The 57671-nt window shown below is 28.8% G+C and carries 50 protein-coding genes, 2 tRNA genes and 2 other RNA genes (2 of these 54 only partly in view); 39 read left to right on the top strand and 15 right to left on the bottom strand.

Annotated elements, in window-relative coordinates:
- Positions 1-699 carry the 3' portion of a branched-chain amino acid aminotransferase gene (locus tag AC5SL3_RS05285; RefSeq protein WP_006997822.1) on the top strand. 183 nt of this gene lie to the left of the window's left edge, so only the last 699 of its 882 coding nucleotides appear in the window; its start codon lies beyond the left edge, outside the window; its stop codon occupies positions 697-699.
- On the opposite strand, the gene pgsA is transcribed toward AC5SL3_RS05285, so the two are convergent.
- Genes pgsA through uvrB form a run of 5 tightly spaced genes read right to left on the bottom strand, consistent with a single transcriptional unit; the run spans position 696 to position 6432 of the window.
- Entirely contained in the window at positions 696-1280 is a 585-nt protein-coding gene (gene pgsA, locus AC5SL3_RS05280; protein ID WP_494577789.1) for a CDP-diacylglycerol--glycerol-3-phosphate 3-phosphatidyltransferase, read from the bottom strand. The genes AC5SL3_RS05285 and pgsA overlap by 4 nt on opposite strands.
- Positions 1281-1282: 2 nt before the next feature.
- Positions 1283-3118 carry an excinuclease ABC subunit UvrC gene (gene uvrC, locus AC5SL3_RS05275; RefSeq protein WP_494577787.1) on the bottom strand — a complete coding sequence of 612 codons (1836 nt, stop codon included), beginning with the start codon at positions 3116-3118 and terminating at the stop codon, positions 1283-1285.
- Entirely contained in the window at positions 3105-3530 is a 426-nt protein-coding gene (locus AC5SL3_RS05270) for a dihydroneopterin aldolase (RefSeq protein WP_271616596.1), read from the bottom strand. The genes uvrC and AC5SL3_RS05270 overlap by 14 nt, the downstream gene beginning before the upstream one ends.
- Positions 3527-4279 carry an SDR family oxidoreductase gene (locus tag AC5SL3_RS05265; RefSeq protein WP_494577785.1) on the bottom strand — a complete coding sequence of 251 codons (753 nt, stop codon included), beginning with the start codon at positions 4277-4279 and terminating at the stop codon, positions 3527-3529. Before AC5SL3_RS05265 ends, AC5SL3_RS05270 begins: the two co-directional genes overlap by 4 nt.
- The gene (uvrB, locus tag AC5SL3_RS05260) at positions 4261-6432 is read right to left on the bottom strand and encodes an excinuclease ABC subunit UvrB (RefSeq protein ID WP_494577784.1); all 2172 of its coding nucleotides are present in this window, start codon (positions 6430-6432) and stop codon (positions 4261-4263) included. The genes AC5SL3_RS05265 and uvrB overlap by 19 nt, the downstream gene beginning before the upstream one ends.
- Positions 6433-6467: 35 nt before the next feature.
- On the opposite strand from uvrB, the gene AC5SL3_RS05255 reads away from it, so the two are divergent.
- Both AC5SL3_RS05255 and AC5SL3_RS05250 read left to right on the top strand, forming a co-directional pair.
- Complete coding sequence (locus AC5SL3_RS05255; RefSeq protein WP_494577782.1) at positions 6468-7667, top strand: pyridoxal phosphate-dependent aminotransferase; 1200 nt, start codon at positions 6468-6470, stop codon at positions 7665-7667.
- Complete coding sequence (locus AC5SL3_RS05250) at positions 7667-8116, top strand: YtoQ family protein (RefSeq protein ID WP_494577780.1); 450 nt, start codon at positions 7667-7669, stop codon at positions 8114-8116. Before AC5SL3_RS05255 ends, AC5SL3_RS05250 begins: the two co-directional genes overlap by 1 nt.
- 10 nt (positions 8117-8126) lie before the next feature.
- Here AC5SL3_RS05250 and trxB read toward each other — a convergent pair whose 3' ends face one another.
- Positions 8127-9071, bottom strand: a complete 945-nt coding sequence (gene trxB / locus AC5SL3_RS05245) for a thioredoxin-disulfide reductase (RefSeq protein WP_494577778.1) — start codon at positions 9069-9071, stop codon at positions 8127-8129.
- 21 nt (positions 9072-9092) lie between these two features.
- Here trxB and AC5SL3_RS05240 point away from each other — a divergent pair, with 21 nt between their 5' ends.
- Both AC5SL3_RS05240 and AC5SL3_RS05235 read left to right on the top strand, forming a co-directional pair.
- Positions 9093-10037 (top strand): mitochondrial fission ELM1 family protein, encoded by a 945-nt coding sequence (locus AC5SL3_RS05240; RefSeq protein WP_494577776.1) that lies wholly within the window; start codon positions 9093-9095, stop codon positions 10035-10037.
- Complete coding sequence (locus AC5SL3_RS05235) at positions 10037-10699, top strand: hypothetical protein (RefSeq protein WP_494577775.1); 663 nt, start codon at positions 10037-10039, stop codon at positions 10697-10699. Before AC5SL3_RS05240 ends, AC5SL3_RS05235 begins: the two co-directional genes overlap by 1 nt.
- Here the strand turns inward: AC5SL3_RS05235 and carB are convergent, their stop codons facing one another.
- The gene (gene carB / locus AC5SL3_RS05230; RefSeq protein WP_494577773.1) at positions 10700-13924 is read right to left on the bottom strand and encodes a carbamoyl-phosphate synthase large subunit; all 3225 of its coding nucleotides are present in this window, start codon (positions 13922-13924) and stop codon (positions 10700-10702) included.
- Entirely contained in the window at positions 13902-15098 is a 1197-nt protein-coding gene (gene carA, locus AC5SL3_RS05225; RefSeq protein ID WP_494577771.1) for a glutamine-hydrolyzing carbamoyl-phosphate synthase small subunit, read from the bottom strand. The genes carB and carA overlap by 23 nt, the downstream gene beginning before the upstream one ends.
- A 128-nt stretch (positions 15099-15226) precedes the next feature.
- Between carA and AC5SL3_RS05220 the strand changes: the two genes are divergently transcribed.
- The 5 genes from AC5SL3_RS05220 (at position 15227) to AC5SL3_RS05200 (ending at position 19579) form a co-directional block, all read left to right on the top strand.
- On the top strand, positions 15227-15688 hold the full coding sequence (locus AC5SL3_RS05220) for a GatB/YqeY domain-containing protein (RefSeq protein WP_271479995.1): 462 nt from the start codon (positions 15227-15229) through the stop codon (positions 15686-15688).
- On the top strand, positions 15688-17463 hold the full coding sequence (gene dnaG / locus AC5SL3_RS05215; protein ID WP_494577769.1) for a DNA primase: 1776 nt from the start codon (positions 15688-15690) through the stop codon (positions 17461-17463). The genes AC5SL3_RS05220 and dnaG overlap by 1 nt, the downstream gene beginning before the upstream one ends.
- Positions 17464-17529: 66 nt before the next feature.
- Positions 17530-19353 (top strand): RNA polymerase sigma factor RpoD, encoded by a 1824-nt coding sequence (gene rpoD, locus AC5SL3_RS05210; RefSeq protein ID WP_006997871.1) that lies wholly within the window; start codon positions 17530-17532, stop codon positions 19351-19353.
- Positions 19354-19361: 8 nt separating this feature from the next.
- Positions 19362-19436, top strand: a tRNA-Val gene (locus AC5SL3_RS05205).
- Positions 19437-19502: 66 nt separating this feature from the next.
- Positions 19503-19579, top strand: a tRNA-Ile gene (locus AC5SL3_RS05200).
- Positions 19580-19599: 20 nt separating this feature from the next.
- Here AC5SL3_RS05200 and AC5SL3_RS05195 read toward each other — a convergent pair.
- Both AC5SL3_RS05195 and AC5SL3_RS05190 read right to left on the bottom strand, forming a co-directional pair.
- Complete coding sequence (locus AC5SL3_RS05195) at positions 19600-20193, bottom strand: Tgt2/MlaC family protein (RefSeq protein ID WP_494577768.1); 594 nt, start codon at positions 20191-20193, stop codon at positions 19600-19602.
- A gap of 13 nt (positions 20194-20206) precedes the next feature.
- A complete protein-coding gene (locus AC5SL3_RS05190) occupies positions 20207-20992 on the bottom strand; it encodes an MlaA family lipoprotein (protein ID WP_494577766.1) in 786 nt (261 codons plus the stop codon).
- A gap of 69 nt (positions 20993-21061) precedes the next feature.
- On the opposite strand from AC5SL3_RS05190, the gene AC5SL3_RS05185 reads away from it, so the two are divergent.
- From AC5SL3_RS05185 to ligA, 20 genes are all read left to right on the top strand, one after another.
- Positions 21062-21805: an N-acetylmuramoyl-L-alanine amidase gene (locus AC5SL3_RS05185; protein ID WP_020169680.1), complete on the top strand. Its 744-nt coding sequence runs from the start codon at positions 21062-21064 to the stop codon at positions 21803-21805.
- A 42-nt stretch (positions 21806-21847) separates the two neighbouring features.
- An RNA gene (gene rnpB / locus AC5SL3_RS05180) (RNase P RNA component class A) lies at positions 21848-22202 on the top strand.
- A 255-nt stretch (positions 22203-22457) separates the two neighbouring features.
- Positions 22458-22925, top strand: coding sequence for a division/cell wall cluster transcriptional repressor MraZ (gene mraZ / locus AC5SL3_RS05175; RefSeq protein ID WP_006997875.1), 468 nt, complete (start codon positions 22458-22460; stop codon positions 22923-22925).
- 2 nt (positions 22926-22927) lie between these two features.
- Positions 22928-24415 carry a cell division protein FtsZ gene (gene ftsZ / locus AC5SL3_RS05170; RefSeq protein WP_011281425.1) on the top strand — a complete coding sequence of 496 codons (1488 nt, stop codon included), beginning with the start codon at positions 22928-22930 and terminating at the stop codon, positions 24413-24415.
- A gap of 18 nt (positions 24416-24433) precedes the next feature.
- On the top strand, positions 24434-25444 hold the full coding sequence (gene rsmH / locus AC5SL3_RS05165) for a 16S rRNA (cytosine(1402)-N(4))-methyltransferase RsmH (protein WP_006997877.1): 1011 nt from the start codon (positions 24434-24436) through the stop codon (positions 25442-25444).
- Positions 25441-25749 carry a hypothetical protein gene (locus AC5SL3_RS05160; protein WP_011281424.1) on the top strand — a complete coding sequence of 103 codons (309 nt, stop codon included), beginning with the start codon at positions 25441-25443 and terminating at the stop codon, positions 25747-25749. Before rsmH ends, AC5SL3_RS05160 begins: the two co-directional genes overlap by 4 nt.
- On the top strand, positions 25736-27418 hold the full coding sequence (locus AC5SL3_RS05155) for a peptidoglycan D,D-transpeptidase FtsI family protein (RefSeq protein ID WP_020169676.1): 1683 nt from the start codon (positions 25736-25738) through the stop codon (positions 27416-27418). Before AC5SL3_RS05160 ends, AC5SL3_RS05155 begins: the two co-directional genes overlap by 14 nt.
- A 7-nt stretch (positions 27419-27425) precedes the next feature.
- A complete protein-coding gene (gene murF, locus AC5SL3_RS05150) occupies positions 27426-30272 on the top strand; it encodes a bifunctional UDP-N-acetylmuramoyl-L-alanyl-D-glutamate--2,6-diaminopimelate ligase MurE/UDP-N-acetylmuramoyl-tripeptide--D-alanyl-D-alanine ligase MurF (RefSeq protein ID WP_494577764.1) in 2847 nt (948 codons plus the stop codon).
- Entirely contained in the window at positions 30262-31347 is a 1086-nt protein-coding gene (gene mraY, locus AC5SL3_RS05145) for a phospho-N-acetylmuramoyl-pentapeptide-transferase (protein ID WP_494577763.1), read from the top strand. The genes murF and mraY overlap by 11 nt, the downstream gene beginning before the upstream one ends.
- A 34-nt stretch (positions 31348-31381) precedes the next feature.
- Entirely contained in the window at positions 31382-32641 is a 1260-nt protein-coding gene (murD, locus tag AC5SL3_RS05140) for a UDP-N-acetylmuramoyl-L-alanine--D-glutamate ligase (RefSeq protein ID WP_494578789.1), read from the top strand.
- Positions 32638-33762 carry an FtsW/RodA/SpoVE family cell cycle protein gene (locus tag AC5SL3_RS05135; protein ID WP_494577761.1) on the top strand — a complete coding sequence of 375 codons (1125 nt, stop codon included), beginning with the start codon at positions 32638-32640 and terminating at the stop codon, positions 33760-33762. Before murD ends, AC5SL3_RS05135 begins: the two co-directional genes overlap by 4 nt.
- The gene (locus AC5SL3_RS05130; RefSeq protein ID WP_494577759.1) at positions 33763-34833 is read left to right on the top strand and encodes a UDP-N-acetylglucosamine--N-acetylmuramyl-(pentapeptide) pyrophosphoryl-undecaprenol N-acetylglucosamine transferase; all 1071 of its coding nucleotides are present in this window, start codon (positions 33763-33765) and stop codon (positions 34831-34833) included.
- The gene (murC, locus tag AC5SL3_RS05125) at positions 34823-36217 is read left to right on the top strand and encodes a UDP-N-acetylmuramate--L-alanine ligase (protein ID WP_494577758.1); all 1395 of its coding nucleotides are present in this window, start codon (positions 34823-34825) and stop codon (positions 36215-36217) included. Before AC5SL3_RS05130 ends, murC begins: the two co-directional genes overlap by 11 nt.
- Complete coding sequence (gene murB, locus AC5SL3_RS05120) at positions 36187-37125, top strand: UDP-N-acetylmuramate dehydrogenase (protein ID WP_018414342.1); 939 nt, start codon at positions 36187-36189, stop codon at positions 37123-37125. The genes murC and murB overlap by 31 nt, the downstream gene beginning before the upstream one ends.
- Before the next feature lies 1 nt (position 37126).
- Positions 37127-38041, top strand: a complete 915-nt coding sequence (locus tag AC5SL3_RS05115) for a D-alanine--D-alanine ligase (RefSeq protein ID WP_494577757.1) — start codon at positions 37127-37129, stop codon at positions 38039-38041.
- Positions 38022-38699: a cell division protein FtsQ/DivIB gene (locus AC5SL3_RS05110; protein WP_494577755.1), complete on the top strand. Its 678-nt coding sequence runs from the start codon at positions 38022-38024 to the stop codon at positions 38697-38699. The genes AC5SL3_RS05115 and AC5SL3_RS05110 overlap by 20 nt, the downstream gene beginning before the upstream one ends.
- Positions 38699-39808, top strand: coding sequence for a cell division FtsA domain-containing protein (locus tag AC5SL3_RS05105; RefSeq protein ID WP_494577753.1), 1110 nt, complete (start codon positions 38699-38701; stop codon positions 39806-39808). Before AC5SL3_RS05110 ends, AC5SL3_RS05105 begins: the two co-directional genes overlap by 1 nt.
- Positions 39809-39873: 65 nt before the next feature.
- Positions 39874-40794, top strand: coding sequence for a UDP-3-O-acyl-N-acetylglucosamine deacetylase (gene lpxC / locus AC5SL3_RS05100; protein WP_494577751.1), 921 nt, complete (start codon positions 39874-39876; stop codon positions 40792-40794).
- A gap of 33 nt (positions 40795-40827) precedes the next feature.
- Complete coding sequence (locus AC5SL3_RS05095) at positions 40828-41667, top strand: outer membrane protein assembly factor BamD (protein ID WP_494577750.1); 840 nt, start codon at positions 40828-40830, stop codon at positions 41665-41667.
- Entirely contained in the window at positions 41660-43690 is a 2031-nt protein-coding gene (ligA, locus tag AC5SL3_RS05090; RefSeq protein ID WP_494577749.1) for an NAD-dependent DNA ligase LigA, read from the top strand. Before AC5SL3_RS05095 ends, ligA begins: the two co-directional genes overlap by 8 nt.
- Here the strand turns inward: ligA and AC5SL3_RS05085 are convergent.
- Together AC5SL3_RS05085 and AC5SL3_RS05080 are read right to left on the bottom strand one after the other, a co-directional pair.
- On the bottom strand, positions 43673-45367 hold the full coding sequence (locus tag AC5SL3_RS05085; protein ID WP_494577747.1) for a M24 family metallopeptidase: 1695 nt from the start codon (positions 45365-45367) through the stop codon (positions 43673-43675). The genes ligA and AC5SL3_RS05085 overlap by 18 nt on opposite strands.
- Positions 45364-47400 carry an ATP-dependent helicase gene (locus AC5SL3_RS05080; RefSeq protein ID WP_494577745.1) on the bottom strand — a complete coding sequence of 679 codons (2037 nt, stop codon included), beginning with the start codon at positions 47398-47400 and terminating at the stop codon, positions 45364-45366. The genes AC5SL3_RS05085 and AC5SL3_RS05080 overlap by 4 nt, the downstream gene beginning before the upstream one ends.
- Before the next feature lie 43 nt (positions 47401-47443).
- On the opposite strand from AC5SL3_RS05080, the gene AC5SL3_RS05075 reads away from it, so the two are divergent.
- Positions 47444-48895 (top strand): hypothetical protein, encoded by a 1452-nt coding sequence (locus AC5SL3_RS05075; protein WP_494577744.1) that lies wholly within the window; start codon positions 47444-47446, stop codon positions 48893-48895.
- Here AC5SL3_RS05075 and fumC read toward each other — a convergent pair.
- A complete protein-coding gene (gene fumC / locus AC5SL3_RS05070) occupies positions 48883-50271 on the bottom strand; it encodes a class II fumarate hydratase (RefSeq protein WP_494577743.1) in 1389 nt (462 codons plus the stop codon). The two genes, AC5SL3_RS05075 and fumC, sit on opposite strands and share 13 nt — an antisense overlap.
- A gap of 66 nt (positions 50272-50337) precedes the next feature.
- Here fumC and AC5SL3_RS05065 point away from each other — a divergent pair, with 66 nt between their 5' ends.
- The 4 genes from AC5SL3_RS05065 to AC5SL3_RS05050 all read left to right on the top strand — a co-directional run bounded on the left by AC5SL3_RS05065 (position 50338) and on the right by AC5SL3_RS05050 (position 53385).
- The gene (locus tag AC5SL3_RS05065) at positions 50338-50709 is read left to right on the top strand and encodes a pyrophosphohydrolase domain-containing protein (protein ID WP_006997897.1); all 372 of its coding nucleotides are present in this window, start codon (positions 50338-50340) and stop codon (positions 50707-50709) included.
- A gap of 142 nt (positions 50710-50851) precedes the next feature.
- The gene (locus AC5SL3_RS05060) at positions 50852-52150 is read left to right on the top strand and encodes a hypothetical protein (RefSeq protein ID WP_494577741.1); all 1299 of its coding nucleotides are present in this window, start codon (positions 50852-50854) and stop codon (positions 52148-52150) included.
- 3 nt (positions 52151-52153) lie between these two features.
- A complete protein-coding gene (locus AC5SL3_RS05055) occupies positions 52154-53143 on the top strand; it encodes a hypothetical protein (RefSeq protein WP_494577740.1) in 990 nt (329 codons plus the stop codon).
- Positions 53140-53385, top strand: coding sequence for a hypothetical protein (locus tag AC5SL3_RS05050; RefSeq protein ID WP_494577738.1), 246 nt, complete (start codon positions 53140-53142; stop codon positions 53383-53385). The genes AC5SL3_RS05055 and AC5SL3_RS05050 overlap by 4 nt, the downstream gene beginning before the upstream one ends.
- Before the next feature lie 175 nt (positions 53386-53560).
- Here AC5SL3_RS05050 and ssrA read toward each other — a convergent pair.
- Positions 53561-53862, bottom strand: a transfer-messenger RNA (tmRNA) gene (gene ssrA, locus AC5SL3_RS05045).
- 4 nt (positions 53863-53866) lie between these two features.
- On the opposite strand from ssrA, the gene thyX reads away from it, so the two are divergent.
- Entirely contained in the window at positions 53867-54814 is a 948-nt protein-coding gene (thyX, locus tag AC5SL3_RS05040; RefSeq protein WP_494577736.1) for an FAD-dependent thymidylate synthase, read from the top strand.
- Here thyX and AC5SL3_RS05035 read toward each other — a convergent pair.
- The gene (locus AC5SL3_RS05035; protein ID WP_494576509.1) at positions 54795-55619 is read right to left on the bottom strand and encodes an Mrp/NBP35 family ATP-binding protein; all 825 of its coding nucleotides are present in this window, start codon (positions 55617-55619) and stop codon (positions 54795-54797) included. The genes thyX and AC5SL3_RS05035 overlap by 20 nt on opposite strands.
- Before the next feature lie 51 nt (positions 55620-55670).
- Between AC5SL3_RS05035 and hflK the strand changes: the two genes are divergently transcribed.
- The 3 genes in view from hflK to AC5SL3_RS05020 are tightly spaced (at most 9 nt apart) and all read left to right on the top strand, a layout consistent with a single transcriptional unit that may run on beyond the window.
- The gene (gene hflK, locus AC5SL3_RS05030; protein ID WP_011281404.1) at positions 55671-56771 is read left to right on the top strand and encodes an FtsH protease activity modulator HflK; all 1101 of its coding nucleotides are present in this window, start codon (positions 55671-55673) and stop codon (positions 56769-56771) included.
- Positions 56771-57637: a protease modulator HflC gene (gene hflC / locus AC5SL3_RS05025; protein WP_018414329.1), complete on the top strand. Its 867-nt coding sequence runs from the start codon at positions 56771-56773 to the stop codon at positions 57635-57637. The genes hflK and hflC overlap by 1 nt, the downstream gene beginning before the upstream one ends.
- 9 nt (positions 57638-57646) lie before the next feature.
- Positions 57647-57671, top strand: the 5' portion of a protein-coding gene (locus tag AC5SL3_RS05020; protein WP_006997904.1) for a DUF2065 domain-containing protein. 161 nt of this gene lie beyond the right edge of the window; the window shows 25 of its 186 coding nt (coding positions 1-25); it begins with the start codon at positions 57647-57649; its stop codon lies beyond the right edge, outside the window.

Here is a 57671-nt window from a genome sequence, read left to right as displayed (position 1 = left end):
TCTGCAAAAAGAATGGGTATTAAAATTCCTTATACTGAAGAAGAAATAAATTTAGCATCAAAAAAAATAATTTCAGTTCAGGGTGTCAAAGATGGATATGTTAGACCAACAATATGGAGAGGTAGCGAGATGATGGCTATATCTGCTCAACAAACAAAAATTCATGTTGCTATAGCAACTTGGGAGTGGGGTTCATATTTTGATCCAAAACTAAAAATAGAAGGTATTAAATTGAATATATCAAATTGGAGAAGACCTGCGCCTAATACAATACCTTGGGATACAAAAGCTTCTGGATTATATATGATTTGTACTTTATCAAAACATGAAGCTGAACAACAAGGCTATACAGACTCTCTAATGCTTGATCATGAAGGAAATGTTGCAGAAGCAACAGGTGCTAACATTTTTTTTAAAGATAAAAATGGAGAAATTCACACACCCATTCCAGATTCTTTTTTAGACGGTATTACAAGAAGAACAGTAATTGAAATTGCAAAATCTAAAGGAATAAAAGTCAATGAACGAAAAATTGCACCAGCTGAATTATCAAATTTTGTAGGCTGTTTTTTAACTGGTACGGCAGCAGAGGTTACGCCAGTTTCATGTATTGCTGAAAATAAGTTTAAAGTTTGTGAAACTATAATTGACTTAAATGAAAGTTACCAAGCATTAGTTAGAAAAAGAAAAGCAGCTTAGTTTTTGTTATCTTCAGATATTGCATGGTCAATACCCTTTCTTAAATATTCATAACCAGTATACAGAGTTAAAAATGCAGAAAGCCAAAGCAGGATTATGCCAATAGTTTGAGTATTATAATCTTGAAAATTTAAAATTTTATTACCAGTTTCACCAGTTAGTAAAAGAGCTATAGCAACCATTTGTAAAAAAGTTTTTAATTTTGCTAAATTAGTTACTGGTAATTTAATTTGTCCTCTAGCTAAAAACTCTCTTAAACCTGAAATTAGTATTTCTCGTGTAAGTATTATAATTGCTGCAATAACCTCGTAATGTTTAATTGTTCCACTCATGACAAGCAATATAAGTGCAGTTGCAACAATAATTTTATCTGCTATAGGATCAAGTAATTCACCCAACTTAGACTCTTCACCCATCATTCTAGCCAACATTCCATCCAAAAAATCAGTAAATGAGGCAATTACAAACAATACGCATGCAGTTAAATCACCATAAAAACCTGGCAAATAAAATGCTAGAACAAAAAAAGGTACAATTATTATCCTACCTATTGTTAAAATATTTGGAATTTTTTTAAGCATAATTATTCGTGAAAAAAGTTATATATCTTTTTTGCAACTTTTTCCTCAACACCTTCAACTGATTTAATTTCATCAAAACTTGCAGATTCTACTGCTCTAGCAGAGCCAAAATGGTTCAATAGTGCTCTTTTTCTAATCGATCCAATACCATCAATTTGATCCAGCAAGGATTTTGTAATTCCTTTTGCTCTTTTTGCTCTATGAGAGGTGATGGCAAATCTATGTGCTTCATCACGTAGTCTCTGCATAAAAAATAGAGTGGGGTCATTCTTATCAAATTTAAATGATTTTCCTTTGTAAAAAAAAGTTTCATCTCCACTATTTCTTAGTTTCCCCTTAGCAATGGCTATCATAGGAAGATCATGTAAACCAAATTCATCTAACACTTCTTTAGCAGATGAATATTGACCTTTACCACCATCAATTAAAATTAAATCAGGAAGAGTTAAATAATTTCCTTTTTCTAACATTGCTCTTTTAAATCTTCTTGTAAGAACTTCTTTTAACATTGCAAAATCGTCTTGTTCATTACCTTTTGTCTTAATATCAAATTTTCTATATCTTTTTTTAACAAACCCTTCATTTCCAAAAGTAATCATAGCACCCACACTATTTGTTCCTGAGATGTGACTATTATCATAAACCTCAACTAAGTTTAGGCCATTTTTAAGATCAAATTTTTTAGCAACACCCTCAAATAAATTTTTATTATTATTTGTTTCATAAATTTTTCTATTAAGTGACTCTTTGGCATTTTTTTCTGCCATAGCAATTACTTTAGCTTTAGTGCCTTTTTTTGCTACATTAATAGAAATCGCACTATTTTCTTTTTTGCTTAAAGTTTCTTCAATTAATTTTTTGTCTTCTATTTCTGTATTAATGATTATTAATTTTGGAACATTTTTATTTTCATAAAACTGCATCAAGAACGAAGACATTATTTCAGATAAGCTTTGATCAGGATCATGTTTTGGAAAATAAGCTTGGTTGCCCCAATTTTGTTTAGACCTATAAAAAAATACTTGAATACACGTTTTACCAGATTCTTTGTATGCAGCAATTACATCTGCATCAATTAAATTTGCTTCATTAATTCTTTGTGAAGATTGAATTATATTTAAAGATTTAATTCTATCTCTAAAAATAGAAGCTCTTTCAAAATCTAGCTTTTCACTAGCTTCCTCCATTTGTTTAGATAGGTTTTTTTGTATATCCCTTGATTTTCCCGATACAAACTGAATTGCTTGATCTACTGATTTTTTATAATCTTCTTTATCTATATAATCGACACAAGGACCAGAGCATCTTTTTATCTGATAAAGAATGCAGGGTCTTTTTCTATTCTTGAAGGTACTATCATCACAAACTCGAATTTGAAATATTTTTTGAAGCATCTTAATAGTCCAATTAGCAGTTCCTGCTGAAGCAAACGGCCCAAAGTAAAATCCTTCTTTATCCTTTTTCCCTCTATGTTTTGTAACTTGTGCCCATTGGTCTTTATTACTGATAAAAATAAAGGGAAAAGATTTGTCATCCTTGAGCAATATATTGAATTTAGGTTTATGTTTTTTTATTAAATTAGCCTCTAAAAGTAGAGCTTCACTTTCATTGGCAGTAGTTGTTATCTCTAGCTTAAAAGTTTGAGAGAGCATTCTTGCTGTTCTAATAATATGGTTTTTTTCTGCCACATAGCTCTTTAATCTATTAGGAAGGTTTTTTGCTTTACCTACGTACAAAATCACATCTTTATGATCAAGCATTCGATAAACTCCAGGGCTTTTAGGAATTAATGGGAGCTCTTTTCTAATTACGTCTTTGCCTAATTCAGCACTTTTCATAACTTCTTTTTTTGGTAATTTGGATACCAACAGAGGCACATTCTTTAATAATTTCTAATTTTTCAATTTGAAGCATAATTTTTCCAATTCGTTTATCTTTAAATAATACATCAAAAACATCTTCAGCAAGTGTTTCTAAAAAATTATAATGTTTCTTTTTTGCAAGTTTTGTAATTAATTTTACAACCTGACCATAATTAACAATTGATTTAATATCCTTGTCATTTGTTGGTTTTCTATCTTCATAATCAATCTCTAAACTGAATTTTACTTTTTGAGTTTTTTCTTTTTCAAAATCATAATAACCAAGCTTTAAATCTAGAATTAACTCTTTAATAAGAATTTTTTTTTCGTAATTAAATAAACTTTTATTTTTATCTATTTTAATAATATTTAAATTAGTTTTTTTCATTCTTTTCCAATTACATCTGGTGTTTGCCAGTTTAAACTTTGTCCGCTATCTATCGCTATTACTTGACCTGTAATTGAACTGTTTTTGATAAAAAAGTCAACAGCAGAACATATATCCCGTACATTTACCTGCTGTTTTAAAGGAGTTGCCAAGTACTGCTTTTTAAAATGCATGTCAGTTTGTCTTTTATTTTTAATAGTAGGACCAGGAGCTATTCCATTAACTCTTATATTTGGAGCTAATTCCATGGCACTAGTTTTTGTTAGAGTATAAAGTCCCGTTTTACTTAAAGTATAAGAAAAGAAAAAGGGAGTTAACTTAAAAACTCTTTGATCAATTATATTTATAATATTGCTATTTTTACCCTTAACATTTTTTGAAAATTCTTTTGTAAGATACGCGGGTGCTTTTAAATTTACATCAATATGCTGATTCCAGCTTTTAGAAGAAAAATTTTTAAGACTGTCATTTTCAAATAATGAAGCATTATTGATTAAACAATCAAAATATTTTAATTTTAACTTTGAAAATCTTATAATTTTTTTTAAATCTTGTTCTTTTGCAAGATCACCTTTTACTAAATAAACTTTTGTTTTATTTTTTGACAATTCTTTTTGTAATTTTTCAGCCGCAGATTTGGAGCTATTGTAATGAATAACCATTTCAACTCCTGGACCTGAGAGTTTTTTTGCAATAGCAGCACCTATTCTTGTTGCAGCTCCTGTGATAATTATTTTGTTTGCTTCCATTTTTTCTTACCTTTTTGCGCTCTTGTACCAGGTAAGCCCATCTTTGATCTACCCTTTGGATACACTCTATTTTCTTGATTATAGTGTTTTACTTTTGGATTTAATACAATTTCTAACTCTGATGCTTCAAGGTTTCTTATTTCATCTCTAATTTTTGCAGCTTCTTCAAATTCAAGGTTGGTTGCAGCATCTTTCATTCTTTTATTTAATTGTTTTAAATGTTTCTTTAAATTGCCACCAATATTGTCACCTGTTCCAACTTTTAGGTAGTCTTTTTCATAAACACTTTCCAAGACATCACTTATTTCTTTTTTAATTGAGGTTGCATCAATGTTATGTTTTTTGTTATAGGCGACCTGAATTGTTCTTCTTCTATCAGTTTCTTGAATTGCTTTTTTTATACTTTTAGTTTCTTTGTCAGCATAAAGAATGACTCTACCATCCAAATTTCTTGCTGCTCTTCCTATGGTTTGGATTAGTGAAGTTTCAGATCTTAAAAACCCTTCTTTATCAGCGTCTAGAATTGCAACTAATGCACACTCAGGTATATCAAGCCCCTCTCTTAAAAGATTTATACCAACCAAGACGTCGAAAACTCCTAGTCTTAGATCTCTCATAATTTCTATTCTCTCAAGTGTATCAATGTCAGAATGCAAATATCTAACTCTAATACCATTTTCATGAAAGTATTCGGTTAAGTCTTCAGCCATTTTTTTAGTTAAAGTTGTAATCAATACTCTAAAATTTTTATCGATTGTTTTCTTACACTCATGCATTACGTCATCGACTTGGTTTTTAGCTGGTTTGATTTCAACTGGTGGATCAATTAAGCCAGTAGGTCTTATTATTTGTTCAACGAACTTACCTTTAGTCTGTCCTAACTCCCATGGACCAGGTGTTGCTGATACAAAAACTGTCTGCGTTCTCATTGCGTCCCACTCTTCAAATTTAAGTGGCCTGTTATCCATACAAGAAGGTAGTCTAAAACCATATTCTGCAAGATTACTTTTCCTTGATCTGTCCCCTTTGTACATTCCATTTAATTGTGGAACAGTAACGTGACATTCATCTACAAATATAAGTGTGTTGTCTGGAAAATATTCAAATAGAGTAGGAGGTGGCTCTCCAGGTTTTCGTCCTGATAAAAATCTAGAATAGTTTTCAATACCAGCACAAGAACCAGTAGCCTCAATCATCTCTAAGTCAAATTTTGTTCTCTCTTCCAATCGTTGAGCCTCAAGAAGTTTATTTTGTTCTTTAAATTTCTTAAGAGTAACCTCAAGCTCTCTTTTAATTTTTATTACTGCTTGTTCGATAGTAGGTTTTGGAGTGATGTAGTGGCTATTCGCATAAACTTTTATAACATCTAAATCTTTTAATAGATCTCCTGTTAAAGGATCAAATTCTTCGATTTTTTCTAATTTGTCTCCAAATAAACTTAATCTCCATGCTCTATCTTCAAGGTGTGATGGGAATATTTCAATGTATTCACCTCGTGCTCTAAAGGTACCTCTATAAAAACTTTGATCATTTCTTTTATATTGTAGGTGTACTAAGGTTTTTATTAACTGTTCTCTATTGTAGTCATAATCTTTCTTTAAACTTAAAGTCATTTTACTGTAAGCTTCGACGGATCCCAATCCATAAATACAAGAAACACTGGATACAATAATTACATCATCTCTCTCTAGTAGTGATCTTGTTGCTGAGTGACGCATTCGATCGATTTGTTCATTAATAGATGCTTCTTTTTCAATATAAGTATCTGATCTTGGAACATATGCTTCTGGTGTGTAATAATCATAGTAAGAGACAAAATATTCAACGGCATTTTCTGGAAAAAAAGATTTCATCTCTCCATAAAGTTGAGCGGCCAATGTTTTATTGGGAGCAAGTATAAGAGCGGGTCGATTAGTTTGTTCAATAACTTGAGCCATTGTAAAAGTTTTCCCCGAACCTGTTACACCAAGTAAAACTTGGTTTAACTCATCTTTATTTGCACCTTTAACTAATTGTTTAATTGCCTCAGGTTGATCACCTGCTGGTTTAAAATCTGTTACAAGTTTAAACTTTTGTCCACCTTCTAGTTTCTGGTGTATTTCTGGGTTTTTGCTTTGGATTTCAGTAATTAAATCTTGATAAGTATTTTGCATTATCTATAAAACTATTAGAATAAAAATTTATTTCAATGAGCATTATATCAAACAGTCTAAAAAAGATTAAACCATCACCAACTATTGCTGTAACTCAAAAGGCAAGAGAGTTAAAAGCTGCTGGAAAAGACGTGATAGGGCTTGGAGCAGGAGAGCCTGATTTTGATACACCTGATAATATTAAACAAGCGGCCATAAAAGCCATTAATGATGGTGATACCAAATATACAGCCGTTGATGGAACACCAGCTTTAAAAGATGCCATTGTTAAAAAATTTAAAAGAGAAAATAATCTAGATTACACAACTGATCAAGTAACCGTTGGTGCTGGTGGAAAACATGTAATTTATAATGCCATGATGGCAACCCTAAATGAAGGGGATGAGGTTATAGTTCCTGCGCCATATTGGGTTTCTTATCCTGATATGGTTTTATTAGCCGGTGGAACTCCAATTATTTTGGAGTGTAATGAAAAACAAGGATTTAAAATTAATCCAGCTGAATTAGAAAAATCTATAACACCAAAAACAAAGTGGATCATATTAAATTCACCATCAAACCCAACGGGTGCTTGTTATACTGAAAGTGACATTAAAGAAATTGCAGATGTTTTAGTAAAACATCCTCATGTTCATATTTTAAGTGATGATATTTATGAACACGTAACATACGAAGGATTTAAATTTTTTACTATTGCACAAATTGATAGCTTGAAAGAAAGAGTTCTTACAATGAATGGGGTTAGTAAAGCTTACTCAATGACTGGCTGGAGAATAGGGTATGCGGCTGGTCCTAAAGATATTATTAAAGCAATTGCTAAAATACAATCGCAATCAACAACAAATCCATCTTCAATTAGTCAAGCTGCAGCTGTTGAAGCATTAAATGGAACTCAAGATTTTATAAAAGAAAGAGCAACTTCATTTCAAGAAAGAAGAAATTTTGTTGTTAAAGCATTAAATGAAATAGATGGAATTGAATGCTTAAATCCAGATGGAGCATTTTATGTTTTTCCAAGTTGCAAAGGGTTAATTGGAAAAAAAGATGCAAGTGGTAAGGAGCTTAAGACAGATACTGATTTTGTTCAGTCTTTATTAGAAAATAGTGGTGTAGCAGTTGTTCAAGGCTCTGCATTTGGTTTAGAAGGTTTTTTTAGAATTTCATATGCAACTTCAATGGACAATCTTAAAAAAGCTTTAGAAAAAATATCTACTTTTTGTAAAAGCTTAAACTAATGTTAAACGTATATTTAGCAGGCGAAATTCATAGTAATTGGCGAGAAGAAATTATTCAACTTTGTGAAAAAGAGAAATTAGATGTTAAATTCACCTCTCCTGTCACCGATCATGAAGCCTCTGACAATTGTGGTGTAGAAATTCTAGGAGCTGAAGAAAAAAATTTTTGGAAAGATAGAAAAGGCGCTAATATTAATTCAATTAGAACCAAAAAATCTATTCAAGATTGCGATGTAATTATTGTTAAGTTTGGTGAAAAATTTAAGCAATGGAATGCAGCATTTGATGCGGGATATGCTACAGCACTTAATAAATCTATGATTGTTATTCATAACGATGATCACCAACATGCTCTTAAAGAAGTGGATGGCTCTGCTGCTGCTGTTGCGGCAGATCAAAAACAAGCTTTTCGTATATTAAAATATATTTTAGAAGGATCTTTAAAATAGATCCAGCTATCTAGTGGGATAAGAATTTTTCCGCTTCAAGTGCAGCCATACAACCCATTCCTGCAGCTGTTACAGCTTGTCTAAACGTTTTGTCTTTAACATCCCCTGCAGCATAAACTCCAGGGATATTCGTCTCTGTTGAATCTGGTTTGGTCAATAAATAACCTTCTTTATCCATCTCTAACTGTTCTTTAAATAATGCTGTTGCCGGATCATGACCAATTGCAATAAATAAGCCATCTATTTTCATTTCTTCAATTTTATTATTTTTTAAATTTTTAATCTTAATAGCTTTAACATTTTTAGGTTCGCTATCTCCAATAACCTCTTCAACAGCACTATCCCAAATTATTTCAATTTTTTTATTTTCCATTAATTTTTTCTGAAGTAATTTTTCTGCTCTTAAAGTATCTCGTCTATGAATTAATTTTACTTTTGATGCAAATTTTGTAAGAAACATTGCCTCTTCTACTGCAGCGTTTCCACCACCAACAACTGCTACAACTTTTTCTTTAAAGAAAAAACCATCACATGTTGCGCATGCTGAAACTCCAAAGCCTCTATAAGCTTGTTCTGATTCTAAGTTTAACCATCTTGCTTGAGCACCAGTTGAAATAATTATGCTGTCAGCTGTATATTTTTGTCCGCTATCTCCAACAGCTTCAAAGGGTGTAGATTTTAAATTAACTGAATAAATATGATCTTCAATTAGATCTGTTCCAACTGCTTTTGCTTGATCTCTCATTTGATCCATTAACCATGGACCCTGAATTACATCTGAAAACCCAGGATAATTTTCTACATCGGTTGTTGTCGTTAATTGCCCACCAGGCTGAACTCCATAAACTAGAATAGGATTTAGCATTGCTCGGGCAGCATATACAGCGGCTGTATAGCCAGCTGGACCTGACCCTATTATTAACACTTTTGTGTGTTTAATTGGATTTTCACTCATGCAGAAGTTATATAAGGATAAATGACAAAATTAAAAGGGTTATTATTAACTGAGGGCATGCACGGCATGATCAGTCAAGTTGAAGGACTAGCTAAGGCTTTAGATTTAGATTTTATACACGAGAAGATTGAACTTAATAATTTTTGGAAATTATTTCCCCCAAAGCTAACACCAGTTTCAAGTAATGTTTATAAAAAAGTAGAATCATCTGATTTTGATGTAATCATTTCATGTGGAAGAAAAAGTGTAATTCCATCTATTCATTTAAAAAAGAATTCTAACAAAAGAGTTATTAATATTCATATTCAAAATCCAAAGATTAATTTTAAAAATTTTGATTTCATTGTAGCGCCTGAGCATGACGGAATTACTGGAGAAAATGTAATAAATACAAAAGGAGCAATTCATTATTTAAGTGAACAAGAGATTCAAGCAAACAAAGATTATCTCGACTCTTTTATCAAAAGAGATGAAAGAAAAATAATAACATTGATTATTGGAGGTCCAACTAAATATTATGACTATTCGACTGAAAATGTTAAAAAAATTTTTATTAATTTAAAAAGCTTAGTAGAAAATAATAATTTTCAGTTAGTAGTTATTCCATCGATGAGGACACCAAAAAATATTATTAATTATGCCAAAGAATTTTTTGGAGAAAATCATACTGTTATTGATGATGTGGATAAAAAAGCTTATTTATCAGCATTAGCAATTTCCGAATATATTGTTGTAACATGCGACTCTAGTTCAATGATTTCAGAAGCAGCACTAACAGGAAAGCCAATTTATATTGCAAATATTGAGCCTAAAAAAAATGACAAAAGGTTTCAAAAATTTAGAAACTTGTTTAAAGAATTAAATATAACAAGAAATTTAGGGGAAGAGTTAGAAATTTGGAACTATCAAAAATTAGATGAAACTAATAGAGTGGCAAATATAATAAAACAAAAAATTAAATCTTAATGTCATTTTTAAAATCTATTCAAAATCATTCTAAAAAACATGACACACCTTTTACGCATTGGGAATATACTAATGCATTAACAGATGGAGCAATTCAAGAAATTATAACTGCAGATATACCCGATGTTAGCAAGCATGATTTAAATTATGATGGCACACGAGCAATAGATGGAGGTGCTGCTGAATTTAGAGAAGGTAACGCATCTGGCGGCCAAGCTATAAAATTTAGATGTTTTGTTACAAAAGAAAATGAAAAACAATTTCCAAATTTAGTTAAATTTATCAATGAGCTTCAGTCAAAAGAAACCCATGAAGCTATTTCAAAAATGATTAATAAAGATTTATCTAGTTCATATGTTAGAGTTGAAGTTATTTGCGATAGGGAAGGGTTCTGGTTAAAACCTCATTGTGATATCAAAGAAAAACTATTGTCAGGCTTAATTTTTGTAAACAATGCCAACGAATCTGAGGAGCTTGGCACTGATTTTTATAATGAAAAATTAGAAAAAGTTAAAACAGTTCCTTACAAAAATAACTATGGGTATCTCTTTTCAAGTGGACCTAATACTTGGCATGGCATGGAGAAGAAAAAAATAGTTAAAGAAAGAAGATGTCTTCAGGTTAACTATGTAACTTTTTCAACAGATTGGAAAGTTGAATAATTAAATATCCTGAAGAGATGTAACTGTAATCTCTTTTGTTTTCAGAGATCTAATTCCCATTAAGCAAGCTTGAGCAGTAGACATGTTTGTACAATAAGGAACTTTATTACCTAGGGTTGCTCTTCTTAAAGCCATTGCATCATGAAGACGATGCTCACTATTTCCACCTCCCGTATTAATTACAAGTGCAATTTTTTTAGAATTTAGTACATCAACAATGTGAGGTGAGCCTCCACTTACCTTGTTTATTGTTTTACACTTTATTCCATGTTTACGAATGTAGTCGGCAGTTCCACCAGTAGCGCATAAAGTGAAATTTAATTTTATTAATTGTTTTGCTAGATCTACACCTTCATCTTTATGACCATCTTTTAGAGAGATAAATGCTAGACCTTTAGTGGGCAATGAATTTGATGCAGCAATTTGGCTTTTTGCGTAAGCCATACCAAAGTCTTTATCAAATCCCATAACTTCACCTGTTGATTTCATCTCAGGTCCTAACAATAAGTCGCTATTTGGGAATTTATTAAAAGGAAATACAGCCTCTTTAACTGCAAATAGGTTTTTGTTTTTATTTTTTAAATTGAACTTTGATAGTTTTTCACCAGCCATTACACGTGATGCAATTTTAGCAAGAGGAAGACCTTTTGCTTTAGACACAAAAGGAACCGTTCTACTTGCTCTTGGATTAACTTCAATTACATAAATTTCATCATTTTTAATGGCAAATTGAATATTCATAAAACCTTTAACATTTAATGCTAAGGCTAATTTTTTAGTTTGAATTTCTATTTCAGATATTAGTTTAGGTTTAATAGATACAGGAGGCAGACAACAAGCAGAATCCCCTGAGTGAATACCTGCTTCTTCAATATGCTGCATGATACCTGCAACAAACACTTGCTTACCATCAGATATTGCATCAACATCAACTTCCATCGCATGACTTATAAACTTATCTATTAATATCGGATTTTCTTCTGCAGCTTTAAATGCTTCTTCTACAAAGTTTTTTAATTGGCTTTTCTCATGAACAATTTCCATTGCTCTTCCGCCTAAGACATAAGAAGGTCTAACCATTAAAGGCAGTCCAATTTTTTCAGCAATTTGAATGGCTTGTTTGTAAGTTTTAGCAATACCACTTTCAGCTTGTTTTAATTTTAATCTATCAAGTAACTTTCTAAATCTATCTCTATCTTCAGCAAGATCTATTGAGGTGTACTGCGTACCTAAAATTGGAAGTTTGTTGTCATGTAAAAACTTTGCGAGTCTTATAGGAGTTTGCCCACCAAATTGAGCGATGATCCCCACAAGGTTTCCTTTTTGCTGTTCTTTTTTAATAATATTATAAACATACTCTTCTTTAAGAGGTTCAAAATAAAGTCGGTCACTTGTGTCGTAGTCTGTTGAAACCGTCTCTGGATTACAGTTAATCATTATAGTTTCAAAACCACTATCTTTAAGAGCATAACTCGCTTGGCAACAACAATAATCAAACTCAATACCTTGGCCTATACGGTTTGGTCCACCGCCTAAGATTATAATTTTTTTTCTTGTAGAAGGTTCTGCTTCACACTCTGAGTTTAAAGCATAATTTCTTTGGTACGTTGAATACATATAAGGTGTGAATGATTTAAATTCAGCAGCACAGGTATCTACTTTTTTGTAAACGGGTAATACTTTTAAAGCAGTTCTTTTTTTTCTAACAAGGTCTTCAGGAATTTTAGTGATTTCAGATAATTTTTTATCAGAAAAACCTATTGATTTAATTCTGTTAAACTCATTATAGTCTTTAGGAAGCCCTTTTTTTTGTATCTTATTTTCTTCATCAACAATTTCCTTTATTTGCTGTAAAAACCAAGGGTCTATTTTGCAAAGTTGGTGAATTCTTTTAAGATTTATTTTTTTTCTAAACGCTTCAGCAGCTAATAATATTCTGTTTGGAATATTTTTTTTTAATTCTTTTTCAATTTGTTTTTTGTTTAATGGAAAAATACGATCTAAACCTGAAAAGCCAATTTCAAGAGAAACCAATGCTTTTTGAAGAGATTCTTTAAAGTTTCTCCCAATTGCCATTGCTTCACCAACTGACTTCATTGATGTTCCAAGAACCGCCTCAGATGTTGAGAATTTTTCAAAGGTAAATCTTGGTATTTTAGTTACGACGTAATCAATACTAGGTTCAAAAGAAGCAGGCGTTGTTTTAGTAATTTCATTTTTTAATTCATCAAGGGTGTAACCAACTGCTAGTTTTGCTGCAACTTTTGCAATTGGAAATCCAGTTGCTTTAGATGCAAGGGCAGATGAACGTGACACTCTCGGGTTCATTTCAATGATAACCATTCTGCCATCTTTAGGATTGATTGCAAATTGAACATTTGATCCACCTGTTTCTACTCCAATTTTTCTAAGACAAGCAATTGAGGCATTTCTCATAACTTGATATTCTTTATCCGTAAGTGTTAGAGCGGGTGCAACTGTAATTGAATCTCCTGTGTGAATTCCCATTGGATCGATGTTTTCAATAGAACAAATAATAATACAGTTGTCTTTTTTATCTCTGACAACCTCCATTTCAAATTCTTTCCAACCCTCAAGGCATTCTTCAATTAAAATTTGGTTAACAGGGGATTCGTGTAAACCATCTTTAACTATTTTAAGATATTCTTTTTCAGTTTTAGCAATTCCTCCACCCAAACCACCCAAAGTAAAAGCAGGTCTAATGATTGCAGGCAACCCAATTTGTTTTAAAGCTTTTGCAGCATCTCTAATATGAGATACCACTTTAGATTTTGGTAAGTCCAAACCAATATCTAACATATTTTTTCTGAATTTTTTTCTGTCCTCTGCATTAGAGATCGCTTTAGAATTAGCTCCAATTAACTCAATTTTATATTTTTTAAGAATTCCCTTTTTTTCCGCCTCCATTGCTAAATTCAAAGCAGTTTGGCCACCCATTGTTGGTAAAATTGCATCTGGTTTTTCTTTTTTTAGAATTTTTTCTAATACCTCTAACGTTATTGGTTCAATATAAGTTTTATCTGCAACACCAGGATCTGTCATGATCGTTGCTGGGTTAGAGTTAATTAAAATAACTTTATAACCTTCATCTTTAAGGGCTTTACAGGCTTGTGTCCCTGAGTAGTCAAACTCACATGCTTGACCTATGATAATGGGTCCAGCACCAACGACTAATATAGTTTTAAGATCTTTTCTTTTTGGCATTTTTTTTTATGTTGTTAATAAATTCTTCAAATAAGTAAACACTATCTTGTGGTCCAGGATTTGATTCAGGGTGATATTGAACAGAAAAAACAGGTTTATTTTTTAATCTAATTCCTTCAATACAATTATCAAATAAAGATTTGTGAGTGACATCAATATTTTTTGGCAATGATGCTCTTACAATTTCAAAGCCATGGTTTTGACTGGTGATTTCAACATTGTCTTTAATTAAATTTTTAACTGGATGGTTAGCGCCTCTATGACCTAGTTTCATTTTTTTAGTTTTTGCACCTAGTGTTAGAGCTAGAATTTGATGACCAAGACAAATACCAAAAATAGGTAAATTATTTTTGATTAATTCTTTAATGATTCCAATTGCATATTTACCAGTTGCTGCAGGGTCACCAGGGCCATTAGATAAAAATATCCCATTTGGCTTTAATTTAAGTATGTCTTTTGCACTCGTTTTGCACGAAACTACTGTTACTTTACAATTAAGATCTGAGAAATATCTTAGAATATTTTTCTTTATCCCATAGTCAATAGCAACAACATGTAATGAATTTTTTTTATTTTTTAAATAACCAGTTTCTTTTTTCCAAGTTTTAAAACCTGACCAAATATAATTTTTTTTAGTAGTTACTTGTTCTGCTAAATCTAAATTATTTAATCCACTCCATTTTGTTGTGATATTTGCTAATTTACTAATATTGAAATTTCCTTTACTAGAAAAAGAAATAGTACCTTTAGGGGCTCCTTTATCTCTAATATAATTAGTCAAGCCTCTTGTATCTAAACCAGTGATCCCAACAATTTTATTTTTTTTTAACCACAGGTCTAAATTAGCTAAAGATCTATAGTTAGAAGGACTTGTTATTTCAGAGTTAAAAATTACACCTTTGGTCCAAACTTTATCAGACTCTAAATCTTCTTTATTAGTTCCAACGTTACCAACGTGAGGAAAGGTAAAATTGATAATTTGCCCAGCGTAAGAGGGATCTGAAATAATTTCTTGATAACCAGTTAGAGAAGTATTGAAACATACTTCACCTGTCGCTGTTCCTTGATAGCCAATACCAACTCCTTTAAAGATAGTTTTATTTTCAAGAACTAAAACGCCTGTGTGAATCTGTGAGATTTTGTTAGAGCTAATCTTTTTTGCTTTTTTGATCAATTACAACTCATGAGTTAAAGGTTAATACAATAAAACCCTAATTATCGCAACAGAGATGTATTATAAAATTATAAAAAAACAATTTTTCTTTTGAAGAATTTTCACTTTGCAGTAGATTAAAAAATATTATGACATTGAAAGAAAAAATAGAAACTAACTATAAAAATTCTCTAAAATCAAAAAATAAGGTTGAAATCTCAACCTACAGGTTAATTTTATCTGGAATAAAAGATCTTGATATTGTCAATCGATCTGGAGCCAACATAAAAGAAACAGACGATGATGATATAAAAAAACTTTTAAAGAAAATGATTAAGCAAAGAGCCGAATCAATAGAGATCTATAAAAAGAATGAAAGAATGGATTTGTTAGAAGTTGAGCAAAATGAATTTGATCTTTTATCTAGTTTTTTACCACAACAGTTAAGTGATGAAGAAACTAAAAAAATATGTGCAGATACAATAAGTAAATTGGGTGCCGCATCAATTAAAGACATGGGTAAAGTAATGGGTGAATTAAAAAAGTCATACCCTGACAATCTAGATTTTGCTAAAGCTGGACCTTTGCTAAAAGAACTATTAAATAAATAATGAAATACCCAAAAGAGTATTTGGATGAAATTAAAACTCGTTTAAAGGTTTCGACAGTTGTATCAAAGTCTGTCAGTCTAAAAAAAAGAGGCAAAGAATTTGTAGGTTTATCACCCTTTAAAACTGAAAAAACGCCTTCATTTACAGTTAATGATGAAAAAGAATTTTATCATTGTTTTGCAACATCGGAACATGGAAATATTTTTGATTTTGTAATGAAAACTCAAAATTTGAAATTTGGAGAAGCGGTAAAATCATTAGCAAATCTTGCAGGTATGAGACCTTACACATTTTCAAAGCAAGATGAAGAACGTGAAAAAAATTGGCAAGAATATTGCTCAATCTACAATCAATATGTTCAATTTTATCATGATGAAATTTTAAAAAATGAAAGTTTAACTATTGCAAGAGATTATTTAAAAAAAAGAAACCTTAGTAAAGAAGAGGTTAAAAATTTTAAAATAGGTTTTATTGAAAGAAACTCAAATTTTTATGAAAAATTAAAAGATGAATTTAGTGAAAAAGTTTTGGTTGAAAGTGGTCTTTTTTATTTAGATGAAAAAAAGAATACATACGTTGAAAGATTTCGAGATAGAATAATATTTCCAATTAATAATATTTCAGGCCAACCTATTGGATTAGGAGGAAGAACCATCCAGGAAAATAGTTATTCAGCAAAATATATTAATTCTCCCGAAACACCTTTTTTTAAAAAGGGTTCTAATTTATATAATTTAGACTTAGCTAGAAGATTATCTAATAAAATAGATCATGTATATTTAGTTGAGGGATATATGGATGTAGTTGGTTTAAGTAAAAATGGAATTGAAAATGTTGTGGCAAATCTTGGAACTTCTTTAACGGATCGTCAAATTTTAATGCTTAACCAATTCTTTGAAGATATTATTATTTGTTTTGATGGTGATGAAAGTGGATACAAAGCAGCTCTTAGAGCAGCAGAAAATTCAATTAAAGAGTTACAACCAGAAAAACAAATCTCGTTTCTTTTTTTACCAGATGGAGAAGACCCTGATAGTTATGCAAATAAAAATGGTAAAGCAAATTTTATTGATTTTACAAAACAGGCAAAAATTTCAATTCATCAGTTTATATTTAACCATTATAAACAACAAACTGATAACAATCCTTCATCAATGGCTATTTTTGAAAAAAAATTAAGAACTATTGCTGCAACTATTAAAGATGATTTCATAAAAAAATACGTACTAGAGTTTTTCTTGGAGAAAATTTCATCTTTAACCCCACATAGTAATATTGGAAAAAAACAATTTTATACAAAAAAAGTTAAATCATTACAGTCTACTCAAAAACACTTTAACGAAAGTAAATTATTGAGTGGCGTTGAGCTTAAAGAATTTTCATTGCTTTATTTAATAATGAATAACTTGGATTTATTTCAAGAAAATATTCACATGATTGAAAATATAAATCTATTTAGCGAAGAAAATAAATTAATCCTTGAAACTTTGATAAACAAACTAAAGAGTGGAGAAAAACTTACCTTAGATCAAATTCCAATTGACCCTCAATTAACGGAAAAAATCTTTAAATTTGCCTCAATAAAACATATTCTAAATAATCACCAAAATGATCAGAATAAAATGTTTGAATTATTAGACGAAGTATCTAGAGACCTCAAAAACTACGATTTAGAGTTTAGGATTGAAGAGCTCGAGTCGAAGTTCTCTAAAGATTTAAGTGAAAGCACTTTCAACGAAATAAGAGAGCTAAAAAAACAAAAAAACATCAATTAAATCCTTCAAAAAATACGTGGATTTTTCTCAAATTGGGCTTATATAAGTCTTCTCAAATATACTATTGTGGAAAGAATAATTACAAAATCATTTGCTAGACTTATGGGTCGTGGAACCCATAGAGGATTTATAACTTTTGATGAGCTAAATAAATCATTAGGTAAAAGAAATCTTTCAGACGAAAATTTAGAACAAGCCTTCATGCACATTCTTGATGAGAGTGTAGCATTGGTTGAAAAAAAATCTGACTTTAAAGTTTTAAGAAAAAAAGAAAATTCATCTAAAGAAGAAGGTAAGACAATTGAGAAAAGTGATGACCCTATAAGAATGTATTTAAGAGAGATGGGTGGAGTAGAACTCTTGTCTCGTGAAGGTGAAATTGCAATTGCAAAAAGAATAGAAGCTGGAAAAGATGTAATGCTTATCGCATTAGCACAAAGTCCAATTACTGCACAACAATTTGTAGAGTGGGATGAAAAACTTCAAAGTGATGAAATATTAGTTAGAGAAATTATTGATATTGATACTAACTACATGGAAGATGAAAATACAGGGCCAAGTGCTAAACAAAGAAATTCTGGGGAAACTGATAAAAATGAAGAGAATAATGGAGACGATGATGAGTTTAATCCAACGCTTGCAGCAATGGAAACTGAAATCAAACCAAAAGTTTTAAAAACTGTTAATACTTTAACAAAAGAATATGCAAAATTAATCAAGTATCAAAAAGAAAAACTTGATTGTATTTTAAACGCAGTAAGTTTCTCAGCTGCTAAAGAAAAAGGACATGATAAAATTGTAAGTGATATTTTAGAAAATATTAAATCATTACAATTGTCACCCTCTGTATTAGAGGAATTGGTTCAAAAACACTATGTGGAAAATAAAAAAATTGTTTCACTAGAAGGAAATCTTCTAAGGTTGGCAATGGATCAAAAAATTCCAAGAAATGAATTTATTAAGTTTTATATTGGCAATGAAATTAACCCAAATCTTAAAAAGTTCTTGGATACTAACCCCATGTGGAAACAGTTTTTTTCAAAAAATAAAGATGAATTTAAAAACATAAGAGAGAGATTAATTGAGATTAGTCATAAACTTGGAATTTCAGTAACTGATTATAAAAAAATAGTTAGCAGAGTTCAAAAAGGTGAAAAAGAATCTAGAATTGCAAAAAAAGAAATGGTTGAAGCAAACTTAAGATTGGTAATTTCAATTGCAAAAAAATATACAAATAGAGGACTTCAGTTTCTAGATCTTATTCAAGAAGGAAATATCGGTCTTATGAAAGCTGTAGATAAATTTGAATACAGAAGGGGCTATAAATTTTCAACATATGCCACTTGGTGGATTAGACAAGCAATCACTAGATCTATTGCTGACCAAGCTCGAACGATTAGAATTCCAGTTCATATGATTGAAACTATAAATAAAATTGTAAGAACCCAAAGATTAATTTTAAGTGAGTTTGGTAGAGAGGCTACGCCTGAAGAACTAGCACAAAAATTAAGAATGCCTTTAGATAAAGTTAGAAAAGTTTTAAAAATATCAAAAGAACCAGTATCTCTTGAAAAACCAGTTGGAGATGAAGAGGATAGTAGTTTAGGTGATTTTATTGAAGATACAAAAGCATTAGCACCTTTAGAACAAGCTATTAAATCTAATCTAAGTGAAGCTACGACTAAAATTTTATCAACTTTAACACCAAGAGAAGAAAGAGTTCTTAGAATGAGATTTGGTGTTGGAATGAATACAGACCATACTCTTGAAGAAGTGGGTCTTCAGTTTTCTGTAACAAGAGAGCGTATTAGACAGATAGAAGCTAAAGCTTTAAGAAAATTAAAACACCCAAGCAGATCCAAACAGTTAAAAAGCTTTTTAGAAAGTTAAAATTCAAAGGGACTGTAGCTCAATAGTAGAGTACTGCATTGACATTGCAGGGGTAGTTGGAGCGTAACCAACCAGTCCCACCATTTTCATTATCTTTTACCTATGCTAGACATCGGTTACATTATAATATAATTAAAGCTTAATTTTTAGGGCCTGTAGCTCAGTTGGTTAGAGCAGTACACTCATAATGTATTGGTCCCAGGTTCGAGTCCTGGCGGGCCCACCAAAAATTATTTTTATAGATGATTATTTAATAAACTCTTTTAAAATAGAAAAAAGAGCGTTGATATCCCCATCATTACTTTGAATGATAGAAGAAAATTCTTCCTTTTGAGTTCTTGCTAGACTTAAGCCCTCAATAATTAAATCTCTGATTAAAGGATTTTCTGGATTTTTTGTATAAATTCTCCAATCAATTTTAACCTCAGGCCTTTGTTCTGTTCCAACTAAAATACTAGATACCATTGTATAATTTTCATTTAATTTCTCTTTAGACACGACCTCAATCTCTGGATTTGAGTATTCAGCCAGTCGACTAGAAAAACTTTTTAGAAAATATTGTTCAAAAAGCATTTCATATTGATTTATTTCATTGTCACTTATATTTTTTCTATAAGCTCCTAAAGTGTAATAACCAATACCATTGATATCAACTGTTTCACCTGCAATTTGTTTTAGCTTTTCTATTTTTTCTTCTTTTGAATATTTGTTATTTAAGGCCTCAGAGGCTCTATTCACAGTTGATTGAACAAATACATCTGGTTCAATTGAATATGATTGATTAATACCAACAAAGTTAATTATGATGAAGGTAAATATTAAAAACTTTTTTAATCTCATTAAGTTTTATAATTTATTGAGCTTCTATTTCTTCCCAATCACTATCGTTTTGGGTTTCAGTTATTGCATTAGAGTTAGCTATTTTTTGTTGTCTATCTTGCAAATATAAACTTCTAACTGAAGCATAAAAGTCTATTGAATTTTTTTCTAAGTTTTCAAACGAGTCTATATTTTTTGCTCTAAAATCTATCCCAGAACTTGCTCTTGATGCGTAATAATCAAAGTCAGAAAAATGCTGTGTATCATTAGCTACAGTAACGTTATACCAAGCATCTCCACCTAATATACTTGCAAATGATCCAGCTGTGTCTCTAACAGTGGATGGTCCTAAAACAGGTAGAACAAGATAACATCCTGGACCAACACCCATTACACCAAGTGTTTGGCCATAATCTTCTTTTTCATACTCTGGAAAACCAATTTTTTCAGCCACATCAAATATTCCAACAACTCCAACTGTTGTATTAACAATAAATCTACCCGTGTTAACACCAGCCTTTTTAAATTCTCCTTGGAGAATATTATTAGGTATTGTTACAAGTGTAGAGAGATTGTCTAGAGCATTACCTGTCCCAGCCCTAACTGGAGAGGGTAAAATTCTATAAGCTTTTGCAACAGGTTCAAAAATAACACCATCTAACACTTGGTTAAATTTAAATGTTGCTCTATTTACACTTTCAAAACAGTCTTTAACTTCACCAGAATTTTTTTTAGATAAGTTGTTTTCACCGTCTGTATCAGCACTCACATTTGTTGCTAACATTAAACTTATTAGTGAAGTTATTAAAATTTTTTTCATTATCCTATGATTATATAATGTATATAATATCAATGTAAATCTAGATTTAGCTCTAAATATGACGCAAAAATGGCTTTAAAAACAATATTAAACTATTCCCCAAATTTTAATCCTAAAAAAAGAACTTCTAAGCAAATCAAATTTATTATCTTTCATTATACGGGTATGAAAAGCGAGTCTGATGCTTTGAAAAGATTAACAGAAATACAATCTGAGGTTAGCTGTCATTATTTAATCAAAAATAATGGAGAAATTGTAAAAATAGTACCTGATTTATATATTGCATGGCATGCAGGAAAATCTTCTTGGAAAAATTATAAGTCTTTAAATCAAAATTCTATTGGTATTGAAATTACAAACCCAGGACATGAGTACGGTTATAAAAATTTTACACAAAAACAAATTACTACTCTTGTAAAGTTAAGTAAGTTTTTAATAAAAAAATATAAAATTAATCCTAAGAATATTTTGGGACACTCAGACATAGCAGTACTTAGAAAAAAAGATCCAGGTGAAAAGTTCCCATGGGAATATTTGGCTAAAAATAAAATAGGGATATGGCACACATTAAATAAGCAAGATTTACTAAAGAATAGAAAGCTAAAAATAAGCAAGGTAGAAGAGAATATTTTTTTTAGAAACCTGTTTAAGATTGGATATTCAAAAACATTTGCAAAAAATATTGGTAGGAATAAATATTTAAGAGAATTAATAAAATCTTTTCAAAGAAGATTTAGACAAGAGTTGGTTGATGGAAAAATTGATCAAGAATCCTTATTAATCAATAAAAGCCTCATCAAAGCATACAATTAAATTTTTCTTGAAGTTCTATAATTAAGTAATAAATTACATTTGCTAGATGAACGACTTATCGCTTTAATTTATTAAAGAGGAAAGTCCGGGCTCCGCAAAGACACAGTGCCAGATAATACCTGGCGGGGGAAACCCTAGGGATAGTGCCACAGAAAATATACCGCCATAACATGGCAAGGGTGAAAAGGTGTGGTAAGAGCGCACCGGTTCTATTGGTAACAATGAACGCTGGAAAACCCCACTGGGAGCAAGACTAAGTAGAGATGACATTGTTGCAAAACTAAAAGCCGTCTTTGGCTAGTCATCAGGGTTAGTTGCATGAGCTTAAGAGTGATCTTAAGCCTAGAGAAATGATAGGTTTAAATGACAGAACCCGGCTTATAGTTTGTCTAGCAAACTTATCCACAGTTCAATTTTAATTAACTTTAGATGTTCACCTTTTGATTCATAATTGAATCATTTCTGTTCTTATTTTTAGTCTTAGAATTGTATTGAGTTAAAACTAAAAATTGATTTTTGACTTTATGTAGATACATAAAAGTTATCTACAATCATTGCCAAATAAGCCTAAAATGAACATATTGACTCTATCTTTAAAAACCCATATTGTCCCATATATTCCCAAATATGGAATTTATGAAATATAAAAAATATGTTTTTATCTACTTACGAGAACAAAATAGACAAAAAGGGAAGGGTATCTGTGCCTGCTAGTTTTAGATCTCACCTTTCTAACTTAGGATACAATGGTGTTATCTGTTATCCCTCATTTAATAATCAGTCTATAGAAGCTTGCTCACAAGATAGAATTGAAAAACTTTCTGCAAGTATAGATTCATTAAGTCCATTTGAAGAAAAAAGAGATTATTTTGCAACATCAATTTTATCTGAGAGTATGAATTTACAATTTGATAGTGAAGGTAGAATTTCATTATCAACAAAATTATTAAAACATGCAAAAATAAAAAATAGCATGTTGTTTGTTGGTCAAGGTCAAACATTCCAAATATGGGAACCAGCAGCATTTGAAAAATTTAAGATCAACGCAAGAAAAAAAGCAAATCTAAATCGTGCAAGTCTTAAATGGGAAAAACATTTTAATAACAATGAGGGGAAATAAAAATGACAATTAACTTTAAATCACCAGAAATAAAAGAATTACAACCAAGATTATTAGTAGTGGGAGTTGGCGGAGCAGGTGGAAATGCACTTAATGAAATGATTGATAATGGACTTCAAGGAGTAGAGTTCATAGCAGTAAATACTGATGCTCAAGATTTAAAGTTAAGTAAAGCTAAAGCAAGAATTCAAATTGGCCTAAGTTTAACAAAAGGTTTAGGTGCTGGAGCAAAACATGACATTGGTCAAGCAGCTGCAGATGAATCTTTAAATGAAATTGTAAATACTCTTCAGGGTGCAAACATGGTTTTTATAACTGCTGGTATGGGTGGTGGAACTGGCACAGGTGCTGCACACGTTATTGCAAGAGCTGCTAAAGAATTAAATATTTTAACAGTAGGTGTTGTAACACTTCCTTTTTTATATGAAGGGCCATCAAGAATGAGAAGAGCTCAGGTAGGCCTAGAAGAATTAAGAAAACATGTGGATACAATTATTGTAATTCCAAATCAAAACCTATTTAAGGTTGCAAATGAACAAACTACATTTGAAGAATCTTTTAATCTTTCAAATAATGTTTTAATGCAAGGTGTACAGAGTGTGACCGATCTTATGGTTAGACCAGGTATAGTTAATCTAGATTTTGCTGATGTTGAAACTGTAATGGCTTCAATGGGTAAAGCAATGATGGGAACTGGTGAAGCTGAAGGAGAAGGTAGAGCAGCTAAAGCAGCAGACATGGCAATTAGCAACCCATTGATTGATGATTATACGTTAAAAGGTGCGAAAGGATTACTAGTAAATATTACCGGTGGTAAGGATCTTAAACTTTTTGAGGTTGATGAAGTGGTTAATAAAATAAGAGCTGAAGTAGATCCTGAAGCAGAGGTGATTATTGGTGCTATTACATCTGGCGACCTTGATGGAAAAATTAGAGTATCAATAGTTGCAACGGCACTAGATGGACAACAACCAGAAAGTAAATCTGTAATCAATATGGTTCACAGAATACAAAATAGAAATCCTGGTTATTCAGATTTTAACAGTGCTAGTTCTGCTCAATCGTTTAATTTTTCACCTACAATGACTAGCCCTATTTCTCATGGAGCAAATGCATTAAAGTTAGAAAATGAAATAATTGCAGAACCAGTTACAAATACTACATCATCAGAAATGATGAATGAGCAAACTGTTAGCAATCAAGAAGTTGAAAGTATTGTTGAAAACAATCAATCAAATGATTATGAGCAATCTTTTTCAGAGGAGGCACTTACAACTGCAAAGCCTGAAGAAAATAGCCCAATGGAGGAGGAGCATGTTTCTAATGGACTTGAAAACTTTGGTGTAGAAGGTGAAGACGCGCCAGATCTATTTAGTTCGGATAGTGCAACTTCAGAGACAGAAGGATTTTTATCAACTGAAACTTCGGAAAACACCTCAGAAGATGATGATCTAGAAATTCCAGCATTTTTAAGAAGACAAAAGAATTAATGGTCTTCAAAAAAATAAATGATAGCCACCATAATACCAGATGTGAGAAATCATTATCCGGTATTGCTAAGTGAAATAATTAGCATTATTACCCCTCAATATGGTGGCACATTTATTGACTGTACGTTTGGTCAAGGCGGATACACAAAAAGAATATTAAACTTTCCTGAAACAAAAGTAATTGCATTAGATAGAGATTCTGAGAGCTCTATAAAAGCTCAAGAACTTCAAAATAGTTTTGAGGATAGGCTATTATTTAAAAATATAAAATTCAGTCAATTAAACAATCTAAAGTTAAAACATGAAAATATAAAAGCTGTAATTTTTGATTTAGGGTATTCCTTGAACCAGATTAAAGACCCAAAAAAAGGTCTTTCATTCGATAGCATTGGTGAACTTAATATGAAAATGGGTATAAATGAATTTTCAGCAAAAGAAGCAATTAATCAATTAGATGAAAAAGAACTTACCAAAATATTTAAATATTTTGGGGATGAAGCAGACAGTAAAAGAATAGCACACAATATTGTTGAAGACAGATCTAAAAGAGAGATCACAACAGAAGAGCTAGTTAGGATTATAGAATCTTCGAAAAGAAAAAGAAATTATAAGACACATAGTGCAACTAAAATTTTCCAAGCATTAAGAATATTTGTAAATAAAGAAATTAGTGAACTAATTTATGGATTAATTAATGCTGCTAAAGTTGTTAAAAAGGATGGAGTTATTGCAGTTGTAACATTTCATTCTTTAGAAGATAAAATTGTTAAATACTTTTTTAAAAGTTTATCTGAAAATAAAAGCATCTCAAGACATATGCCAAAAACAGAAGAAAAATTAAATTTATTTAAATCTGTTATAAAAAAACCAATAGTACCAAGTGATAAAGAAATTAGAGAAAATCCACCTTCTAGATCAGCCAAGTTACGTTATGTAATTAAAAAAGAAGATTTTTTCGATTTTGAAACAGATATCTTGGATAAATTTAAACATTTAATTGACATTGAAAATTTGTCAAAAAAACTATGAAACAATTAGTGGTAGCTGTTATTTTAGTATTAATATTAATTACATCACTTATTAAAAATTCTACAAAAGAAATAGAAGATCAAATTTTTATAGTTAAAGAAAATATAAGACCTTTAAAATCGGAACTTGAAGATGTATTGCTTGAGTTTAACTATTTGAGCTCTCCTGAAAAACTAGTTCAGTATCAAACGCAATATTTTGAAAAAGATTTAATCAAAATTGAAATTATGAATATTAAGGAAATCTTTAAAAATAATGAAACTTTAGAAATAAAAGACTTAATCAGCAAAAATGGAAATGAATAATAAAAAGAATATTATTCTAGAAGAATATGAAAATGAATTTTCATATAAAAAAAGTAAAACTAATTTAGACATACAATTTAATAGAATAGCGTTTATTTTTTTTGTTTTTTTGGTGATTTCAGTAATTTATTCAATACAATTGCTTCATTTAGGCTCGTTAAAAGAAGAAAATAGCAAGGAATTCTCAACTATAAATAAAAACTATAGAGCAGACATACTTGATAGAAATGGAAATTATTTAGTTAAAACAGTTAAGTCGATAGATATTGGTATTAACCCTATTGAAGTAATTGATAAAAAAAAACTATTAATTAATTTACAGTTAATATTCCCAGATAAAAACTATGAAGAGATTACTAAGAAGCTTGAAAAAAATAAATTCTTTTATTTGGAAAAAAAAATATCTTCTGACAATTATGAAAAAATTATGTTACTTGGAGATAAATCAATTAAGTCAGAAGAAAAATTAACTAGAATTTATCCTCAAAAAAATCTCTTTAGTCACATCATTGGTCAAATAGATGATGACAATAAAGGTATATCAGGACTTGAAAAATCCTTTAATGAAAAATTAAAACAAACAAATAAACCACTTAAATTAACAGTAGATACTGACATACAATTTTTAATTAGAGAAGAGTTAGTAAAGTTTCAATCTATATTTAGAAGTAAAGGTAGTACAGCAATTTTGATGAATGTTAATAATGGAGAAATTATATCTATGGTTTCATATCCAGATTTTGATCTAAATAAAAGAGAGAAGATAGTTGATCTCAACTTTATTAATAGAGCAACAAAAGGAGTGTATGAGCTGGGCTCGGTATTTAAAACTTTTACAGTAGCAGCTGGATTAGAGGAAGGCTTAATTGATACTGACACAGAATTTTTAAATTTAGAAAAAAAACTACAATGTGGAAAAAGTAGTATTTCTGAATATGACAATAAAATACCATCAGATCTTACTGTAGAACAAATTTTAATTAGGTCTGGAAATATAGGATCTGTAAGAATTGGACAAAAATTAGAAATTATTAAATTAAAAGCTTTTTTAGAAAAAATTGGAATCTTAAGTAAAATAAATTTTGACATAGAGGAGGTTGGAGAGCCTATTCCATTTAAGTGGGGAAAATGTAAACTTGCGACAGTGTCTTTTGGACATGGAATAACTACCACTCCATTACAATTAGCAAAAGCTTATGCAATAATTTCAAATGGTGGTTTTGCTATTGAGCCCAGCTTAATAAAAAAAGAATTAAAAGATCCTGAAAAAGAAAGAAGAATAATCAAAGCTGGTATTTCAGAGAAGATAAATCCAATACTTAGAAAAATTGTAAATACTAAAGAAGGTACAGCAGGACTTGTAAACATTGAAGGTTATGAAGTTGGTGGAAAAACAGGAACTGCTCAAAAAACAATAGTAGGAGGTTATTCTAAAGCAAAAGTAAATACATTTGCAGGTATTTTCCCCACTTCTAAACCTAAATATGTGCTGATAGTTCTACTTGATGAGCCAAAAACTTCATCAGACTACGTATATGAATATAAAAATAAAAAAGGTTCATATAAAGGAACCCCATTTAATACAGCAGGGTGGACATCTGTTGAAGTAGCTGGAAAAATCATAGAAAAAATTGGGCCTATTTTGGCCACAAAACATATAGAAAATTAATACTTATATGTTGATTGGCAACTTCCTTAAAAATATTAAAAAAGAATTTAAAAATCATCAGTTTGCTGGTCTTAGTTTTAACAGTGAAGATTGTAAAAAGAATTATATTTTTTTTGCAATCCAGGGAACAAAATCAGATGGAACTAAATTCATAGACCATGCAATTAAAAAGGGTGCAACAGTTATTATTTCAGAGCAAAAATTTGAAGGTATTAAAAATAAAGTGTTATTTTTAAGATCAAAAAATGTAAGAAAAGTATTATCAGAATTATCATATAAGACAAAAAAAAATATACCTAAAAATTTAATTGCTGTAACAGGAACAAATGGAAAGTCATCAATTGCAGATTTTTATTTTCAGCTACTCAACTTAGGTAATAAAAAAGTAGCTTCTATTGGAACATTAGGAGTTAAGACAAAAAATAGTTTAAAGAAAGTTTCTAATACAACATTAGATCCAATTAAATTAAGCAAAATATTAAATGATTTAAAAAAACAAAAAATTGACAATGTTATAATGGAAGCTTCTAGTCATGGTCTTAAGCAAAATAGACTTGATGGTTTAAAATTTAATACTACAATTTTTACAAATTTGTCTCATGATCATTTAGATTATCACAAAACATTTAATGATTATCTCAAATCAAAGTTATATCTTTTTGAGAAGCTATTAAAACCTAGAGGAACTATCATCACCGATAGTAAAATTCCCGAATATAAAAATTTAAAAAGAATATCGCTAAATAATAAATTGGATCTTCAGGCTTTATCAAAAAGTAATAATGGAATAGATATTTATTCTCATCAATTTAGGGATGATAAACAAATAGTCGAAATTAAATATAATCAGAAACATTATAAATTAAAAATAAACTTAATTGGTAAAATTCAATTAAAAAACTTATTTATGGCAATGCTTGCTGCTAAAAAAAGTAATTTAAAATTTGATCAAATAGTAAAATTAGCTTCAAGAGTAAAATCAGTAATTGGTAGGTTTGAAAAAATTGGAACTTTAAAAAATAATTCAAAGGTTATTTTAGATTATGCTCATACACCTGATGCATTAAAAACTTGTTTGACTAATTTGAAAGAACAATTTGAAAATAAAAGAATTTTCATTGTATTTGGATGTGGTGGTAATAGAGATAAAGACAAGAGACCCATAATGGGAAAAATAGCCAATCAATATTGTGAAAGAGTTTATTTAACTGACGACAATCCAAGAGACGAAAATCCAAAAAAAATAAGACTAGCTATTAAAAAAACTATTGATAAATCAAAAGTTTTTGAGATTTCAAGCAGGTCTAAAGCTATTCATAAGGCTATATTAGACTTAAAAACTGGTGATATCTTAGTTATTGCAGGCAAAGGTCATGAACAGACACAAGATTATGGAAATTTTGTAAACAAATTTTCTGACAGATTAGAAATACTTAAGAATATTAAATTAAAAAATAAAATTCTTTCAACTAATATTAAAATAAATATTTTAAAAGAAATCAGCAACTCTCCCCAAATTAATTCAAATATAAAAATAAAAAATGCATCAATTAATTCAAAAACAATAAAAAAAAATGACATATTTTTTGCAATAAAAGGAAATAATAAAGATGGAAATCTATATGTTAATGAAGCTTTCCAAAATGGTGCATCATTAGTAATAGCTAACAATCAAAAAAAATCTAAAAAAAAAATTGTAGTAGATGATACATTGCAACTTTTAACAGAGGCTTCATCAAAATTAAGAGAAAATTTATCTAGTAAAATTATATCTATAACAGGCAGTTGTGGAAAAACTTCTCTTAAAGAATTATTAGGAAAAACTTTAAGTAAGATTAGTAATGTAACTTATTCACCAAAATCTTTTAATAATAAATTTGGTGTACCATTAAGTTTATTTAATCTAAAAAAAAATGATGAATTTGGTATTTTTGAGATTGGAATGGATAAAAAAGGTGAGATTGATTATCTATCAAAAATTATCAAGCCTGATGTGGGTGTTATTACAAATATTTCCTACGCACATATTAAAAATTTTAAAAACATTCATCAAGTAGCTTTAGCAAAGTCAGAAATTATTAATAATATAAAAACAAATGGAATTCTTGTTTTAAACCAAGATGACAGATTTTATAATTTACATAAAAAAATTGCCAAGAAAAAAAACATAAATATTTTTACATTTAGTTTAAAAAATAAATCAGCAAATATTTATCTAGAAAAAATAGTTAAAGAAAGATCTAAATACAAAATATTTGTAAATGTTAATAAAAAACAAATTTATTTTTATGTAAGATTAATTTTTGAAAATAATTTAAAAAACTTATTAGCCACAATTGCAATTATATCAATTTTTAAAGATACACAAAAATTAGAAAAAAATATATTTCTTGATTATGAGATGACAAAAGGCCGTGGTGATATTATAAAAGTTAAATTAAAAAAAAAGAATATTTACATTGTAGATGAGAGTTATAACTCTAATCCATTATCATTAAAGTCTGCTATAAAAAATTTTGATGAATTAAAAATTGATAATTCTAAAAAAAAATTAATACTGAGTGACATGTTGGAGTTAGGAAATTATTCAAAGAAACTACACTTAGAGGCTGGCAAAGAAATTAATAAAACCTCTCTTAAAAATATTAATGTAGTGGGTAAACATATTTTACATACTTATAAAAACCTTGATAAGCACCGAAGAGGGGTCATTTTGAAAGATAAGTCTAAAATAATTGATTTGATTAAAAATGATTTAAATAATAATGATTATTTAATGATTAAGGGCTCAAACTCTACTGGACTTAACAATCTAGTTAACAAATTAAAAACTGGAAAGTTTAATGCTTTATAGTCTTATTACTCAATTAATTGACCAATACAGTTTTCTAAATGTATTTAAGTATTTAACTTTTAGAACGGGCCTTTCGATGTTTACATCAATGTTTGTAGTTTTATTAATTGGCACTCCTTTTATTAAATTTTTTTCAGTAAGAAAAATATTAAATCCAATAAGAGATGATGGCCCTACTGAACATATCGTTAAGAAAATTGGAACACCAACAATGGGGGGTGTTTTAATTTTACTTGGACTTTTTTCAGGAATATTACTTTGGGGTGATTTATCAAATTACCATATATGGTTTTTATTATTTATTGTTTCAGGGTTTGGGCTATTAGGTGCTTATGATGATTATAAAAAGATTAAGTTTAAAAATTCATCTGGTGTTTCATTTAAATTTAAGATTATTTCTCAAATTTTAATAGCTATTGTTGGAATTTATGGTTTAACTCAATTATCTCAAAACACTGAACTTACAAATTTATATTTTCCTTTTTTTAAAAATTTAATTATTAATCTTGGATGGTTTTTTATTCCATTTTCAATTTTTATAATTGTTGGATCCTCCAACGCAGTTAATTTAACAGATGGTTTAGACGGCTTAGCAACAGTGCCAGTGATATTAGTTGCAGCATGTTTTGCATTTATTAGTTATGTAACAGGCAATATTGTATTTTCTGAATATTTAAATATTCCCTATCTTGAAGGTATGGGGGAAGTTTCAGTTTTTTGTGGATCAATTATAGGAGCTTGTTTAGGATTTTTATGGTTCAATGCTCCACCTGCTAAAATATTTATGGGTGATACTGGTTCATTAGCATTAGGTGGATCTTTAGGGGCAATTGGTATTATTACTAAACATGAGATTGTTTTAGCAATAACAGGAGGGTTATTTGTACTAGAAGCTGTATCAGTTATAATCCAAGTATTTTCATTCAAACTTACAGGTAAAAGAATTTTTAGAATGGCACCTATACATCATCATTTTGAAAAAAAAGGTTGGGCAGAATCAACAGTTGTAATTAGGTTTTGGATTATATCAATAATCTTAGCAATGATTGGATTAGCGACATTAAAACTTAGATAATGTTAAATCTAGAAAAAAACTTTTTAAAAAAAAAATACTGATTTATGGTCTGGGTAAAAGTGGTCTATCCACTTATAGTTATTTAAAAAAAAATAATATTATTAGTTTATATGATGATCAAATAATTACTAAAAAAAATATAAAAGATACCCACACAACATACAAAGAAATAATTAAAAAAGAATTTGACTGTATTATAATTAGTCCAGGAATAGATATTAATAATTGTAAATTAAGTAGATTTTTAAAAAAAAACCATAAAAAAATTTATACAGATTTAGACATTTTTTATAGTCGATATGCTTTTAATCAAAAAATAACTATTACAGGAACAAACGGAAAATCAACTACCGCTAAGCTTTTGTACGATATATTAAAGGATCAAAAAAAAGATGTTCGTTTAGTTGGCAATATAGGAAATCCAGTTTTACTTGAAAAAAAGATCAAAAAAGACACTTTATTTGTAATAGAAGCTTCATCCTATCAACTAGAATACAGCAAGTTATTTAAAACAAATATATCTTTAATCTTAAACATTTCACCAGATCACCTCGAAAGACACAAGACTATAAATAAATATGTAAGTGCTAAATTTAAATTAATAAAAAATCAATCTAAAAATGATATTGCAATTTTAAATACAAAAAATTTTTATATCAAAAAAAAATTAAAGCAAAAAAAATTTTTACCATCAATTTTGAAAATAGAAAAATATATAAGTGATAGGTTTATTAAAAAAATTGATAATCATTATTTTGATACAGATGGTAATAAAGAAAATTTGACATTTGTGCTGAAGGTTTCAAAGATATTAAAGTTAAAGAATAACTTGCTATTAAAATCATTAAAAAATTTTAAAGGACTAAGTTTTAGACAAGAAATAATTCATAATTCTAAATTTTTAAAAATTATTAATGATTCTAAGGCAACAAGCTTTTCTTCATCAGAAAAATTATTGAAATCATTAAAAAATATTTATTGGATAATAGGTGGTTTACCTAAAAAAGGAGATAAATTTCTACTTAAAAAAAACGATTGTAAAAAGATCAAATTATACATTTTTGGTAAAAATCAAAAATTTTTTATTAATGAATTAAAAAATAAGATGGCGTTTAAATCATTTTTAAATTTAAAGAGTCTAATTGCTAAGGTTTTTTTAGATATTAAAAATGAAAATAATTTTATTAAAAAGACAATTCTTTTTAGTCCAGCCTCTGCATCATTTGATACTTTTAAAAACTTTGAAGAAAGAGGTAGATATTTTAATAAACTTATTAAAAATTATATAAAATGATAAATAATAGTTCGCTCAACTCAATATATTATAACTGGTGGAAAAATATAGATAAAACAATTTTTTTATTGATAATAATTTTGTTTAGTTTGGGTTTATTTTTTTCTTTAGTTTCAACTTCATTAATTGCTTCTGATAAATTAGATACAAATAATTATTTTTTCTTTTTTAAACATTTGGTATATATTTTCATTGGCTTGTTGACCTTAGTGTTTTTCTCTTCTCTAAGTGAAAAGAATCTTTTTAGATTCTCTATTTATCTTTTTTTTATTACTTTATTTTTTTTATTTTTAGTGCCAATTTTTGGTACTGAAGTTAAAGGATCAAAAAGATGGTTAAATCTTTTTTTTCTTCCTCAATTTCAACCAATTGAATTACTAAAACCATTTATAATTATTTTTGTGGCAACAATTTTATGTAGTGAAAAAAATTATAATATTTATATCAAATACTTATTGACTATCATTTCTATTATCCCAACTGGGTTACTATTAATAATGCAGCCTGACATCGGACAAACACTTTTGGTGTTTTTATCCTGGGTAATATTAGTTTTTGTATCTGGCATAAACTTATTATTCATTTTATTATTTATAAGTCTTTCTATTATAAGCCTGCTATATGTAGTTTTTTTTATCCCAAAATTTATTTATATTAAAAGTCGTATACTCTCTTTCTTCAACCCTGATGGTGGAACCCATAATTTTCAATCTGATAAAGCTATAGAAGCAATTAGTAGTGGTGGTTTTTTTGGTAAAGGAATAGGAGAAGGTACCTTAAAAACAAGAGTTCCAGAGGCTCATACCGACTATATAGTTTCAGTTATTTCAGAGGAGTTTGGTGTTATTGCAATAATATTTTTATTAATTTTATTTTTATTTTTTATTTATTCTGTTTTTAAAAAAATTTATTTAGAAAAAAGTGAAAAAAAAAAACTAGTGCTAACTGGAGCAATAAGTCTAATAATTTTTCAAGCATTAATACATCTTGGGGTGAATATAAGACTATTTCCTACAACTGGAATGACATTGCCATTTTTAAGTTATGGAGGTTCTTCAATTATAGGAGTTTCTATATTATCTGGAATAATTTTAAATTTAACAAAAAGAAAAATTAATTAAATGAGTAAAAAAATACTAATTAGTACTGGTGGATCAGGAGGTCACGTTATACCCGCAACCATAATATATAAACATTTAGAGGACAATTTTGATGTTTCAATGACATCTGACTTTAGGGGTGTCAAATTTTTAAACAAAGATGAATACAATTTAAAAATATTTAATGTGAGGCCAATTTCAAAAAACTTATTAATCATACCACTTGATTTTATTTTTATGATATTTTTGATTTTTAAATCAATTTCTTTTTTAAGAAAAAATAAAATTGATACATTAATTTCAACAGGTGGATACATGTCACTACCCTTATGCTTAGGAGCTAGAATTTTAAATATTAAGCTGTTGTTATTTGAACCAAATATGGTTTTAGGTAGATCAAATAAATTTTTTTTAAGTTACTGTCAAAAAATATTTTGTTATTCTAATAATATCAAAAAATTTCCTATTAAATTTAAAAATAAAATTAAAGTAATTCCAGCATTATTAAGAAAAAATTTTTATAATAAGAGAGATTACAATAAATCCTTAGATACAATTAATTTACTTATAATAGGTGGTAGTCAAGGAGCTAAAATATTTGATGATTTAGTTAAAAATGCAATTATTGAATTAGCTAAAAACTATAAACTAAAAATTTACCAACAAACTAATTCTATTAACTTTGAAAGTTTTAAAGAAATTTACGAAGATAAGAATATTCAATGTGAATTATTCAATTTTAACGATGATGTCATAAATTTTATGCAAAAAACAGACCTGTGCATTACTAGAGCAGGAGCATCAACATTAGCAGAGTTAAATTTTACTGAGACTCCATATTTAGCAATACCTTTGCCAACTGCGAAAGATAACCATCAATTTGAAAATGCACATTTTTATAATAAACTTGGCTTTAATTGGTTGTTAAATCAAAAAGAAATAGATGAGAAAATATTACTCAATAAACTAATTAATATTATTGATAATAAAGAAGAATATCTTGTTAAAAAAAAGAACATGAAGGATTTTAACTATGAAAACACATGGAATAATATAAATCTGAAAATTATATCTGTTATTAATGAAAATTGAATTAGCTAAAACTGAAATTATACATTTTGTTGGTATAGGGGGTATTGGAATGAGTGGCCTTGCACTCATTATGAAAAGGATGGGATTTAATGTTCAAGGGAGTGACGTCCTTGGAAATAAAAATATTGAAAGATTAAAAAAAGATAAGATTAAAATTACAATTAGTCATACTAAAAAAAATATAGCAAAAGCAACAATTGTTGTCATTTCGTCAGCTATTAAAAATAATAACCCTGAATTAATTGAAGCCAAACTAAAACAATTACCTATTTATAAAAGAGGAGAGATGTTGGCAAATATAGTCTCTTTAACAAAAAATATAGTTGTTACCGGTTCACATGGAAAAACAACAACTACATCTTTATTAGCCTCAATATTTTCAAAGACAAAATTGGACCCAACAATTATTAATGGAGGTGTCCTTAATGCAATAAAAAATTCTGCAAAACTAGGTAAAAGTGATTGGTGTATATTAGAAGCTGATGAGTCAGATGGTAGTTTTATACATGTGCCACCAACTTATTCTATAGTAACAAATATTGATCGTGAGCATATGGATTTTTATAATTCAATGAAAGATCTTAAAGAATTATTTATAAAATTTATCAATAAGGTCCCTTCGTTTGGGAAGTCTTTTATTTGTATAGATGACAAGAACAATAAAGATTTATTAAGTAAATTAAAAATGAAGAATTATTATACATATGGAACTAATAATAAATCAAATTTCTATATTAAGAATATAAAACAAGAAAAAGAATATTCTCAATATGATTTAGCTATAAATTTGCCAGGAAAAAAGAATTTAACTATAAGAAAAATTAAATTACCATTATTAGGAATTCACAATATTAGAAACTCTACAGCAGCAATTGCTGTGGCAGTAACAATAGGAATATCACAAAATATAATCAAAAAAGGATTAAAAGAATTTAAGGGTGTTCAAAGAAGATTTAATAAAATTTTTACACATAGAGAAACTAATTTTTATGATGATTATGCCCATCATCCAACTGAAATTAGAGAAGTATTAAATGGTGTGCGAGCTGCTTATAAAAAGGAAGAAGTGATTTGCATATTTCAACCACACAGAATTTCCAGATTAAAAGATCTTAAAAAAGAATTCAGCTTATCATTTAAAAAAGCTGATGTTGTAATATTATGCCCTATTTATACCGCTGGAGAAAAAATAAAATTAGGTTTTAAATATAATAAGTTTGCAAAAGATATTATTAAAAATTCAAAAGTAAGATTGTTTATGGTTGAAGATCAGTACCAGTTAGCAAAATTTATTAAAAATACTATTTTTGGCAAAAAGATAGTTGTTGGTATGGGTGCTGGTACAATTTCAGCATGGATGAGACAATTACCAGAATTGATCTAATGAGCATTGAAGAAATAAGAAAATTTTCTAATGAAATTAGTAGTAAAATTAACTTTGATTATGATTTAAAAAAGAGCAATTGGTTTAATATTGGTGGACAAACTAAAGTTTACTTTAGACCAGATAATTTACCTGACTTAATTTTGTTTTTAAAAAAATTTGGAGAAAAAGAAAAAATACATATTTTAGGTGCAGGCTCGAATACTCTTATAAGTGATGAAAAATTTGATGGTGTTGTTATCAAACTAGGAAAAAATTTTTCCAACATCTCTATATTACCAAATGATGTCATTATAGCTGGCAGTGCCTGTCTTGATAAAAAGCTTTCTGATTTTGCACTGAATAATGGAATAGGTGGATTTGAATTTTTAGCATGCATACCTGGTACTATAGGTGGTGGATTAAAGATGAATGCTGGATGCTTTAATAAAGAGTTTAAAGATGTGCTAGTATCAATCCAAGCAATTGATAAAAATGGACAGGTTTTTACAATACCAGCGAGTAAAGTTATATTTAAATACCGAAGCAATGATTTAAAAGAGGACTTAATTTTTTTAAGTGCATCGTTTAAAGGAACAAAAAAAAATAAAGAAGAAATAGAAAACGAAGTTATAGAATTAAAGAAAAAGAAAGATAAAGCACAACCAACAAAATTAAAAACAAGTGGTAGCACATTCAAGAATCCAATTGATCAAACTGATAAAAAGGTCTGGGAGTTGATAAAAGATTCTGTGCCACTAGATATAAGCTTTGGGGATGCTCATATTTCAAATAAGCACTGTAATTTTTTTGTAAATAAAAATAATGCTAGTTTTGAGGATATGAATAAATTGATTGAATTTGTTAAGACAAGTGTGGAAAAAAAAACTGGAATAGTGCTAGAAAAAGAAATTAAAATTTTAAAATAAAATGACAAAAAAAATCTTAATATTATCTGGAGGTATATCTAAGGAACGGTTAATTAGCTTAGATACTGGAAAGCAAGTTGCCAAAGAGTTAATTAAAAATGGATATAAGGTTTTAATTAGTGAGCCTGATAAAAATCTTTCAAAGAATATCACTTCATTTAAACCAGATGTTATTTTTAATGCGCTACATGGACAATTTGGTGAGGATGGATACATTCAAGCAATTTTAGAGACTAAAAAAATTCCATACACACACTCAGGTGTAATTGCATCATCAATAGCAATGGATAAAGAAATTTCAAAAAAAATTTTTATAAAAAATAAAATACTAACTCCAAAATATATTAAATTTAATCATAAAAAAAATAAACTTAACATTATAAAATTAATTGAAAAATTTTTAAAATTCCCTGTAGTAGTAAAACCTATAAATGAAGGGTCTAGCGTTCATGTATATATTTGTGACAAGACCAATATATTAAAAAACTTAAAAGTATTAAAAAGTTATAATGAAATATTAATTGAGGAATTTATACCAGGTAGAGAAATCCAAGTTGCAATAATGAATAATAAATCACTTGGTGCAATTGAACTTGAGCCTAAAAGAAAGTTTTATGATTATGAGGCAAAATATAATTCTAGTGCTAAGACAAAGCACTTAATTCCTGTAGATTTGAGTAAAAATAATCTAGCTAAAATTACTGGCATAGCAAGAGCAGCTCATAAAATTATAGGCTGTAAAGGTGTTACAAGATCTGACTTTAAATTTTTTAACGGGAAGTTTTATTTGTTAGAGATTAATACTCAGCCTGGAATGACTAAACTTTCATTAGTCCCTGAGATAGCAAAACATAAGGGTATAAGTTTTATAAAATTAATTGAATGGATTTTAAAAGATGCATCAATCAATAGGTAAAAAAAATAAAATAATAATTTATTTATTATTTTTATTCATTTTAAGCACTACTAGTGCAAAATTTATAAACGATCAAAAAAAATTATCTTCATCAATAACTAAAATAAACATTACAGGTTTTTCTGAGAGAAAAAATTTGGAGATCCTAAATAACCTTAATAACCTTTTATACAAAAGTATATTTGTCATTAATGAGGAAGAAATAATAAAAATTTTAGAAAAACATAATATTATACAAGAGTTTAATATAAAAAAAATTTACCCATCAACACTTAACATTAAAATTAAACCAACTAAATTAATTGCTCGAGTTTCTAATAATAGTCAATATCTAGTAGGTGCTAATGGTAAGTTAATTGAAGATAAAAGTAACAACGAACTACTCCCATACATTTTTGGTGAATTTAATTCTCAAGATTTTTTATCATTTAAAAAAAATATTGAAAAATCTATGTGGTCTTTTTCAAATTTAAAAGAATTATCTTTTTTCCCATCAGGTAGATGGGATATTTTAACTGATAAAGATATTTTGATTAAGTTACCACAAGAACATATTGTAGCGTCATTAAACTTATCTAAGGAACTTATCAATAATGATAATTTTAAAGATTTTAAATTTATTGATTTGAGAATTAAAAATCATTTAGTTGCTAAGTAATGAGTGATAAAAAATTTCAAATAATAATTGACTGTGGTTCTTCAAAAATAAGAGCAGGTGCATTTAATGAGGAAAGTAAGAATAATCCTTTTTTTATTGAGAGTAATTTTTATACAGAGCAATTTAATCTTAAACCAGATATTCAAAAAATTATTGCTTCGCTAGAAAAATCCACAAATGAATATATTGATAATATAGATTTGATGATAGATAGTTCAAAAACGATTTCTGTTGCAATTTCTGTATTTAAAAAAATTGAAGAACTGAAATTAAGACAAGATGATATCATATTTTTAATTCAAGAAGCAAAGCAACAAATAAAAAAATATTATTCAGATTATAATATTGCACACATAATTATAAATAATTATAAAATTGATAATGTTGATTATTCTGAGTTACCAGATGAAATCGATTGCCAATTTATATCGCTAGACATTATTTTTATCTGTCTTCCAAGTGAATTAGTCTTTAGCTTTAAAAATATTTTTTCAGAATTAAATATATCAATTAATCAAATAATTTGTTCTAGTTATGCAAAATCAATCAATTATAAAAATAATTTAAATTTAATAGGAGAGGTATCTTTCATTGATATTGGTTTTAAAAAAACATCAATTATTTCCTTTAATAATGATAAATTGATCTTTTTAGACGTTCTGCCGATAGGTGGAAACCATATTACTAAAGATATCTCTCTACTTTTAAAAATTGATATTAATGAAGCAGAAAAACTTAAATTAAATTTTGAAAAAAATAACGAACATACCGATAATCCAAATTTTTCTTTGGAAATGTTACAAAAAATAGCTTTTGCTAGAACAGAAGAGATTCTTGAATTATGCGATAAATCTCTTGTCTCAAATGCAAAGGTAAAGACCCAATCTAAGATGATACTAATGGGAGAAGGATCAAAAATTTTAGATAATAAATTTAAAGATAAAATTTCATTTTCTAAAGATATTGATTTTTTAGAGGAAACCCTGGGTGATGTTTGTCAATCTGGGTACAAACTAAGAAAAATGTATGACAAACAAGAGGTTGTAGTTGTGCCAAAAAAACAAATAAAACAAGGTTTTTTTGAAAAACTTTTTCATTTTTTCAAATAGACTAGTATTTTCTCGTAACATTTGTTGTTTTTCTAAATTTAAATCAATTATTTATAAGAATAATAATGTCTGTTCTTAATCAAAAAACTATCAATAGAGATATTATCTTTAAAGGCGTTGGGCTTCATAGTGGAACAAATGTAACTATGACGGTCAAGCCAGCAAAACCAAATTCAGGAATTCTTTTTAAAAGAGTTGATCTAAAAGAAAATAATATAGTAGTTCCAAATATTTTTAATGTTAGTAGCGCAGTATTTTGCACAACTATTTCAAATGAAGCAGATGTAAGTGTATCAACTGTAGAACATTTGATGGGAGCCTTGTATGGATTGGGTATCGACAATGTTTTAATTGAAATTGATAATCAAGAAGTACCAATTCTTGATGGGTCAGCAAAAATTTTTATTGAAGAAATATCAAAAGCTGGAATAAAAAGTAGTGAAGCACCAATAAAGATTATTAAAATTGAAAAAAGAATTGAATTTAATGATGGTAAAAAAACAATTTCTATAGAGCCAAGCAAAGTTAGTTTGGATATAGATTTTGAACTAAAATATGAAAATAATTTAATTGGAACGCAAAGAAATTTAGTAAGTGTATTCGAGTCAGATTTGACTGATATTTATAATTCAAGAACCTTCTGTCTTTTTGAGGATATTGCAAAGCTAAAAGAAATGGGATTAGCCCAAGGAGGAAGTCTTGAAAATGCAATAGTTGTTAAGGACAATGAAATTTTAAATGAAAAAGGTCTTAGAAATAAAAAAGAATTTGTAAACCATAAGATTTTAGATTGTATGGGAGATCTATATCTAGCAGGTTATAAAATAATTGGAAAAATTATTTGTTCTCAAGGAGGGCATAAATTAACTAACCAATTATTGAGAAAAGTTTTCCAAAACGATGAAAATTTTTCATTAATAGAGATTACAGAAAAACATTTGCCAAATACCTTCATAAATAAGAGTCATTTAAGGTCTATCGCTTAGCTTTTTTTATTATATAAATTATAGTAAAATTAAATGAATTTCTTTTCTAAATTAATAATAATATTAGCAATCCTGATCCTAAACGCTTGTTCAAAAAATGATAAGGAAATTTCTTTAATTAAAGAAATTAATCAAGAAGATGAAATGATACAAGCATACAAAGAAGGTGTAAAAGCCTTAGAGGAAAATGATACATTTTTTGCTGCAAAAAAATTTTTAGAAGCAGAATTATTGTTCCCCCAATCTGATTGGGCACCGAAATCTTCTTTAATGGCATCTTACGCCTATTACATAGAGGGCAATTATTTTAATGCTATATACAATCTTGAAAGATTTTTAAAAACATATCCAAAAGACCCTAGATTAGATTATGTGTATTATTTAATGGGTTTATCATATTACGAAAATATCGAAGGAGAAAAAAAAGATCTCAAACCACTACTGGAAGCTAAAAAAAAATTTGAATTTATAATTGAGAATTACCCAAATACTGATTTTGCCCTGGATTCAAAATTTAAAATTGGCTTAATAAATGATATTTTGGCATCAAAAGAAATGTATTTAGGTAGACATTATATAAAAAAAGAAAAATGGGTAGCAGCAATTAATAGATTTAAAACTATATTGAAGGATTACGACACCACAATTTATACAGAGGAGGCAATACATAGATTGGTGGAAATTCATTATAAAATAGGTTTAGAAGGTGAAGCTAAAAAATATGCAAGTTTACTGGGGTATAATTATCTATCTAGTGAATGGTATGAAAAAACTTACAATATATTTAACAAAGAATATGAAGTAGATGAAATTAAAAGTGAGAAAAAAAGTTTAAAAGAAAAATTTAAAAAACTTTTTTTAATAAATGGATAAGAAAAAAATAAGTAAAGATTATTTGCATAAAATTAATTTATTAGAAGAATATAATAAAAACTATTATGACAAAGATAATCCAATTGTTTCAGATCAAGAGTATGATTTACTTAAAAAAGAAATAATTGATTTAGAAAATTTGTATAAATTTCTAAATAATGATCGATCACCTACAAAAATAGTTGGTTTTAAACCATCAAAAAATTTTCAAAAAATAAAACATAAAGTTCCAATGTTGTCACTTGGAAATGCTTTTAATGAAGAAGACTTAAAAAATTTTGAAAAAAAAATAATCAATTTCTTAAGTTTAAAAGATGTAAATTCTATTGAATATAGTGCTGAACCAAAAATTGATGGAATATCTGCATCCCTAATTTATATTAATGGAAAATTAACCAAAGGGCTTTCTAGAGGAGATGGTAATGAAGGAGAGGATATTACACAAAATTTAAAAACTATTAAGGATATACCTTTGGAGATTACTAAGAATAACTTCCCTCAAGAAATAGATATTAGAGGTGAAGTTTTTATAGAAAATAATGATTTTAAAAAAATTAAAGACAAGTTTGCAAACCCTAGAAATGCTGCTTCTGGATCATTAAGACAAAAAAATTCATTAATAACTGCAAAAATTCCATTAAAATTTATTGCCTACACATATGGTTATGAAAAAAAAATGAACATCAATAATCAAACAAGTTTCTTAGAAAATTTAAAATTATGGGGGTTTAAAACAAACCCATTTAATCAAAAAATTATTGGGGTTAAAAATTTAATGTTAAATCATAAAGAATTAGAGGAAAAAAGAAAAGAGCTGGCATTTGATATAGATGGAATTGTTTATAAAGTTAATGATTTTGATTTACAAAAAAGATTGGGTTTTGCTGCTAATGCACCCAGATGGGCGATAGCACATAAGTTTTCAGCTAATAGCTCAATTTCAGAAATAATGAATATTGAAATACAAATTGGTAGAACGGGGGCACTTACCCCAGTTGCAAAAATTAAACCAGTTAATATAGGGGGTGTAATTGTTTCAAATGCAACTCTTCACAATGAAGATGAAATTGTTAGAAAAGATATAAGAGTAGGGGATACGGTCACTGTTGAAAGAGCTGGAGATGTAATTCCACATGTAGTTTCAGTAGATTTAAAAAAAAGAAAACAAAACTCAAAGAAATTTATTTTTCCATTAAAGTGCCCATCGTGTGGAAGCAAAACAATTAAAGATTATAATGAGACAACTAAAAGACAAGATGCTGTAAGAAGGTGTGCTAGTGAGGGGTTTGAATGTGAAAAAATTGCCATAGAGAGAATTAAACATTTTGTTTCTAAGGACGCATTTAACATAGAAGGATTTGGCAAAAAAATTGTTGAAAATTTTTGGAACCTAAAATTAGTAAGACTTCCACAGGATATATTTAAGCTTAATTATAATAAAATAGAAGAACTCGAAGGATGGGGAAAATTATCAGTTGCTAATTTAAGATTCTCAATTGAAGAAAAAAAAAATATTTCTCTAGAGCGATTTATTTATTCATTAGGAATAAGACATATTGGACAAGAAAATGCTAAGCTTATTGCAAGACACCTTAAAACAGCATCTAATTTTTTTAGACTATCAGGGGAAAAGAATATTGAAAGTTTATCTAATATTGATGGAATTGGAATAACTCAAATTCAATCCATTAAAAAATTTTTCTTAAATAAAACCAATCTTAAAGTGTTGTCTGAGTTAGAAAAAAATTTATTAATCAAAGATATAATTTTAATAAATAATAATGGATTGTTAAAAAATAAAACTTTTATGTTAACTGGGAAGTTAAATGGAATAAGCAGAGCAGAAGCAAAATCATTGATAGAGCAAAATTCAGGAAAAATAATTAGTAACGTTAATAAAAAACTTGATTATTTAATTGCTGGAGACAAACCAACTCTAAAAAAAATAAACACAGCTAAAGAGTGGAATATAAAAATTATTAATCAAATAGAATGGTTAAAAATGTTAAATAAGAGTGGCTAACCACTTTCTTTCTTTTTTATTAAGCAAACCAGAAAATTCTGAATAAATATTTAAATGATATTTAAATAAGTAATCTTTTTCTATTTTATTTAATAGCGCGTAGTTTATTAAATCTTTTTCTAAAGGAGCAAGTGTAAGGTTTTCAAAATTAAAGCTTCTTTTGTTTTTTTTGGTGTAGATTAAGTTTTCGATCCTAATACCAAAGTGGTTTTTTTTATAAAAACCAGGTTCATTACTCAGGATCATTCCATTTTTTATCTTTATCGAATTATGTTTTGAGATAGATTGAGGTCCTTCATGGACGTTTAAAAAAAAACCAACTCCATGGCCTGTTCCGTGAGCATAATCTTGACCTTCTTTTTTTAAATATTTTCTAGCTCTTATGTCGATTTTTTTTCCAGTGTCATCTTTATTCAAATTTGTTAAGGCAACTGCAATATGTCCTTTTAATACATTCGTATAAGCATTTTTGATAAATTTATTTTGTTTTGAGAATGAAATAGTCCTCGTAACATCTGTAGTACCGTATTGATATTGTCCACCAGAATCTACCAATAAAATATCATTCTGTTCAATTTTTTTAGTTGTTTTTTTATTAGCCCTATAATGAACAATTGCCCCATTTGAGCCAGCGCCAGCAATAGTGTCAAAACTTGGAAATAAATAATCTTTATTTAGTTTTCTGAATTTTTCTAATTTGTTTTGTGCATACACTTCTGTAATTTTTTTTTTATTAATATTTTTAATCCAATAAATAAATCTTGTTAACGCTAAGCCATCTTTTTTATGGGCTTCGATCATATGTTTTATTTCATTAGAATTTTTGATTGATTTTAATTCATAAACAGGATCATCAAATTTAAGTATATTAAAATTTGATTTAATTATTTTTTCATAAAAAATTGAGCAGGTTTTATTATCAATAATAAAATTTTTACCTTTTAAATTGTCTAAAAATTGTGGAAGTGATTTGATTGGTAAAATTTGTTTCTTTTTAATCTTTTTATCTAATAGAAGATTTTTTAATCTTTTTTCATTTGTTATTAAAAAAAATTCTTTTTTTTTATTTAGTATCAATCTTGCATTCGCAATTGGGCTATTGGGATTATCATATCCACGAATATTTAAAAGCCATGCCACATTTTCAGGTGCAGAAATGAAACAATAATCTGCTTTGTTGTTTTTAAGAAATCGCACTACTTTAGAAATTTTAGAACTATATGGCTCACCTACAATTTTTGTGTCTAAAGAGTAAAATGGCTTAGTAGGTTTTTCTTTGAATTTAAATATTTGGTCAATTAAGTTTTGGTCAATTGAAATTAAGTTATTATTCTTGAAATATTTATTAAGTAATTTTGATGTAAATAGTGTTGGGTCATAGCCTAAATTAAAATTCTTAATAATTGTGTGAGGCAGTTTTTTATGAATTTCAATAATCTTAAAATTTTTAGATGATTGTTGATGCGCTTGAATAGTATACCTTCCATCAACAAATAAATAATTTTGTTTTTTTAAAACTACTGCAAAACCTGCAGAACCTGAAAATCCTGTAATATTCTTTAACCTATCATTTTTTGCATATTCAGAAAAATATTCATCATTTTTCGGAATAATATAACCATCAATGTTATGTTGTTTAAATTTTTTTCTTAGAATTTTTATTTTTTTTAAAATCATTTAATTCTTTTTTGATATCTTATCCATCCAGGACTTCTAGTTCCTTCTTCAATTTCAAAATCTTGATTAAATTCAAAATCTTCTTCATTATCTTTAGAGTCGTCAAAAAAAGAATTCTTTTCTAAAAATTTTTCTGGTAATTCCTCAATAAATCTTGAAGCCATACTGTCTATCCAATTTCCTTGATAAAACCTATTCATAGCAAAAGAGATCAGTGCTTTTTTTTTTGCTCTCGTTATTCCCACATATGCCAATCGTCTTTCTTCTTCAAGCCCATTTTGGCCTTTCTCTTCAATAGATTTTTGGTGTGGGAAAAGACCTTCTTCCCAACCGGGTAAGAAAACCACATCAAATTCAAGTCCTTTAGATCCATGCATTGTCATCATATTAACTTTTTCCCCATCCCAATCCTGATCAACTGAGGTGGCAAGAGCAACATGTTCTAGAAAATTTTCTAAATTATCAAAATCTTTCATCGCACTTAAAAGCTCTTTAATGTTTTCAAGTCTGTTTTCATTTTCCAAATCTTTTTTGTTTTTTAACATACTTGAATAACCAGATTCATCTAAAACTAGTTGTAATAATTTAACATGGTTAATTTTTTTAATATTAATGTCATTCCTCCACTTATCCATTAAGAATAAAAAAGAGCTAAGACCGGTTTTAGTTTTGGGTTTAATTAAATTTTCTTCAATTAATTTTTTAGAAGCAATTTCCAAACTAACAGCATTTGTTTTTGAAAACTCATGAATTAATTTTATAGTACTTTCTCCAATTGCTCTTTTAGGATTATTGACTATTCTATCAAAAGCTAAGTCATCTTTTGGCTGGTGAATCAATCTTAAATAGGCAACACAATCTTTAATTTCCGCTCTTTCATAAAATTTTGTCCCACCAAGAATTCTGTAGGGTAAGCCAATTTTTAAAAATCTTTCTTCAAATTCTCTTGTCTGAAAAATAGCTCTAACTAGAATAGCAATATTATTAAAAGAATATTTTTTTTTAAGTTTTTTTTCTATTTCATCAGAAACCCCTATTGCTTCATCTTTTCCATTCTTAAAACAATTAAGCTTAACAAGATCTCCTTCCTCCATAGTTGTCTTTAAAGTTTTTCCAACTCTGTTTTGATTGTTAGCTATAAGATTTGAAGCAACAGATAATATATTTTGTGAGGAACGATAATTTTCTTCTAATCTTATTACTTTTGAATTTTTATACACTTGATCAAACTCTAAGAAATTTTTTATCTCTGCTCCACGCCAACTATAAATGGATTGATCATCATCTCCAACACAGCACAAATTTTTATGCTTTTCTGAGAGTAAGTTTAGCCATCTACTTTGTATATAATTAGTATCTTGGTATTCATCCACAAGTATATATTTAAAATTATTTGAATAAATATTTCTAATGTCCTGATTTTTTTCTAAAATTTTAACCACGTGTAAAATTAAATCTCCAAAGTCACATGCATTTAAATCTAATAACTTTTGTTGATAAATTTTATATAGAGGACGTATAGTTCTTTCAAAAATATCATTTTTATTGATAACGACTTCATCTGGATAGAAGCCTTTATTTTTCCACCTATCAATTATTGAAAGAATAAACTTTGGGGCTAATTGTTTTATGTCTATATTTTCAGCTTTACATATATTTTTGATTAATCTTACCTGGTCATCTGTATCAATAATTGTAAAGTTTGAGGTTAATCCAGCTGCTGGTGCATGCTTTCTAAGTAGCTTTGCACATATAGAGTGAAAGGTTCCAAGCCAAGAAAGCCCTATAGCCTCAAAATTTAATATTGAGCTTACTCTGTTTTGCATTTCTTTTGCAGCCTTATTAGTAAAAGTCACTGATAAGATTTGGTTTGGAAAAGCTTTTTTTTGGTTGATTATATGAGCAATTCTTGAAGTGAGAACTTTCGTTTTTCCAGATCCAGCTCCTGCAACAATTAGTAACGGTCCATCAAGATATAAAACAGCTTCTTTTTGAGCATTATTCAGGTTGTTTAAATATTCAGAGTTTATCATTTTTTAAATTTGATTATAAGTTGTTAAACTTTCAATGTAATTTATGAAACAAATTGTTAAAAATTTTAATAACTTAATTAAAAAGACAATATTCAAAGTTGAGAATAAAACAAATGATAAGTTTCATGTCAGCAAATTTAGTAAATATTTAATATCTGCAATAGTTGTATTATTTATTTACATTTTTTATTTATCAATACCCCTTTTATATGACAAAAATTGGATACAAAATAAAATTGTAACTGAATTAGGTAATGAATTTAATATAAATCTAGACAATTCATTTGATTTTTCTTATCGTATTTTACCAAAACCTCATTATTTAATTAGAGACAGCAAAACTTCTTTAGCAGAGATTAAAACATTAAATGTTTTTATTAGTCAAAATAATTTTTTCAATAAGGATAGTATTAGAATAAACGAAGTAGTTATTGAAGAAGCAAATTTTTCTTTATTAAGTAATGATTTAAAACCACTTTATAAAGACAGTGAAAATAAATTTTCTAAAAAAAAAATTAAAATTAATGATAGTAATATTTTTTTTAAGAACAATTTAAATGAAGTAATTTCAATTATAAAAATCTCCAATGCATTTTTATTGTTTGATGAAAAAAATTTATTTAACCTTTTTGATCTAAAAGGAGAAATTTTTAACATACCTTTCAAACTAAAATATCAAAATATACTTAATTTACAAAAAAAAATTGAGATAAATGCTCCCGATCTTCAACTAAAAGTTATAAATGATTTCTTTAAAAAAGATGAAAACTTAAGTAGTGGAATAAGTAATATTTCTATTTTAAGTTCATCCATTAATACAAAATTTAATATTAAGGATCAAATAGCAATATTTCAATCAGATGGTTCTAAAATTTATAATTCTAAAATAGATTACAATGGACAACTTGCAATAAATCCATTTGATCTAAATCTAAAAATTAATTTATACGATTATAAAATTTCCAATTTATTTGTACCAAATTCCATCATTGATGAATTTATTAAATCAGGTTTATTATTTAATGAAAATATTAGTATACAAACTTTAGTAAATATTAAGTCTAATAAAAAAGATGAAATTTTTAATGAAGCTAAACTAAAGGTAAAAGTTTTAAATGGAAAAATTAGTTTTGATAAATCAGTATTTATAAACAATAATATTGGTTTAATGGAAATCTCTAATAGCAATTTATTTTTAGACAATGATAAATTAATTTTAACAGCTAATTTATCAATAGATATTAAAGATTCTGATAGATTGTATTCTTTTTTAATCACCAATAAAAGATTAAGAAAAAATATTAAAAACATTAAGCTAAATATAACTTATGATTACTTGAGTAATAAAACTGTATTTAAAAATATTATGATAGATGGAAATAAAGTAAGTGATCAATTTTACAATATAGTTGAAGGTTTTAGCGATAATAATTCTAATAATTTAACTAAAAGTAGAAGATTATTAAACGAACTAATAGGACTTTATGAGGGGTAGATCATTTTTTTTGGGTCTACAATTTTCTCATAATCTTTCTCATCAACAAGTCCTGTTTTAAGAGTTTCATACTTTAGTGTTGTCCCATTTTTTAAAGCAGTCTTTGCAATTTTTGCTGCATTATCATATCCAATGTGTGGGGCTAGCGCTGTTACTAGCATTAAAGAATTATCCAGATGCTCTTTAATTCTTTTCTTGTTAGCTTTTATTCCTTTAACACAATAAATCGCAAAATTTTTAGTACTATCAGCAATAAGATCTATCGATTGAAGTACATTATGAGCAATCATTGGTTTAAATACATTCAATTCAAAATGTCCGTGCGATCCAGCAATTGTAATTCCAGTATGATTGCCTATTACTTTGGCACAAACCATTGTTACTGCCTCACATTGAGTGGGGTTAACTTTTCCTGGCATAATAGATGAACCAGGTTCATTTTCTGGCAATATTAATTCACCATATCCAGCACGAGGCCCTGAACCTAAAAATCTCACATCATTTGATATTTTCATTAATGCAACAGCACAAGTATTTAGTGTACCTGAAAAATTTACAATAGAGTCGTGAGCTGCAAGTTCTGCAAATTTATTTGGAGCTGGTTTAAAGGGGATTTTTGTGTATTTAGCAATCTCTTTAACAATTTTTTTATCAAAACCTTTTTTAGAGTTAATACCTGTTCCAACAGCCGTCCCACCTTGCGCTAAAAAATATATTTCTTTAAGTGAAAGCTCTACTCTTTCAATACATTTTTTTAGCTGTACCTGGTAGCCTGAAAATTCTTGCCCAAGTGATAATGGTGTTGCATCTTGTAAATGGGTTCTACCAATTTTAATAATATTTTTAAATTCTTTAGATTTTTTTGCTAACTCTTTTTCTAAAATTTTTAAACTAGGTAATAGTTTTGATATAGTCTCCTGAGCAACAGATATATGCATAGCCGTTGGAAAAACATCATTTGTTGATTGAGATTTATTTACATGATCGTTTGGATGAACTGGTTTTTTTGAACCTTTTTTTCCACCCAATATTTCAATTGCTCTGTTTGCAATTACCTCATTAACATTCATATTAGTTTGTGTGCCAGATCCTGTTTGCCAAACCTTTAGAGGAAAATTTTCATCTAGTTTTCCTTTTATAACTTCATCTGAAGCTTTAATTATTGAATTGGTAATTTTTTTATTTATTTGCTTTTCTTTATAATGCACTAAAGCAGCAGATCTTTTAATGATCGCAATAGATTTTATTATAGAAATATTAACTAAAATTTTTCCAATATTAAAAAACTTATTAGACCTTTGAGTTGATGCACCCCAATATTTATCACCAGGTACGTTGATGCTTCCAATACTGTCAAACTCTTTTCTTAATTTCATTGATTAATATATAATTAATAATTTAATATACTTATATATTAATTATTAAAAACTTACAGGAGCTAAATGTCAAATTTTAACAAAGTAAAAACTTTTATGGAAACCTTTGGTCAAGAAGTCAAAACTAAGCCATCTTTTAGCACTGATAAGATCAATAGTCTTAGATATGATTTAATAAAAGAGGAATTAGAAGAGCTTAAAGAAGCAATGGAAAATAAAGATCTTTTAGAAGTTGCAGATGCTTTAACAGACATATTGTATGTAACGTATGGAGCTGGACATGCGTTTGGTATTGATCTTGATAAGTGCTTTGAGGAAGTGCAAAACTCAAATATGAGTAAGTTAGGTGAAGATGGTAAACCAATTTATAACGAATCTGGAAAAGTTATGAAGGGCCCTAAATATTTTAAACCTGATCTAACTAAATTTGTAAATTAGTAGGGGCGTTCTGTTACCCGGTGCCCCAGACCGTGCTTCTATAATCCTTATTTTGCTACAAAGTTGAAATATTAAAAGCTAGAAAATTACCTAAAATCCCGACACTAGCCCGACAAAGATATTGGTGCTAGGATCTTGGTTCATGAAAAAGCTTTTTGGGATCGTGGTTCTGGGTTTGTTGTTGTGTGGGAATGCTAATGCAGGCGTTAATGAACCTGGAGTAACGTCTATTGCAGGGTGTGATAAAGGACTTAAATTTCAACACGAAAAACTTATAAAAAAACATTTAAAAGAATTAATAAAAAAAAATAAAACTGGTGTTCTCTATGCTAGTTGTAATTATGACCAATATTCCTGGGCAGCTAATAAAGGTAAGGATTTAGAAAAACTTCATAAAAAAACATATAAACAATGTATGAAATATGCAGAGAAACATACGGGCAAAGAATGTTATTTGTATGCAGTTAATGAAGAAATTGTTTGGAAATACGACAAGGCTAAAGCATCTATCATAGCAAAAACTAAAATAGCAGAAGCAAAAGTGCTAGAAGAAAAGAATCTAAAGATAGATAAAAAACCAGGAAGATTTTTTGAAGATCAGCCCGATGTAACAGATAATTATCAAATTCATTTTATTTATATGCTTACAGCAAATGATAAAGATCGTGAATTAGACATTAATGGAAAAATTGAAGAATATGCAGATAAAATGAATAAACTTCATGAAAGTTTTAGTAAAAAAACAAAAGGCTCCTCTGGTCCTAAAAAATATAAATATGATTATAGAGAAGATGGTAAACTTGATGTTTCTTTCATTCGATTAGACAGAAAACGTAAAGAGCTTCACAAACATATCAATCAAAATTATAGTGGCTGGTTGTGGGCTAATGGATTTAACAATCCAAAAAAGATTTATTTTACCTTTGCTGATGTAACAAGTGTAGATGGTGGTGAAGGTGGAGTGGGAATGGCATCAATGTTCTTAAAAAACAAATATAATAAAAAAGTAGATAATATGATTAGAACTTCCGTTCATGAAATGCATCATGCAATGGGTGGAGGGTTTGCTTGTGTTCCTGGTATGAGTAAAAATGCTCATTTTACCAGTGGTCAAGACACTCCTGCTAAACAAATGTTTTTTGGTAAAGCTTATGTTCATGATGTAGAAGGATGTCCCAAAGGAGAAGATTCAGTTTACTTAACTCCAACATCAAAAGATCCTTATGATCCATTTAAACTTATATGTCAAAATGAATGGGAAAAATATAATCATAAAAAGTTAGTCAAGCTAAGAGAAAAACAAAAAAAAGATTTAAAAAATGGTAAGTGGAATTATAGATCTGGTGGTTCAGGCTGTAAATTTTCTTACTGGGATCAACAATCAGGAAAAATGAAAATTTTTAACGATCAAATAGCAAAATCTTTTTATCAAGGAAATTAAATAATGAAAAAAATTTTAGGGATCGTGGTTCTGGGTTTGTTGTTGAGTGGGAATGCTTATTCTAAAACAATAGTGGTTAAAGCTAATCCAGAAAAAGGTTTTAATTTTCCTTATTTGTTAAAAACTTCAAAAAAAACTTCAGATGCAAAATATTTAATTGTTGAGTCAAATAACACTGGTAACGGTAAATCAATAAAAGATATGACCAGTAAAGCTAAAAAGTCTCTGGGTTGGGTTTTGGGTTCTGATATTGCAAAAAAATTAAATTTCCCTTTATTAATGCCTGTTTTTCCATTCGCTACTAAAGAAATTGAAAAAGATTTACCCAATTTAAAATGGCATTATTATTTTCCTCAATTAGATAGCGACACTATAAAAATAAATAATGATAAATACAAAAGAATTGATTTGCAGTTAATTGCCATGATTGACGATGCAAGAGAAAGATTGTTGAAAGAAAATAACCAAAGTATAAATGAAAAGGTTATTTTTACTGGTTTTTCATCATCCTCTCTATTTGCAGCAAGATTTACTTTTTTAAATCCAGACAGAGTATCAGTTGCAGTTGGTGGAGGAATAGGAGGTTTGCTACCTGTTCCAGCTGATAAAATTAATGGAATTGAAACTATATACCCTATTGGAACGTATGATTTTGTAAAAATTACTGGAAAAAAATTTAATCTAGAAGAATACAAAAATACACCTCAATTTTACTGGCAAGGAACAAAAGATAAATCAAATCCATTTATGAAAGGTGCTGAAGATTTAACAGATAAAGAGTTTGGAATAGTAAAAAAACTTTTTGTAGATGGGCTACTTTTTGAATCAAGTCCTGTTTCTTTAGAAGTTAATACCGTGATGTGGAAAAATTCTCAAAAATACATAAATCAAATTGTAGATAATGTTAAATTTGAAAGCCCAAAAAACTTAGGACATCAAGTAGATAATAAAATGCTTCTTAAAAGTGTTAAATTCATAAAAGAAAACTTATGAAAAAACTTTTAGGGATCGTGGTTCTGGGTTTGTTGTTGAGTGGGAATGCTTATGCTGAAACAATGAACGAGTGGATTAAAAAAGGATATAAGGTTAAAAATGAAGATATTGTAACTACTAAAAACTCAAGAGTTGCAACAAAAGTTTATACATTAATGCATAGAAGAGGTTACATTGTAATTTGTACTGTGAGAATATCTAGTTCTAGCAGTATTCTTTGGACAGAGTGTGTAAGGCAATGAAAAAACTTCTATTAATATGGGGATGACCTTTTTTATTTATTTCAACTTTGAATTTGCCACGCTTAACTCTTATGTATGCCATAACGACTATTCCACTTTCTAAATAACGTCCTATGAACGTCTTTTTGATTATTTTTTTCTGGAAGCGTTGATATGATTAAAGAATCATTTAGCAAGTAGGGGCGTTCTGTTACCCGGTGCCCCAGACCGTGCTTCTATAATTAACCTAAGTTAATTATGCAGCAAGTGCGTAACTTTCGTCAGCATTTAAAGTTTAGCCCGTTACGGTGGAACAATCCCGAACGAAAGAATAGCCTTTAGTCACCCGTCGATCCTATTTCACCCCCGTAAGTTGTAAATGGTGGAGGTGGTGGGTACTGCCCCCACGTCCGTAATGGTTATTACGAAATTCGTTTATCGTCGTAGTTGGCAAGCCAACACTATTACTATAAAAGCATTTGAGAGAGATTCAATAAAAATCATGAAATTAACTAAAGAACAATCACAAGAGATCAAAGATCAACAAGGTCAGCAAAATCAAACGAAAAGGGTTACTGCCCCAGCGCTTGAAAATATTCTGTATGAGGCAATGCCAGCATTAGACCATGGTTTTGTAAGAGTTATTGATTACATGGGAGATGACACTTCAATTGTTCAGTCAGCTAGAGTTTCATATGGAAAAGGAACCAAACAAGTTTCAACAGATGCAGGTTTAATTAAATATTTAATGAGACATTGGCACAGCACTCCATTTGAAATGTGTGAAATCAAATATCATGTGAAGCTTCCAATTTTTATTGCTCGTCAATGGATAAGACATAGAACAGCAAATGTTAATGAGTACTCAGCTAGGTATTCAATTTTAGATAAAGAATTTTATTTGCCATCTGCAGAAAATTTAGCAGCTCAATCTTCAAGCAACAGACAAGGTAGAGGTGATGTTATTGAAGGTGAACAAGCAAAAGAAGTTTTAGAACTTTTAAAAAATGATGCTGAACAAACTTATGACAACTATGAGATGATGCTCAATCAAAGATTTGATGGATCAACGATTGATGAAAATAAAAAAGGGTTAGCAAGAGAACTTGCAAGAATGAATTTAACTTTAAACACTTATACCCAGTGGTATTGGAAAACTGATTTATTAAACTTAATGAATTTTTTAAGATTAAGAGCTGATAGTCATGCTCAGTATGAAATAAGAGTTTATGCTGACATCATGTTAAACACTGTTAAGAAATGGGTACCTATAACTTATGATGCGTTCATGGATTATAGAGTAGGGGGCACAGAAGTTTCAGCTAAAGGAAAAATTATCATTCAAAAACTTATTAAAGGTGAGGATGTTAATCAAGATAGTTCAGGCTTATCCAAAAGAGAATGGAATGAACTTATGGTTTCTTTTGATCTTAAAGATAAGTTGATTTAATTTTTCTAGCAAAGTCTAAATATATTTTAGAAATTTCGTGTTCAGGATTAGCTTCAACAATTGGCTTTCCTTCATCTCCACATTTTCCAACCTCAGGATTTATTGGAATTTCTCCTAAAAATTCTTTTTCAAATTCATCTGCAGTTCGCTTAACCCCACCTTCACCAAATATTTTATATTTTTTACCATCATCACCAGTGAAATAGCTCATGTTATCAACTAAACCCAAGATCTTAACTCCAAGCTTGTCAAACATTTTAATCCCTCTTTTAACATCAAGAAGAGCTACTTCTTGAGGAGTTGAGACAATAATTGCTCCATCCATCTTAATTTCTTGAGAAAAAGTTAATTGGGTATCTCCAGTTCCTGGAGGCATATCAACAATGATAAAATCTAAATCTTTCCAACCAACTTTTTGTGTAAATGTTTTAATTGCACTAGTAACCATAGGTCCACGCCAAATCATTGGAGTTTGCTGGTCTGCAAGAAAACCAATGGACATACATTGAATGTCATATTTTGTAATTGGAGTTAAGGTTTGACCATCACTTTTTGGTTTTTCATTAATATCAAACATCTTTGGAATTGAAGGACCATAAATATCAGCGTCAAGTAAACCAACTTTGCAGCCAATTTGTTTTAATGCTAAAGCAAGGTTGGTTGCAAAAGTTGATTTTCCAACTCCTCCTTTTGCACTTGAAACAGCTATTGTAAATTTTGTTCCTAAAATTGGGTTCTTTGTGAACTTTCTAGGTTCCAGTTTTTTTTTCATTGCGTCACTTAGTTCTGGCTTTTTATCTGTCATAATCTCATCATTACTTGTTTTTTATTATAAAGACATTATATACTTTGTCATATGTCAGATGATTTTCAAGGTAGAGGCGGAAGCCCATGGGGAACACCTCCAGGAGGAGGAAATGGTTCGGGAAAAGGACCTACACCACCTGATGTAGATGCAATTATTAGAGATATTCAAAGTAAAATAAATAAATTTTTACCTGGTGGAAGCTCATCAGGAGGAAAACCAATTATATTAGTTCTAATTATTTTAGCCTTCGTATGGTTAGCAAGTGGCCTATATAGAGTACTTCCAGATGAACAAGGTGTTGTTCTTAGATTTGGTAAGTTTATTAAAACTACACAACCAGGATTAAATTATCATATTCCTTTTCCAGTAGAGGCTGTTGAAACACCAAAAGTTACAAAAGTTAATAGAATGGATATTGGTTTTAGATCTGAAAGAGAAAGTGGCTTTTCACAAGGTGGAGGAGTGGCAGACATCCCTCAAGAAAGTTTAATGTTAACAGGAGATGAAAATATTGTTAATATCGATTTTTCAGTATTCTGGATAATTAAAGATGCAGGAAAATTCTTATTTGAGGTCCAAGACCCAGAAAGCACTGTGAAAGCTGCTGCAGAAACTGCAATGAGAGAAGTTGTTGCTAAAAGTAATATTCAATCAATTTTAACTGAAGGAAGAGCTAAAATTGAAATTGAAACACAAGAAATTATTCAAAAGATATTAGATGAATACAATAGTGGTATTCAAGTAACTCAAGTACAAACGCAAAAAGCAGACCCACCTAATCAAGTAATTGATTCTTTTAGAGACGTACAAGCTGCAAGAGCGGATATGGAAAGATCCAAAAATGAAGCTGAAGCTTATGCAAACGATGTGATCCCAAGAGCTAGAGGAGAAGCTGCAAAAATTATGCAAGCAGCTGAAGCTTATAAACAACAAGTGGTTGCTCAAGCAGAAGGTGAAGCTAGCAGATTCGTATCTATCTATGAAGAGTATGCAAAAGCAAAAGAAGTTACTCAAGAAAGAATGTACCTAGAGACTATGGAAAAAGTTTTAGCTGATATTGATAAAGTAATTATAGAAAAAAATGCAGGTTCAGGTGTGGTGCCGTATTTACCATTACCAGAGCTAGGTAAAAAAAAGGCAAGTAACTAATGAAAGTACAAAAAATTTTATTACCAATAATTATTGCAGTAGGAGCATTAGCGTTTCTATCTATGTTTATAGTTAAAGAGACAAACCAAGCGATTGTTCTCCAATTTGGTGATCCTAAAAGAATTATTACAAAACCAGGTTTAAATTTTAAAATTCCTTTTATTCAAAACGTAGTTTTTCTAGATACAAGAATTTTAAATTTAGATACACCACCAGAAGAAGTTATTGCATCAGATCAAAAGCGTTTAATTGTTGATGCATTTGCAAGATTTAGAATTGTAGACCCTTTAAAATTTTATATTTCAGTTGGCAATGAAAGAGTTGCAAGATCAAGACTAGCAACGATTATTAACTCAAGACTGAGAAATGTACTCGGACAGCAAGAATTACAAACTTTACTTTCAAAAGATAGAACTAAACAAATGGCTTTAATACAAGAAGGTGTAAATACTGAAGCTGAAAGTTTTGGAATTAAAATAGTAGATGTTAGAATTAAAAGAGCGGACCTTCCACAAGCAAACAGTGATGCAATTTATAGAAGAATGCAGACTGAAAGGGAAAGAGAAGCAAAAGAATTTAGAGCAAAAGGTGCTGAGATGGCAGTTACAATTACTTCAACTGCAGATAAAGATGTTTCTGTAATTTTAGCAAATGCTAATAAAGAATCTGAGATCATGAAGGGTCAAGGTGATGGTGAAAGAAATAAAATTTTTGCGGAAGCCTTTGGAAGAGATGCAGAATTTTTTGCTTTCTACAGAGCGATGCAAGCTTATGAAACTGCTTTAATTGGTGGACAGACATCTTTAATTTTATCGCCTGATAGTGAATTCTTTAAATTTTTCGGTAACATAAAACCTAAAAATTAATCTAAAATAATGAAAGAGCTGATTATAGCTTTTG

Source organism: Candidatus Pelagibacter sp. PS_34 (assembly GCF_059417845.1).
The sequence above is the reverse complement of the archived record's forward strand: the minus strand, read 5'-3'. Positions and strand labels throughout refer to the sequence as shown.

Bases quoted from the DNA above. Each gene is read 5' to 3' on its own strand.
- pgsA (WP_494577789.1), bottom strand. From the start codon at position 1,280: ATGCTTAAAAAAATTCCAAATATTTTAACAATAGGTAGGATAATAATT.
- uvrC (WP_494577787.1), bottom strand. From the start codon at position 3,118: ATGAAAAGTGCTGAATTAGGCAAAGACGTAATTAGAAAAGAGCTCCCA.
- AC5SL3_RS05270 (WP_271616596.1), bottom strand. From the start codon at position 3,530: ATGAAAAAAACTAATTTAAATATTATTAAAATAGATAAAAATAAAAGT.
- AC5SL3_RS05265 (WP_494577785.1), bottom strand. From the start codon at position 4,279: ATGGAAGCAAACAAAATAATTATCACAGGAGCTGCAACAAGAATAGGT.
- uvrB (WP_494577784.1), bottom strand. From the start codon at position 6,432: ATGCAAAATACTTATCAAGATTTAATTACTGAAATCCAAAGCAAAAAC.
- AC5SL3_RS05255 (WP_494577782.1), top strand. From the start codon at position 6,468: ATGAGCATTATATCAAACAGTCTAAAAAAGATTAAACCATCACCAACT.
- AC5SL3_RS05250 (WP_494577780.1), top strand. From the start codon at position 7,667: ATGTTAAACGTATATTTAGCAGGCGAAATTCATAGTAATTGGCGAGAA.
- trxB (WP_494577778.1), bottom strand. From the start codon at position 9,071: ATGAGTGAAAATCCAATTAAACACACAAAAGTGTTAATAATAGGGTCA.
- AC5SL3_RS05240 (WP_494577776.1), top strand. From the start codon at position 9,093: ATGACAAAATTAAAAGGGTTATTATTAACTGAGGGCATGCACGGCATG.
- AC5SL3_RS05235 (WP_494577775.1), top strand. From the start codon at position 10,037: ATGTCATTTTTAAAATCTATTCAAAATCATTCTAAAAAACATGACACA.
- carB (WP_494577773.1), bottom strand. From the start codon at position 13,924: ATGCCAAAAAGAAAAGATCTTAAAACTATATTAGTCGTTGGTGCTGGA.
- AC5SL3_RS05220 (WP_271479995.1), top strand. From the start codon at position 15,227: ATGACATTGAAAGAAAAAATAGAAACTAACTATAAAAATTCTCTAAAA.
- dnaG (WP_494577769.1), top strand. From the start codon at position 15,688: ATGAAATACCCAAAAGAGTATTTGGATGAAATTAAAACTCGTTTAAAG.
- AC5SL3_RS05195 (WP_494577768.1), bottom strand. From the start codon at position 20,193: ATGAGATTAAAAAAGTTTTTAATATTTACCTTCATCATAATTAACTTT.
- AC5SL3_RS05190 (WP_494577766.1), bottom strand. From the start codon at position 20,992: ATGAAAAAAATTTTAATAACTTCACTAATAAGTTTAATGTTAGCAACA.
- AC5SL3_RS05185 (WP_020169680.1), top strand. From the start codon at position 21,062: ATGGCTTTAAAAACAATATTAAACTATTCCCCAAATTTTAATCCTAAA.
- mraZ (WP_006997875.1), top strand. From the start codon at position 22,458: ATGTTTTTATCTACTTACGAGAACAAAATAGACAAAAAGGGAAGGGTA.
- ftsZ (WP_011281425.1), top strand. From the start codon at position 22,928: ATGACAATTAACTTTAAATCACCAGAAATAAAAGAATTACAACCAAGA.
- rsmH (WP_006997877.1), top strand. From the start codon at position 24,434: ATGATAGCCACCATAATACCAGATGTGAGAAATCATTATCCGGTATTG.
- AC5SL3_RS05160 (WP_011281424.1), top strand. From the start codon at position 25,441: ATGAAACAATTAGTGGTAGCTGTTATTTTAGTATTAATATTAATTACA.
- AC5SL3_RS05155 (WP_020169676.1), top strand. From the start codon at position 25,736: ATGGAAATGAATAATAAAAAGAATATTATTCTAGAAGAATATGAAAAT.
- murF (WP_494577764.1), top strand. From the start codon at position 27,426: ATGTTGATTGGCAACTTCCTTAAAAATATTAAAAAAGAATTTAAAAAT.
- mraY (WP_494577763.1), top strand. From the start codon at position 30,262: ATGCTTTATAGTCTTATTACTCAATTAATTGACCAATACAGTTTTCTA.
- AC5SL3_RS05135 (WP_494577761.1), top strand. From the start codon at position 32,638: ATGATAAATAATAGTTCGCTCAACTCAATATATTATAACTGGTGGAAA.
- AC5SL3_RS05130 (WP_494577759.1), top strand. From the start codon at position 33,763: ATGAGTAAAAAAATACTAATTAGTACTGGTGGATCAGGAGGTCACGTT.
- murC (WP_494577758.1), top strand. From the start codon at position 34,823: ATGAAAATTGAATTAGCTAAAACTGAAATTATACATTTTGTTGGTATA.
- murB (WP_018414342.1), top strand. From the start codon at position 36,187: ATGGATGAGACAATTACCAGAATTGATCTAATGAGCATTGAAGAAATA.
- AC5SL3_RS05115 (WP_494577757.1), top strand. From the start codon at position 37,127: ATGACAAAAAAAATCTTAATATTATCTGGAGGTATATCTAAGGAACGG.
- AC5SL3_RS05110 (WP_494577755.1), top strand. From the start codon at position 38,022: ATGCATCAATCAATAGGTAAAAAAAATAAAATAATAATTTATTTATTA.
- AC5SL3_RS05105 (WP_494577753.1), top strand. From the start codon at position 38,699: ATGAGTGATAAAAAATTTCAAATAATAATTGACTGTGGTTCTTCAAAA.
- lpxC (WP_494577751.1), top strand. From the start codon at position 39,874: ATGTCTGTTCTTAATCAAAAAACTATCAATAGAGATATTATCTTTAAA.
- AC5SL3_RS05095 (WP_494577750.1), top strand. From the start codon at position 40,828: ATGAATTTCTTTTCTAAATTAATAATAATATTAGCAATCCTGATCCTA.
- ligA (WP_494577749.1), top strand. From the start codon at position 41,660: ATGGATAAGAAAAAAATAAGTAAAGATTATTTGCATAAAATTAATTTA.
- AC5SL3_RS05085 (WP_494577747.1), bottom strand. From the start codon at position 45,367: ATGATTTTAAAAAAAATAAAAATTCTAAGAAAAAAATTTAAACAACAT.
- AC5SL3_RS05080 (WP_494577745.1), bottom strand. From the start codon at position 47,400: ATGATAAACTCTGAATATTTAAACAACCTGAATAATGCTCAAAAAGAA.
- AC5SL3_RS05075 (WP_494577744.1), top strand. From the start codon at position 47,444: ATGAAACAAATTGTTAAAAATTTTAATAACTTAATTAAAAAGACAATA.
- fumC (WP_494577743.1), bottom strand. From the start codon at position 50,271: ATGAAATTAAGAAAAGAGTTTGACAGTATTGGAAGCATCAACGTACCT.
- AC5SL3_RS05065 (WP_006997897.1), top strand. From the start codon at position 50,338: ATGTCAAATTTTAACAAAGTAAAAACTTTTATGGAAACCTTTGGTCAA.
- AC5SL3_RS05060 (WP_494577741.1), top strand. From the start codon at position 50,852: ATGAAAAAGCTTTTTGGGATCGTGGTTCTGGGTTTGTTGTTGTGTGGG.
- AC5SL3_RS05055 (WP_494577740.1), top strand. From the start codon at position 52,154: ATGAAAAAAATTTTAGGGATCGTGGTTCTGGGTTTGTTGTTGAGTGGG.
- AC5SL3_RS05050 (WP_494577738.1), top strand. From the start codon at position 53,140: ATGAAAAAACTTTTAGGGATCGTGGTTCTGGGTTTGTTGTTGAGTGGG.
- thyX (WP_494577736.1), top strand. From the start codon at position 53,867: ATGAAATTAACTAAAGAACAATCACAAGAGATCAAAGATCAACAAGGT.
- AC5SL3_RS05035 (WP_494576509.1), bottom strand. From the start codon at position 55,619: ATGACAGATAAAAAGCCAGAACTAAGTGACGCAATGAAAAAAAAACTG.
- hflK (WP_011281404.1), top strand. From the start codon at position 55,671: ATGTCAGATGATTTTCAAGGTAGAGGCGGAAGCCCATGGGGAACACCT.
- hflC (WP_018414329.1), top strand. From the start codon at position 56,771: ATGAAAGTACAAAAAATTTTATTACCAATAATTATTGCAGTAGGAGCA.